The organism is Escherichia sp. E2661, from assembly GCF_004745185.1.
Taxonomy (GTDB): Bacteria; Pseudomonadota; Gammaproteobacteria; order Enterobacterales; family Enterobacteriaceae; genus Escherichia.
In genome coordinates, this window is sequence record NZ_PDIG01000025.1 from 1 (window position 1) to 57,671 (window position 57,671).

Sequence of the window (57,671 nt, forward strand, 5' to 3'; positions counted from 1 at the left end):
CAGTCAACGGGACAGTCGGATGCGGCGTAAACGCCTTATCTGACCTACGTTTGTATCGTTGTAGGCCTGATAAGACGCGGCAAGCGTCGCATCAGGCAACGGCAGTCGGATGCGGCGTAAACGCCTTATCTGACCTATGTTTTGCATCGTTGTAGGCCTGATAAGACGCGGCAAGCGTCGCATCAGGCATTACAAGGGGCTGCTATTTAATAAACGTAAACGCCGTGGTCACACGCTTCACGCCGCTCACCCGGCTGGCAATATCTGCCGCTGCTTTCGCTTCACGTTCAGTCACCAGCCCCATCAGGAACACTTCACCATTTTCGGTGGTCACTTTCACGTTGGACGATTTCACCAGATCGCTGGTTAAGAGCTGCGAACGCACTTTGGTGGTGATCCACGTATCGTTAGACGCTTCGCCCAGACCAATCGGCTGGCCCTGACGAATCTCGTTATACACTTCATTCGCGCCATCTACGCCCATAGCAATCTGTTTGGCGCGAGCCGAAAGTTCAGAGTTTGGTGACTGCCCAACCAGCAGCACTTTGCCCTGATAGGCCGTTACATTAATGCGCGCTTCTTTCTTAATCTGTTCGTCTTTCGACAATGCGCTGTTCACGCGCACTTCCAGAGTACCATCGTCCACCTGGGTACCGACACTGCGTGGGTCAGTTGCGGCTTTGGTACCCACAGCAGCGGTACCCACTACGGCAGCGGCAACACAACCTTGCAACAGCAGCGCGGAAATAAGGACTGCGATTGGCGATAATGCCTTCATGTATTCTCCTTAATCATCCTGGTGAGGGAAAAGCGTGTTATCGATCAGATCGCACAGGCAATTTACCGTCAGCATATGCATTTCCTGAATGCGAGCACTACGATGCGAAGGAATGCGGATCTCCACATCCTGTGGCCCTAACAAACCTGCAAGTTCGCCGCCGTCATAGCCGGTTAATGCCACAATGGTCATATCACGCGTAACGGCGGCTTCTACCGCTTTTACAATATCGCGGCTGTTGCCACGGGTGGAAATGGCTAACAATACATCTCCCGCATGACCCAGCGCCCGCACCTGTTTTGCATACACTTCATCATGTAAGCGATCGTTGGCAATCGCCGTTAAGACAACATTATCAGTATTTAGTGCAATGGCAGGTAGGCTGGGCCGCTCCGTTTCGAAACGGTTGATCATGCTGGCAGCAAAATGCTGTGCGTTGGCAGCGGAGGTTCCATTACCACAACAGAGGATTTTGTTGCCATTGAGCAGAGACTGAACCAGCGTCATGGCTGCACGGGAGATGGCATCCGGAAGCGCCTCTGCCGCCGCAATTTGAGTTTGAATGCTTTCAGTGAAGCAAGCTTTAATTCTTTCTTGCACGCTAATCCTTAAACCTTAATTATGAGTGGTCATTAAAGGCATCCTTAATCCACTCAACCTCATTCCCGGTGAAGGCTACCACATCGAACCGGCAATCCACAGTATCAAAACTCCCATTATGACGCGCGAGCCACAAGCGGGCAGTCTGTAATAATTTGTGTTGTTTGCTGCGGGTCACACTGGCTACCGCGCCGCCGTATAGGGCAGAGCGGCGGTAGCGCACTTCGACAAAAACGGTGGTCTGGCCTTCACGCATTATCAGATCGATCTCGCCGCCACGCTCGTTCACGTTAGCGGCGATAAACCGCAGTCCTTTGCCTTCCAGCCAGCGACGCGCTTGCGCTTCCCACGCATCGCCGGTCTGTTTAGTGGTTAACTGGCGGGGACTACCTGACCTTGTTGGTACTGTAGCCATGATAACTTCCTGTTAATCACGCAATCCGGGTTAGCCGTCAGACCTCCGGTATTACCGTTGATTTCAAAACCCTGAACCTGGCGCATTTGTGAGAAATGATTTGCCAGCGACCATGCATCAACACCCATTGCATACATGCGAGCCAGCGAATAATCGTTATTCACTGCGCTTAGTGCCTGCTGCATTAACGGTAGATTACCGCCTGCCAGCATCGGGATCTCGCTGTACTGTAATCCTTCCATCTCAAGTCGGAAATCAGGGCCAGCAGAGCCTTGTGCGCTGCGGGAACTGGCGTACAGCGTTGCGCCGCTATGACTGCCGTTACGCATGGCGATCATTGGTTTGACGAAAGCGATTTCGCCTGGCGTTGCCACAATATAGACCGCGTCGACACGACCACCGTTATTAGTGAACTGGTCATCGGTTGGTGTGGTTTGCAGCGTCGGATTGTTTGTGGTCATGCCGGAATCGGTTGTCGCTCTGGGGGTAATCGGGCTACCCGTTAAGGCGATGCCGGAGCCGCCGTTCACGCCCGCGCGTAATTCGCTGATGGAACCAAATTTTTGTTGCAGAACGGTGCCGCCACCCAATTTCTGCCACTCTTGCGCGAAGGCGTTTGCTACGCGGTCGCCAAGCGAACTGCGCGGGATCAGCACCAGTGGCGCCTGTTTCCCCTGGTCACGAATATGACGTGCCGCATCGCGTGCTTCATCTTCCGGCGATAGCGCGAAATAACAGATATTAGCGCGGTTTTCGATATTTTCCGGCTGATTCAGCGCCAGAACGTTCAGTGGCGTGTTGCTCTTCAGCAACTCCTCAACATTATTTTTCAGCAGCGGACCGACCACAATGCTCGCGCCGTCCTGCTGAACCTGGCTTAAGATCTGGCTAAGCGGTTGTGAAGAGGTATCGTAGATTTTCAGTTCTGCGGCTGGATTCGCTGGCGTGCTTACCGCCGCAGTACTTGCCGCAGGGGCGCTTACAGGCACCGGCTGCGCTGCGGTTTCTTCACCCGTTAGATCGTTAACCGAGGCTTGTGCCGGGCTGGCAACGCCATCCACGGTTTGTGGCTGGGGTTGTTCTGCTACGTCAGCGGCAGGTGCGGTAGCTACCTGGGCGGTCACTGGCTGAGTGCCAATGTTTTTCGCCGCTTCAAAGCCTTGCTGAATTGTGCGACCAAATACCGCAGCCTGACCATTCAACGGCAGCAGCAGGGCGATTTTATTGGTTGACGCTGGTTTGAACGCTTTTACGTTTACCAACTGTGTTGGCAGCATTTTCGCGCCCGGGTTGTTCGGATAACGTTTTTGCCAGTCGGCGATCCCGGCTTTCATCATGTTGGGATCGTTACGGTTATCAAACCAGACGCGTTGCAGATCCAGCCAGCCTTGCAGGATATTTTCGTCGGCGTTAATCACCAGCGTATTCGCCTGCTGTTGGGTCATGGACGATAGCGCTTGCCAGGTAGCATCAATATTCTGTTGCTTTTCCTTCGCGCCGAGCAGAGGTTCCTGGGCGACTAACGCACGCAGTAATTCCATGGAAGGACGTCCCTGGCTGGCATCGATTTTCGCCTGCCAGTAGCGCGCTTGCTGGTTTTGTTCTAAATCGGTCGGCGTGATTTTTGCCAACAAGGTCTGTGCACCAGTAAAATCTTTTTGCGCCAGCTTGATTTCTACCGCCAGCAGCGTTTTCTCGCGACGCTGGGTATCGTTTAGTTCTTGCGGTAGCTGATTAAACAATTCTACCGCTTGCCCGGTTTTGCCTTCTTTCACCAGTGCACGAATGGCGAGTAATTGCCAGTTGATCCTGGTATCATCAGAGCTTTGCTGCATCTGCTGAAGATAAAAGGCAGAATCGGCCTGCGCCGTCCCCTGCATGTAGGCAGTGGACTGATCGGGGGTATGGGTGCCACAACCGGCGAAAATCAGGGCTGCCAGAACAACAGGCAGACAACGCGCGGCTTTCAAACGAGAAAATGTTGAGGGTACCATAATGTATCCAGTGATATTTTTTTTACGCAATGCTCAATATTAAATCGGCAATACGGACGACACAATGAAACAACACCAATCGGCGGATAATTCTCAAGGCCAGCTCTATATTGTACCTACGCCAATCGGTAATCTGGCGGACATTACCCAGCGTGCGCTTGAGGTATTGCAGGCCGTTGATCTGATTGCTGCCGAGGATACCCGTCATACCGGTTTACTGCTGCAACATTTTGGCATAAACGCCCGGTTGTTCGCGCTTCATGACCATAATGAACAACAAAAAGCCGAAACGCTGCTGGCGAAGCTACAGGAAGGGCAAAACATTGCGCTGGTTTCCGATGCCGGGACGCCGCTGATAAACGACCCGGGCTACCATCTGGTGCGAACCTGCCGTGAAGCGGGAATTCGCGTAGTGCCACTACCGGGGCCGTGTGCTGCCATCACTGCGTTAAGCGCCGCGGGTTTACCATCAGATCGTTTTTGTTATGAAGGCTTCCTGCCTGCCAAATCAAAAGGCCGCCGCGATGCGTTGAAAGCCATTGAAGCGGAACCACGTACGCTGATTTTTTATGAATCGACCCACCGTCTGCTAGATAGCCTTGAAGATATCGTTGCGGTATTGGGCGAATCGCGCTACGTGGTGCTGGCACGTGAGCTCACCAAAACCTGGGAAACCATTCACGGCGCGCCCGTTGGCGAGCTGCTGGCGTGGGTCAAAGAAGATGAAAACCGTCGCAAAGGCGAAATGGTGCTGATTATCGAAGGCCATAAGGCGCAGGAAGACGACTTACCCGCCGATGCACTGCGCACGCTGGCGCTGTTACAGGCCGAGCTTCCGCTGAAGAAAGCGGCGGCGCTGGCGGCAGAAATTCACGGCGTGAAGAAAAATGCGCTGTATAAGTACGCGCTGGAGCAGCAAGGGGAGTGATTTGATTACAGGCGTCGCAGCAGGAATAGAGCTACAACGCCTGTACCAGGCGAGTTAACGACGACACATCTCATCAATCACGCATGTGAAATGGTTATGCAGCCATAAAAACGAAGCTGGGATAGCGGTGGAGACTTTAGCCGTGAGAAAACGTTCTGTCGCATCCTGCTTTCCTTCGCCTGTCACCAGCAACAAAACTTCGCGGGCAGTGAGAATATCCTTCAAGCCTAAGGTGATCCCACGGGTAACGGGGCGACCCGCGGTTTTTAACATCTCGTGTTGCTGTGTTCTGGCATCAAGTTGGCTGATATGGCAGGTCGGTTGCAGGCTTTCTCCCGGCTCGTTCAGCCCCAGATGACCGTTTTTCCCCAGTCCAAGTACGCACAAATCGATACCACCTTTAAGCGCAATCAGGTTTGTCACCCGCTCACACTCCGTCTCGTTAATATCTTCAGAGCGAAAGCTGATGAACTGGTCTTCACGTAGCCCCAGTGGCTGTACGATATGTTGCTGAAGGAAGGTCTCGCAGGTGCCGGGCAGGGTTAATGGCAGATCCACCCATTCGTCGAGCTTGACGAAGGTCAGCTGGCTGACATCAACGTGCTGCTGGTGGATTTTTTCTACCAGATAATGATACGTCAGTAATGGCGTGGCTCCGGTCGCCAGGCAGATCACGGCGTTCGGTTTACTACGAATCACACCCAATAAATATTCGCTGGCGCGTTCACTTAACGCCGTATAGTTTTCAACTTGCTGAAGGATTTGCACAGGATGAAATTCCTTAAGTAAAGAGGCTCCGTCAGGTGCGATGCTCAGACCGATGGCAAATGCAAAATTGCCAGATGCGCTATGCTTAACAGGCCTACATCGTTTCTGCAATATATTGAATTTGCATGATTTTGTAGGCCGGATAAGGCGGTAACGCCGCATCCGGCATGAACAAAGCGATCTTTGTTAACAATCTGAGGCACCGCCAGATGCAGTGTCTCGTTTTATTTATAAAATGCCGAAGGCGGAACAAACTATGGAAAGCACAAAAGTCACGCCAATTAACAGCACCGGATGCGCTTTTTTCACCCGCAGGAAGTAATACATCAGCAGGGTATAAGCCATCGGCAAAATATTCGGGAAGACTTTATCGAAGAAATCCTGCTGCAGCGCGACGCTGTGGGTACTGTCGATAGCAAACGACGTCACCACGTTAATATGCACATATGAAGCGATCAGCCCGCCAATTACCGTGATCCCGAGGATGGTTGCCGAACGGGCGATCATCTGCGAGTTTTCTCTAACTTTATCGATAGCCTTTACGCCGACCGAATAACCAACGTGGGTCCAGCCGACGCGGAGGAAAAAGATAATCAGGTACACGGCGAAGAACAGAATCGGCCCCAGCAGGTTTCCCTGGCTGGCAAATGATGAGCAAATTCCCGCCATAATCGGCAACAAAGTGAACCAGAAAATCGCATCGCCAATCCCGGCGATTGGGCCAAACAGTGCCACTTTCAGACCTTTAATGGTGTCGCGGTTTTCCCCTTTCTCTTCCATCGAAATTAACAATCCCATCAGGAATCCGACCAGATTCGGATGGGTATTAATAAATTCGAGGTTATCTTTCATCGCCGCGCTTAAGCCCGGTTTGTCGTCCTTATAAATCTTTTTCAGGATCGGCAACATCGCCCAGGTAAAACCGCCCGCCTGCATCCTTTCGTAGTTAAAGCTCGCTTGCAGGAGTGACGAACGAAAGCCCAGACGGGTGATATCTTTTTTACTGATTTCAGATCCCATTGCTGTAGTCCTCTTCTTCATTTTTACTGGCAACGGGCTGCGGTTGCGCTTGTTGCCGGGATTTCGCATTGAAAAACTCATACACCGCAAAGCCTGCGCCCAGCACGGCAACCGGCAACAGGTTGCTGACCTGGATGTAGCAAACAAACAGGAAACCAGCGATCAGGTAAGGGATATATTGCGCTTTGAACATCACGCGCAGCAGCAGACCAAAACCAACGGCAGGTAGAATGCCGCCAGCCACTTCAAAGCCGTGGGTCAGCCAGGCGGGCATCGCCTTCACCAGCGCCTGCATCGCGCCCTGCGCTAGGTAAGTACAGAGGAAAGCAATTACCGCATACGCTAAAGCGACAATCAGCATCGTTGTCCAGTTAAGTCGGGAAAACGCTGCTGTATCCGCCTCTTTCGCGCATTTATCGGCTTTGGTCATAAATAATGAGAAAGCGGAATAGAAGAACAGAATGACGTACTGCATTAACAAACTAAACGGCAGGCCAAGACCAATTGCCGTTTTGGCATCGACGCCCGTAGACCACGCAATGACGGTAGTCATTAGCCCTGCCATAATCGGGTTGGGCGGCTGAACACCACCGGCAGGGGTTAATCCGGCGAAAGCCAGCTCTGTCAGACCACCGGTAATTAAACCGGTCTGAATATCACCGAGAATAGCGCCAGTGAGGGTACAAACGATTATCGGGCGGAATAAAAATAAGGCTTCCAGCCAAAAATCAATCCCCAGAACGAAAACTAACGCCGCCAGGGATAGCCCCTGAATTAGGGTTATTTCATGCATTTTTATTACCTCAAACCAATATTAAGGCGATTTTAAATTTAGTCAGGAATTTGTTCTTTTTGATCGCCGGGGACGTCCTGGATAAAAACATTTACGCCGCGTTGTTTAATAAAATGTAAGTCCGTGAGATCTTGAGAATCGACATACACTTTACTGCTGATTTGCTTTTTCCCTTCCGAGAAATGCATATTACCGACGTTGACATCTTTCAGGTCAATACCACCTTCGACCAATTTACGTACCGTTTGTGGCGTCCGGCAAATCAGGAAGATCTTCTGATGCGGCGCAGCTTTGCCGATAACATTAATGGTTTTTTCGATAGTAAAGAAACGAATGCCAAAGCCGTAGGTTTCCGCGGTAATCCCCATCAATTTCTGTTGAATATCATCGTTCGCGACGACATCATCTACGACCACCAGCAGATTCGCACCGATAGTGGATGTCCAGGTCACGCCAACCTGGCCATGAACCAGACGGTTATCAATACGGGTTAAGAGAATATTTGGACTGCTCATTGTGTAATCCTCACCATAAAGTTGAATAATATAATCTTTTTAAATATATTATTGTTGCGATATTGTACTGATGTATTTATTAAGGTTTAGTTATCTCCTTTACCATTAAGGCACTATCCGATATTAATCGGGCAGTGCATTCTGAAAAATCGTATAAAATTAATGATTACGCGGAAATTCGATTCGCTGAACCACAGACATTAATTTTATTTCTGACGACTTCTTTCATCGCATCCATACCGACACGCATATAATAACGAGGATCATTACCCTGCGGATTTTCCGCAAACCAGGCTTTTACCGCACCTGCGAAGGCAATTTTCAATTCCGTGGCAACGTTCACTTTTGTTACACCAAGCTCAATAGTGCGGCGGACAAATTCATCAGGAACATCGCTGGCACCATGCAGCACCAGAGGAACATCCACCACTTCACGAATTTCCGCCAGCCGCTGGAAATCAATCTTCGGCGTTTTGCTGTATAAGCCGTGCGCCGTACCAATCGCTACCGCTAGGCTGTCGACGCCAGTCAGTTCGACAAAGCGTCTGGCTTCTTGTGGGTCGGTCAGGAACGCGCTTTCGGCGTCGACGCTCATGTCATCTTCAACACCGCCCAGACGGCCCAGTTCTGCTTCCACGCTGCAATCCTGCGAGTGACAGAAATCGACCACTGATTTCACCAGCTTCACGTTCTCGGCAAACGGGAAGTGGCTGCCGTCGATCATCGCACTGCGTACGCCTGCGTGGACTTTTCGGCGAATATCATCGAGTGATTCGTGGTGGTCGAGATGCAGCGCCAGCGGCATGTTGTAGGTTGTGGAATAGGCGCTACACAGAGCGTAAATCTCTTCTAGCGCAATATGTTTAAAGGTCCCCGGCGTCCCGGCGAGGATCACTGGCGATCGCATTTCGCTACATACTTCGAGGATCGCCTGGATCGTCTCGGCGTTATGAATGTTAAAGGCTGGCACCGCGTAGCCATTGGCCTGGGCGTCCTGTAACAGATATTTGGTGGAGATAATGCTCATAATGCGATCCTCTTATGCCTGCCACGGATGAATGATTACGCCTTGCACCACGCGGTTTACGGTGCCACTGGCTGATGGGGTATCCGGCGTATTGCCCATGTGCAACGACTGCATCAGTGCAAACGTCTGGGCGTACATCAGGAAGCAAAATGCCTGTTCAACGTCGATAAAGTGACGGGATGGCGGCAGGATGATATGCGGGCCAGCGGCGATAACGTCGGTGCTTTCCGCGGCGATGGCGATTACGCGCATTGCCTGGTTGTCACGGCGGAGTTCTGCCAGCAGATCAAGATCATACTGACGGGTGTAAGGGTGGCTGGAGATAAACACCACCACCAACGTTTCGTTATCGACCAGCGATTTCGGGCCATGACGGAATCCGGTCGGGGAATCATAAAAGGCCGCCAGCTTACCCGCCGTCAGTTCCAGCACTTTCAGCGCCGACTCGCGTGCTGCGCCCTGTAAGCCACCGCTGCCGAGATAAACGATCCGTTTCCACGGTGCGTAACCAAACACACCTTCGCTGAAATCGCCCAGTGAGGTCAGGATCGCCTGGCAACGATCCGCCACATCGCGGAAGGTTTGGCCGTTGATCGTCTCAGGTGCGAAAACCGCAAGGCAGCTGGCCATCATGGTGGTAATGCTGCTGGTCATCGCAAAGCCGCGATCGTGTGTTTCTGCGGGCATCAGCAGGGCGAACGCGTTGTCGCTGTTGATCGCGTTTTGGTAAAGAGCGCCCGCTTCGTTGCAGGTGATCGGCAGGTGATAGCATTCTGGTACAAACTGATTCGCCAGCTCCACGGCGGCGACGCTTTCCGGGCTGTTGCCGGAACGCCCGAAGGAGATCAACAGCAGCGGATGAGCTGGGTTCAGGTAGTCCATCGGATTGGTGACCAGATCGGTGGTCGGTACAGCGCTGAAGTTTCTGCCGGTATGGCTGGCAAGCCACGGCGCGATGATGTCACCGATAAATGCCGATGTTCCGGCTCCGGTCAGGATTACCCGCAGATCCTCTTTGCGCAATAACGGTTCAAGGAAGTTATTGAGCGCGGAATGTAGCGCGTCGATGTTGGTGAGTGAACGGATCCATGCGCGAGGCTGATGGCGGATCTCTTCTTCAGTCCATGTGCCGGTGGTCGCGGCAGCAGGGGTGTAATTTTCTGGCATAACTCAATCCTTAGTCTGATGAACTTGACTTCCGGCGTGGTAGCTTTCGCTTGCCTTTCGTTTCATTTCACTTAGTGATTTCTTTCGTTGATTAAAATCTATAGAAAAGAAACTGAAAGTTCAATGGAGAAAAAGGAAATAAAACGAAATCTGTGATCGTTGAAAGAAAAGATAAGGGAAGCAAAAGGGATTTCCGGATGCGGCGTAAACGCTTTATCCGGCCTTACGGTCACCAACTGTAGGTCGGATAAGACGCGTCAGCGTCGCATCCGACACCACTGCTCAGATCAAAACGAAAGAAAAAGAAAGGCCTTACGGGGGAAGTGAAGGCCCAACAACGGAGCAAACAATTAAAACGAAGCTAATTGACCCTGAACCCAAATTTGTTGCACATGCAGCCCGCTATCCAGCGCAACGACGCTGGCGCGTTTGCCCGGTTTAAGCGATCCCAGAACACCATCAATACCCAGCATTCGCGCCGGATGCAGCGACGCCATATGGATGGCTTCCGCAGGCGTTACGCCCGTCAACTCGACCATGTTGCGCACTGCCGCATCGACAGACAGCGTACTGCCCGCCAGCCCACCGGACGCGGTACGGACAACGCCACCGCGCATCTGCACATCTTCACCACATAACGTATAACGACCATCCGGCATCCCGGCTGCCTGCATCGCGTCGGTGATCAGTACGATTCTCTCTTTCGCACAGCAACAACACAGCGACATCGCCGCCGGATGCACATGATGCCCATCGGCTATCAGTTCCAGCCAGGCGCGCTTGTCCGTTAATCCCGCGCCAACCATTCCCGGTTCGCGGTGATGTAAACCTGTCATCCCGTTATAGCAATGCACCAGGCCGTCGGCACCAGCATCAAACGCAGCGCAGGTTTGTTGCCAGGTTGCTGCGCTATGCCCCAGCATCACCCGTACGTTTTGCTGTTTAAGATGACGAATGGCTTGTAACGCGCCCGCTTTTTCCGGTGCCAGCGCCACCACGCGTAAGGTGTGCTGAGAAACGGCAATCAATTGATCCAGCTCGGCAATTTCAAGCTCGCGGAACAGCTCCGGCGGATGCGCGCCTTTATTCTGCGGCGTGAAGTACGGTCCTTCGAGATAACTCCCCAGCACTTGCGCACCAGGTCCGCCGCGTTGGCAACGTTGAGCAATACGTTTCAGCGCCGCATGAATGGTATTAAGCGGCGCGGTTACGGTGGTCGGTAACCAACTGCCGACACCTTCGCGTGCCTTGTGCATTGCCAGCTTGTCGAGTACATCCGGCGCGTCATCCATCACATCAACGCCCGCACCACCATGTACATGGGTGTCGATGTAAGCGGGGCAGAGCAGTTCCGCATCGCGTTCAGTCACGCCCACTGGAATCGGTTCGATTGCTGCGATTACACCGTCAGCAATACGCAACTGATGGTCATCGAGCCATCCCTCTTCAGTCAGCAGCCTTCTGGCGCGCAGAACGTGTGTCATATCCCTTCCTCGACCGGACATTCCTCATGGCAGCGGCCTAACTCGTCCACCAGACTGGTCAGCCCACGATGTCCACACTCCAGCGCCTGCACACGGAACTCTTCACCGCTTAACCCTTCGCGCTCCAGCACCATCTCCAGTAGCAGTTGCAAATTGGTGCCGGTGATCACTTCACAGCCCGGTTTTTGCATCGCCAGCGTTGACGCTACGCGAAACGGCGTGCCGCCCAGCAAATCCGTCAGAAAAACAATGCCGTCTTCACAATCCAGTTGGGCAATGGCCTCTTCAAGCTGCGATGTAAGCAGCGCGGTGCTTGAGGTTTCGGGAAAATCGATGGCAATAAACTGTGATTGCTCGCCGAGGATTTGCTTCATTGCTTTTTCCATGCCGCTGGCAAATCCGCCATGCCCTGTCAAAATAATACTTAACATCTAATACCTCATTGTATTTAAAGGAAATGACAGAATTTACCGACGATGCCGAGAACCACGGTCACCGCAATCAGGCGCAGCGGACTCCAGCCGCGGCGTACCAGCCAGAACATGGTCAGGGTGTAGACCAGCGGTAAGAAGGCAGGCATCAATTTGTCGATAACATCAGCCTGTAACTTAACCACTGCGTCGCCTGCCGTGATTTCCAGCGTGGTACTTAAGCGAACATAGGTTGCCACCAGCGCACCGATTACCGTCATCCCAACGATAGACGCTGCATGGCCGACTTTTTTGGTATTCGCTTTAATCAGCGGGATCGCTGCCACGCCCATTCGATACGCGTAATGCGCAAGACCAAAACGCAAACCAAGATGCACCACGTTGAACAGCACAATAAAGACGACTGCGCCGAGAATAGAGCCTTGTAGTGCGAGGCTTGCACCTATCCCGCCACAAATCGGCAGTAGCGTTAGCCAGAACATCGCATCGCCAATCCCGCCAAGTGGCGCACCGACGGCAATTTTGGTGCTCTGAATACTGTTAACGTCCTGCTTAGAACGCTCCATCGCAAGGATAATGCCGATAACAAACGTCACCAGAAATGGATGGGTATTGAAGAAACCCATATGCCCCTTCATGGCGCGCGCCAGGTCGCGTTTATTAGTGTGGATCTTTTTCAGAGCAGGCAGCAGACCGTACAACCAGCCGGAAGCCTGCATACGTTCGTAGTTAAAAGAAGCCTGTAACAGCATGGAACGCCAGGCGACGCGGTTGATATCTTTTTTCGTCAGCTCCGCGCCAATGCTCTGATCTTCATACACGTTTTCATTGACGCCAGTCAGCAATGTTTCTTCGTTTTCACTGACGTTCGGCAGGGTGGTTTGATTAGATGCCATCTTCAAATTCCTCTTTCTGTGCCGCAGGTTGAGTCGGTTCAGGAGATTTACGCAGCAGGTCGATCAGCGCCATCGCCAGCGCAGCGGCAGCAATAGCCAGCACCGGCAGCTTGAGCCAGGCGGCGGCAACAAAGCCCAGGATGAAGTAGGGGATGTAGACGTTTTTCATCATGATTTTCAGCAGCACGGCAAAACCGATTGCTGGCATGATGCCGCCCGCGACGCCGAGGCCGTCGATTAATCGTTGCGGCAGGACATCAATGATGGTTTTGGCATGTTCCGCGCCGAAGTAGATAGGCAGGAAAGCGCAGAGAAAATAGAAGATGCCGAGCGCCAGCAGCGCCAGATAGTTCACACGCTCAATGCCGCGTGTATCGGCGTTCTCCGCCATTCGGTCGCAGCGGGACATCACGCCAGACATCACCGAGAACAGGAAGGTAATCCCCATCTGTACTGCGACAGCGAAAGGTACGGCGACACCGACCGCGACATCGGGTTTCACGCCAGTAGTAATGGCAAACGCCGTGCCGACGATAGTACCGATAATCACGTTAGGCGGCTGTGCGCCCGCCAGAGGGGCCAGCCCCATCCACACCAGTTCCAGCGTACCGCCGGTTAAAATACCGGTATGCAGATCGCCAAGTACCAGCCCGACCAACGGGCCGAGAACCACCGGGCGGTGCATATGGGTTAAGCCGTTAAACATATCCAGGCCAGCGATAAAGGCGATAATGCCCAACGCAAATGCCTGCAACAGACTGATTTCCATGATGAATCCCTCAAAGTAATTTAAAGAGGTCCACAGCAGGCTCTGTCGGGACGCCCTGAACGAAGCATTCCACCCCAGCGGCTTTCAGGTCGTTAAATGCTGCGATATCGCCCGCATCCACAGAAACCGTTTTGGCGATTTGCTGCTTGCCATTGGCGTAGTGCATATTGCCAACGTTAATGCGGCTAACCGGGACGCCACCTTTCACCAGCGTCAGGAAATCGGCGGGTGTTTTACAAACCAGCAGGATTTTCTGCCGATCGGCGGCGCGATGAATGTTGTCGATAACTTTTTGCAGCGTCCAGAAACGTACGGCGATCCCTTCTGCCAGTACCATTTCCATCAGGTTTTGTTGTACCGGATCTTCGGCAACCTCATCATTGGCTACCAGCACCAGATTTGCCCCCGCAAATCCGACCCACTGAACGCCGACCTGACCGTGAATCAAGCGTTCATCAATCCGGCTTAAAACAATATTTGGCATAGCGTCTTCCTCTTTGTTTTGGTTATTGGCCTTCACAGGCTGTGTGGTACTGCGCCAGGATGTCCTGAATGTGGTTGATAATTAACGCCCGTGGCGTTGGCTGCAGCTCGCCGGAGCGAACTTTCACATACTGCAGCGGCAGATACTGGCTAATGAGCGGCAGCGGAATAGGCGCATCCGCCAGATTACGAACCAGATGGGCGAAAGCGTCATCAATCTGGCTGTCCGGCCAGTAGTAACGCACGCGATCCGAATAGCTATAACCACGCGCCAGACGACGCGCGTTGCCGTCACCGTGGTAGTGGCTTTGCCAGTATTCCGGGCGGTCGAGCATCACGTTTTCCATCACCTGACGCAGACCAGAGCAGGCTTTTGCTGGCACCAGTTCTTCTTCAATCGCTGCCAGAGAGAACAGAGCTTCACGCAGAGCAAAGGTCAGCGCCGGGCCAACTTTCAGAATGGCAAAGTGGTCAATCACCAGCTGGCGCAGCGATTGCGGCGTTTGATAATCGGTAGAGTGCGCTTCGAAAATCAGCGTTTCGTAGTTTTCGACCATCTGGCTTAAGGCGGTCGCTTTGGCGGGCTGATAATCAATAACGTTGGTGTGATCGAATTCGACGCCAGGCTGAACTACCAGCGCAATGATGCGCGGCCAGATGGCATTCAGACCTTGCTTTTCAAAAGCGTGACGATGGGCTTCCAGCGTGGCGCGGGCGGCATCCGGCGTGGTGACAGCCAGTTCGCTTAAGGTTTCATGTGCGCCGCCAGGCACCGGAACTTCGGTGCCAATGACATACACCAGATCGGCCTCGCCAAAATGTTCACGGCAGGTTTCTTCCGCCACTTTCGCCAGACGAGCGGCGCGTTCGGCAACGATGCCATCGGTTAAGGGAACCGGATCGTCCTGACAGGACATGCTGCAATCAAGGTGAATTTTTTTGAATCCTGCCGCGACGTAGCTTTTAATCAAATCATCGGCATTGGCCATCGCCTGAGCGGCAGGCAGGTTTTGCCAGCGGTTTGGCCCCAGATGGTCGCCACCCAGAATCAACGCGTCCTGTGGGAAATTCAGCGAGTCAGCAAGCTGGCAAACAAAGCCGCGAAAATCGGCTGGCGTCATTCCGGTATAACCGCCGAACTGGTCCACCTGATTGGACGTCGCTTCAATCAGTAGCGGCGTTTGGTTTGCACAGGCGTAGCGGATTGCAGCTTCCAGCACCAGCGGATGTGCGGAACAAACGGCATAAATCCCATTTGTTTTGCCCTCTTTATGCTGTCTCACCATTTCTGTCAGATGTTTCACTTTCCTCTCCAGTTCAGATTACTGCAACTTTAATCTTTCGTTTTGTTTCAATTGATACTGCGACATGGTGAGATAAAAATAAAACGAAAGATAATAGTTTTCTGATCTGATTCACAAAAGAAACATAATGAAAGCCACTGAAACGAGCGTAGCTTGCGTCAATGGGCAAGGTGGGCTTGCAATTGCTTAATAGAAAGGCGTTAATAGGCAAAACGAAATGAAACGAAAGTTTTACGAAAGGACTTACTATGAGTAATACCGACGCTTCAGGCGAGAAGCGAGTGACAGGCACCAGTGAGCGACGAGAGCAGATCATTCAACGCCTGCGCCAGCAAGGAAGTGTGCAAGTTAATGATCTATCGGCATTGTATGGTGTATCTACTGTGACGATCCGTAACGATCTGGCGTTTCTGGAAAAGCAGGGGATCGCTGTGCGAGCCTATGGGGGCGCGTTGATCTGCGATAGCACGACGCCGTCAGTCGAGCCATCAGTGGAAGATAAAAGTGCGCTCAACACGGCGATGAAACGCAGCGTTGCGAAAGCTGCCGTTGAGTTGATTCAGCCAGGTCATCGGGTGATCCTCGACTCCGGGACCACCACTTTTGAGATTGCTCGTCTGATGCGCAAGCACACTGACGTAATTGCGATGACCAACGGTATGAACGTGGCCAATGCTTTGCTGGAAGCGGAAGGCGTTGAGCTGCTGATGACCGGCGGGCATTTGCGCCGTCAATCGCAATCTTTTTACGGCGATCAGGCTGAGCAATCGCTGCAAAATTACCACTTCGATATGCTGTTTCTTGGCGTAGATGCTATTGATCTGGAGCGCGGCGTCAGCACGCATAATGAAGATGAAGCCCGTTTAAACCGCCGGATGTGCGAAGTTGCGGAACGGATCATCGTGGTCACCGATTCCAGTAAGTTCAACCGCTCCAGCCTACATAAGATCATCGATACCCAGCGGATCGACATGATCATTGTTGATGAAGGCATTCCTGCGGATAGTCTGGAAGGACTGCGAAAGGCTGGGGTTGAAGTGATTCTGGTCGGGGATCACGCGTCTTCGCTGTGACTCAATATGCCCGATAAACGTGTGCTATCGGGCATAATACGAATTGAATTATCAGGTCACCGGTGCCGGGTTAAACACCGCCAGCTGGTTATGCAGTCCCCATTGATCCGAGAAGGTTTTCTTCTTCCCGCTGGCGACGTCGAGAATAAAGTGGAACAGCTTCCAGCCCACCTCTTCAATGGTTTCTTCGCCGGTAGCGATGGTGCCTGCGTTGATATCCATTAAGTCAAACCAACGGTTTGCCAGCTCGGTGCGGGTCGCCATTTTAATGACGGGTACCGCCATCAGGCCATACGGCGTGCCGCGACCGGTCGTAAACACTTGCACGGTGATACCCGAAGCCACCTGTTGCGTGCCACAGACAAAATCGCTGGCTGGCGTCGCGGCGTAAATTAATCCGCGTTTAGTCGGGCGTTGACCAGGCGACAGCACTTCAACAATTGCGCTTTTACCCGATTTAGCAATGGAGCCGAGTGCCTTCTCTACCACGTTTGCCAGACCGCCTTTCTTGTTGCCCGGCGAAGGGTTGGCGCTGCGGTCGGTTTTTCCCATATTGAGATAGTTATCGTACCACTCCATCTCCTCCAGCAGCCGTTTGCCGACCTCTTCGTTAATGGCGCGCGGTGTCAGTAGATGAATCGCGTCACGCACTTCCGTTACTTCTGAAAACATCACCGTTGCACCGCAGCGCACCAGTAAATCAGACGCATATCCAACCGCCGGGTTTGCCGTTACGCCAGAAAAGGCATCGCTGCCACCGCACTGCATGCCGACAACCAGTTCTGAAGCCGGACAGGTTTCTCGCTGCCGTTGATTCAGTTTGTGCAAATGGCGTTCGGCGACCTGCAAAATATCCTCGACCATGGACTGAAAACCGACATGCTTTTCATCCTGCAAGCTGACAATGCTGGCGCTTTCTACTGGAATAGCTTGCACATCATCCGTTCCAATCAGCAGGCGTTCAGGCTGTAACTTTTCACAGCCCAGGCCAATCACCATCACTTCGCCGCCAAAGTTAGGGTTCAGCGAGATATTGTGAATGGTACGGATAGGCACAACTGCCGCCGGTGCGTTAATCGCCACGCCACAACCGTACAAATGATTCAGTCCCACCACGCCATCGACGTTCGGGTATTTTGGCAGCAGATCGCGCTCAATGATTTTTACTACGTAATCCACCACGCCTGCCACACAGTGGACGCTGGTGGTAATGCCGAGCAGGTTTTTGGTACCCACGCTACCATCAGCATTGCGATAGCCCTCAAAGGTATAACCTTCCAGCGGCGGTAAGGGTTCCGGGACTTTGGTTGCCAGTGGTAGCGTGTGTAACGGCGGCGCTTCCGGTAGTACTACCATTGATTCGTCGATCCAGCTTCCGCGTGGGATTGCGCGCACGGCGTAACCAATCACTTCGCCATAACGAATAATTTCACCATTAGCCGGAATGTCCAGCAATGCGACTTTATGCCCCTGAGGAATATGTTCAATTAATTCCAGTCCGTCCGGAAAACGCGTTCCTGCTTTCAGGCCATTATCATTAACAATAATTGCCACATTATCTGTGTCGTGAACTTTTATATAAAACGCAGTCGGCGTTTCTTGTCTGATTTCGATGTTGGCCATTGTGCAATATTCTCCAGCCAGGGGTTATTAAAATGAGGGCCTGGCCTCATTTAAAAATAAATGACTTCATTGGGTGAAATAAGAATGTCAGGAGTTTAAACGCAGAAATGTGATCAATGTCAATCATTTCAGGGATTGCAGTACCGCCCGGCAAGGCAATGCGTAAATCTGTGCTTTAGCGCGCAACCTTATGTGCATATGCTCAAAATAATATTTAAATCGCATTAATTAAATTAGCATTTGCACAATGATTATTATTCTCGCGCTGCTTATACTGATTCCCGAGTTCATTGTCATTACGGCATAAATGAAACTCATAAATAACATCTTCTCCATAATAATAAAAATCAGCATAAGTACCCGAGGTAAATAAAATGATTCTGGACACCGTTGACGAAAAAAAGAAAGGCGTGCATACCCGCTATTTAATATTACTGATTATTTTTATTGTTACCGCCGTTAACTACGCCGATCGTGCAACGCTGTCTATTGCTGGTACCGAAGTGGCAAAAGAGTTGCAGTTAAGTGCGGTTTCGATGGGTTACATCTTCTCCGCTTTTGGCTGGGCCTACCTGCTGATGCAAATCCCCGGCGGCTGGCTGCTTGATAAGTTTGGCTCGAAGAAAGTTTACACTTACAGCCTCTTTTTCTGGTCGCTGTTCACCTTCCTGCAAGGCTTTGTTGATATGTTCCCGCTGGCCTGGGCAGGGATCTCCATGTTCTTTATGCGCTTTATGCTGGGGTTTTCGGAAGCGCCGTCATTCCCGGCGAACGCCCGTATTGTCGCGGCCTGGTTCCCGACGAAAGAACGTGGTACTGCCTCCGCCATCTTTAACTCGGCGCAATATTTCTCGCTGGCGCTCTTCTCACCGCTGCTTGGCTGGCTGACTTTTGCCTGGGGCTGGGAGCACGTCTTTACCGTTATGGGAGTGATTGGTTTTGTGCTGACGGCGCTGTGGATCAAGTTGATTCATAACCCGACCGATCACCCACGTATGTCCGCGGAAGAGTTGAAGTTTATCTCTGAAAATGGCGCGGTGGTTGATATGGACCATAAAAAGCCGGGCAGTGCAGTGGCAAGCGGTCCCAAACTGCATTACATCAAGCAATTGCTCTCCAGTCGCATGATGCTGGGTGTATTTTTCGGACAATATTTTATCAACACCATCACCTGGTTCTTCCTTACCTGGTTCCCGATTTATCTGGTGCAGGAAAAAGGTATGTCGATTCTGAAGGTAGGCCTGGTTGCCTCGATTCCGGCACTGTGTGGTTTTGCTGGAGGCGTGCTCGGTGGTGTCTTCTCGGATTATCTGATCAAACGCGGTTTGTCACTGACCCTGGCTCGTAAGCTACCGATTGTACTGGGAATGTTGCTGGCTTCCACCATCATCTTATGTAACTACACCAACAACACCACGCTGGTGGTCATGCTGATGGCGCTGGCCTTCTTTGGCAAAGGATTTGGTGCGCTGGGCTGGCCGGTGATTTCTGACACCGCGCCGAAAGAGATTGTTGGCCTCTGTGGCGGCGTATTTAACGTCTTTGGCAATGTTGCCTCCATTGTCACTCCACTGGTGATTGGTTACCTGGTAAGTGAACTGCACTCCTTCAATGCAGCACTGGTTTTCGTGGGATGTTCGGCGCTGATGGCGATGGTCTGCTACCTCTTCGTGGTTGGCGACATTAAACGTATGGAATTGCAGAAATAAGCAAAGGTATAAGCGATGAATAACGATATTTTTCCCAATAAATTCAAAGCCGCACTAGCTGCGAAACAGGTACAAATTGGTTGCTGGTCAGCTCTCTCTAACCCGATTAGCACTGAAGTTCTTGGTTTGGCTGGCTTTGACTGGCTGGTGTTGGATGGCGAACATGCGCCAAACGATATCTCCACATTTATTCCCCAACTGATGGCCCTGAAAGGTAGCCCCAGCGCGCCAGTGGTGCGGGTGCCGACCAACGAACCGGTAATTATTAAGCGTCTTCTGGATATCGGTTTCTATAACTTCCTGATTCCATTTGTCGAAACAGAAGAGGAAGCGGTACAAGCTGTGGCATCTACTCGTTATCCACCAGAAGGTATTCGCGGCGTCTCCGTTTCTCACCGCGCCAATATGTTTGGCACCGTGGCGGATTATTTCGCACAGTCGAACAAGAACATCACCATTCTGGTCCAGATTGAAAGTCAGCAAGGCGTAGATAACGTCGATGCTATCGCCGCTACCGAAGGTGTAGACGGCATCTTCGTCGGTCCCAGCGATCTGGCTGCGGCATTAGGCCATCTCGGCAATGCATCACACCCGGATGTACAAAAAGCGATTCAACATATTTTTAACCGTGCCAGAGCGCACGGCAAACCCAGCGGTATCCTCGCACCGGTCGAAGCCGATGCGCGTCGTTATCTGGAATGGGGCGCGACGTTTGTGGCTGTTGGTAGCGATCTCGGCGTGTTCCGCTCTGCCACCCAGAAACTGGCAGATACCTTTAAAAAATAACCACCACCGCAACAAGAGAGATGATTGATATGACTATGAAAGTTGGTTTTATTGGCCTAGGTATTATGGGTAAACCAATGAGTAAAAACCTTCTGAAAGCAGGTTACTCGCTGGTGGTTGCTGACCGTAACCCAGAAGCTATTGCTGACGTGATTGCTGCAGGTGCAGAAACAGCCGCTACGGCTAAAGCGATCGCTGAACAGTGCGACGTCATCATTACCATGCTGCCAAACTCTCCTCATGTGAAAGAAGTGGCGCTGGGTGAAAATGGCATTATTGAAGGCGCGAAACCCGGCACGGTATTGATCGACATGAGTTCTATCGCACCGTTGGCAAGCCGTGAAATCAGCGAAGCGCTGAAAGCGAAAGGCATTGATATGCTGGATGCTCCGGTTAGCGGTGGTGAGCCGAAAGCGATTGATGGCACTCTGTCAGTGATGGTGGGTGGCGATAAGGCTATTTTCGACAAATACTATGACTTAATGAAAGCGATGGCGGGGTCTGTGGTACATACCGGGGAAATCGGCGCAGGCAACGTCACCAAACTGGCCAACCAGGTCATTGTGGCGCTGAATATTGCCGCGATGTCAGAAGCGTTGACGCTGGCAACCAAAGCAGGCGTTAACCCGGATCTGGTTTATCAGGCAATTCGTGGCGGACTGGCGGGCAGTACCGTGCTGGATGCGAAAGCGCCAATGGTGATGGACCGTAACTTCAAGCCAGGTTTCCGTATTGATCTGCATATTAAGGATCTGGCGAATGCGCTGGATACCTCCCACGGCGTTGGCGCGCAACTGCCGCTGACGGCTGCGGTTATGGAGATGATGCAAGCGCTGCGTGCCGATGGTCTGGGAATAGCAGACCATAGCGCCCTTGCGTGCTACTACGAAAAACTGGCGAAAGTCGAAGTTACTCGCTAATGACGTCGTGCCCGGATGGCTTATTGCTATCCGGGCCTGGAATCCAGGCCGAATAAGAGAAACGCCCCCCGGCGTCATGTGGTAACAGGCAAAGGTATGAAAATCGTAATCGCCCCAGACTCTTATAAAGAAAGTTTATCAGCCAGCGAGGTTGCGCAGGCGATAGAAAAAGGATTTCGGGAAATTTTTCCTGATGCACAGTACGTTTCTGTTCCTGTTGCCGACGGTGGCGAAGGAACGGTGGAAGCGATGATTGCTGCCACCCAGGGGGCTGAACGTCACGCCTGGGTTACAGGGCCGCTGGGCGAGAAAGTGAATGCCAGTTGGGGGATCTCCGGCGACGGTAAAACCGCGTTTATCGAAATGGCGGCGGCCAGTGGGCTGGCGCTGGTGCCATCGGAAAAGCGTGATCCGCTGGTAACCACTTCACGCGGCACAGGGGAGTTAATCCTGCAGGCGCTGGAGAGCGGTGCAACAAGTATCATTATCGGCATTGGCGGCAGCGCCACCAACGATGGCGGTGCAGGGATGATGCAGGCGCTGGGAGCGAAGTTAAGCGATGCCAATGGCAATGAAATCGGCTTTGGCGGCGGCAGTCTTAATACTCTGAATACCATTGATATCAGTGGCCTCGATCCACGTTTAAAGAATTGTACGATTCGCGTCGCCTGTGATGTCACCAATCCGCTGGTGGGCGACAGTGGCGCTTCGCGGATCTTTGGCCCGCAAAAAGGGGCGAATGAAGCCACGATTGTCGAACTGGACAAGAATCTCTCTCACTATGCTGATGTCATCAAAAAATCGCTGCATGTTGATGTGAAAGACGTCCCCGGTGCAGGTGCGGCGGGCGGAATGGGCGCTGCGTTGATGGCTTTTCTTGGCGCAGAGCTAAAGAGCGGTATTGAGATTGTGACTACGGCGCTCAATCTGGAAGAACATATTCATGATTGCACGCTGGTTATCACCGGAGAAGGGCGCATTGATAGCCAGAGCATCCATGGCAAAGTACCGATTGGGGTGGCTAATGTGGCGAAGAAATACAATAAACCGGTAATTGGCATTGCGGGTAGTCTTACGAAGGATGTTGGCGTTGTGCACCAGCATGGTATCGATGCTGTATTCAGCGTGTTAAACAGTATTGTTACGCTGGATGAAGCTTTCAGCGGGGCTTATGACAATATTTACCGAGCTTCGCGCAATATTGCTGCAACACTGGCGATTGGAATGCGCAACGCGGGGTGACAAGGGCGTGTAAACCCTCTATACTGCGCGCCGAAGCTGACCAGACAGTCGCCGCTTCGTCGTCGTCCTCTTCGGGGGAGACGGGCGGAGGGGAGGAAAGTCCGGGCTCCATAGGGCAGGGTGCCAGGTAACGCCTGGGGGGGAAACCCACGACCAGTGCAACAGAGAGCAAACCGCCGATGGCCCACGCGAGTGGGATCAGGTAAGGGTGAAAGGGTGCGGTAAGAGCGCACCGCGCGGCTGGTAACAGTCCGTGGCACGGTAAACTCCACCCGGAGCAAGGCCAAATAGGGGTTCATAAGGTACGGCCCGTACTGAACCCGGGTAGGCTGCTTGAGCCAGTGAGCGATTGCTGGCCTAGATGAATGACTGTCCACGACAGAACCCGGCTTATCGGTCAGTTTCACCTCTTCAACGAAAACCCGCCAGTGCAAACTGGCGGGTTTTTGCTTTTGTGCGGCAGTAAGATGAATGACTGTCCACGACGCTATACCTAAAAGAAAGCGGCTTATCGGTCAGTTTCACCTCTTCAACGAAAACCCGCTAGTGCAAACTGGCGGGTTTTTGCTTTTAGCGGGGCGGTAAGATGAATGACTGTCCACGACACTATACTCAAAAGAAAGCGGCTTATCGGTCAGTTTCTTTTTTTCAGTATAAATACTCTTTTTTCGTCACCCTTGTTGTCTCCCGAGATTACTTACCTTCAAATATGAATTATTAGTTTTGTGATCATCAACACAAAATGCTATCCGTGCATTATGGGGGCAGCAGAAATCATGGAAAACGATTGCATTCACAAAATGATGTCCTGCTATGATGGTAAAAGTTGACGTTAATCAATTGTTCGAGATGATCAATATCTGTATTCGATTTTTTAAAATATTGATAAAATAGATGTTTTGTGACCAACAAATTCCGCGAAAAAATGTGACGCGGCGCATTATTTACCTGTAAATATGATTTGTTTATAATAAAATTTGATAACTTGCTCATTAAATTTAACTTAAAATTTGCCTGAGAAATACACGATATTTGCTTGAAATATCGTCGCAGGACATTTTTTTAATAAGCCATATAAAGCGTGTTGTTATCGCCATAAAATATGGTTATCCCCCCCTATGTTTTTTGATAAAAGTCAGGCTTTACGCTGATTTTATTATGTCAACTCATTGATATTAAAGATTTATATTGATTTAAGTAGATGCCTGGAAAGCAATTGGAAGTTAATTTGTGAGTGGTCGCACATATCCTATTCATTCCATTTTGATACACTTCATGTCGTCAATGAGGTAATTAATGCAGGTCGATATGAGCACTATTCTTCTTCCTAAAACGCAGCACCTGGTAGTCTTTCAGGAAGTCATCAGAAGTGGCTCTATTGGCTCGGCTGCAAAAGAATTAGGTTTAACTCAACCTGCTGTAAGTAAAATCATTAACGATATTGAAGATTATTTTGGCGTGGAATTAGTGGTACGGAAAAATACCGGTGTAACGCTGACGCCAGCTGGTCAATTGTTGCTCTCACGTTCCGAATCCATTACCCGCGAAATGAAAAATATGGTTAATGAGATAAGCGGTATGTCCTCTGAAGCCGTGGTGGAAGTCTCATTTGGTTTTCCTTCGCTAATTGGCTTTACCTTTATGTCCGGGATGATCAACAAATTCAAAGAGGTGTTCCCGAGAGCGCAAGTCTCAATGTATGAAGCACAGTTGTCCTCGTTCTTACCTGCTATCCGCGACGGACGCCTCGATTTTGCGATTGGTACATTAAGTGCAGAGATGAAGCTTCAGGATTTGCATGTTGAGCCGCTGTTCGAGTCCGAGTTTGTGCTGGTGGCCAGCAAGTCCCGAACATGCACCGGCACTACCACGCTGGAGTCGTTGAAAAACGAACAGTGGGTGTTGCCGCAAACTAATATGGGATACTACAGCGAACTTCTCACCACGTTACAAAGAAATGGCATCAGTATTGAAAACATCGTTAAAACCGACTCAGTCGTGACAATTTATAATCTTGTTCTCAATGCTGATTTCTTAACCGTGATTCCTTGTGATATGACTTCACCTTTTGGTTCTAATCAATTTATTACTATTCCGGTTGAAGAAACGTTGCCCGTGGCGCGATATGCCGCGGTATGGTCAAAAAATTATCGTATTAAAAAAGCAGCATCGGTTTTGGTTGAACTAGCCAAAGAGTATTCATCTTATAATGGGTGTAGACGAAGACAATTAATAGAAGCTGATTAGTTATTTGTTTTTTCTCAAACATAAATAATCCACCTGTCTTTTTTCGGGTGTCGGTTACGGTTACCTACATATTTAATTCAGGTTAAGAGGTTTATCATGCATATTACATACGATCTCCCGGTTGCTATTGATGACATTATCGAAGCAAAACAACGACTGGCTGGGCGAATTTATAAAACAGGCATGCCTCGATCCAATTATTTTAGTGAACGTTGCAAAGGTGAAATATTCCTTAAGTTTGAAAATATGCAGCGTACTGGTTCATTTAAAATTCGTGGCGCATTTAATAAATTAAGCTCTTTAACTGATGCTGAAAAACGCAAAGGTGTGGTGGCCTGTTCTGCGGGTAACCATGCGCAAGGGGTTTCGCTCTCCTGCGCAATGCTGGGCATCGACGGGAAAGTAGTAATGCCGAAAGGCGCGCCAAAATCCAAGGTCGCGGCGACATGTGACTACTCCGCTGAAGTTGTTCTGCACGGCGACAACTTTAACGACACCATCGCCAAAGTTAGCGAAATTGTCGAAACAGAAGGCCGTATTTTTATCCCACCTTATGATGATCCGAAAGTGATTGCCGGTCAGGGAACGATTGGCCTGGAAATTATGGAAGATCTCTATGATGTCGATAATGTGATTGTGCCAATTGGCGGTGGCGGTTTAATTGCTGGTATTGCGGTAGCGATTAAATCTATTAACCCGACAATTCGTGTTATTGGTGTGCAATCAGAAAACGTTCACGGCATGGCGGCTTCTTTCCACTCGGGAGAAATAACCACGCACCGAACTACCGGCACCCTGGCGGATGGTTGTGATGTCGCCCGCCCGGGTAATTTAACTTACCAAATCGTTCGTGAATTAGTCGATGACATCGTGCTGGTCAGCGAAGACGAAATCAGAAACAGTATGATTGCCTTAATTCAGCGCAATAAAGTCGTCACCGAAGGCGCAGGCGCTCTGGCATGTGCTGCTTTGTTAAGCGGTAAATTAGACCAATATATTCAAAACAGAAAAACCGTCAGCATTATTTCCGGCGGCAATATCGATCTTTCTCGCGTCTCTCAAATCACCGGTTTCGTTGACGCTTAATCATCTCGTTGAGGATAGGATATGAGTACTTCAGATAGCATTGTATCCAGCCAGACAAAACAATCGTCCTGGCGTAAATCAGATACCACATGGACGTTGGGTTTGTTCGGCACAGCTATTGGTGCCGGCGTGCTGTTCTTCCCTATCCGCGCAGGTTTTGGCGGACTGATCCCGATTCTTCTGATGTTGGTATTGGCATACCCCATCGCGTTTTATTGCCACCGGGCGCTGGCGCGTCTGTGTCTTTCAGGCTCTAACCCTTCCGGCAACATTACGGAAACGGTGGAAGAGCACTTTGGTAAAACGGGTGGCGTGGTCATCACGTTCCTGTACTTCTTCGCGATTTGCCCACTGTTGTGGATTTATGGCGTAACCATTACCAACACCTTTATGACGTTCTGGGAAAACCAGCTTGGCTTTGCGGCGTTGAACCGCGGCTTCGTGGCGCTGTTCCTGCTGCTGCTGATGGCGTTCGTCATTTGGTTTGGTAAGGATCTGATGGTTAAAGTGATGAGTTACCTGGTATGGCCATTTATCGCCAGCCTGGTACTGATTTCTCTGTCACTGATCCCTTACTGGAACTCTGCTGTTATTGATCAAGTTGACCTCAGTGCGCTGACGTTAACCGGTCATGACGGTATCTTGATTACCGTCTGGCTGGGGATTTCCATCATGGTCTTCTCCTTTAACTTCTCGCCAATCGTCTCTTCCTTCGTGGTTTCTAAGCGTGAAGAGTATGAGAAAGACTTCGGTCGCGACTTCACCGAGCAGAAATGCTCACAGATCATCTCCCGTGCCAGCATGCTGATGGTTGCCGTGGTCATGTTCTTTGCCTTCAGCTGCCTGTTTACGCTGTCTCCGGCAAACATGGCGGAAGCAAAAGCACAGAACATTCCGGTGCTTTCTTATCTGGCTAACCACTTTGCTTCCATGTCCGGTGAGAAATCGACGTTCGCCACCGTACTGGAATATGCCGCTTCTATCATCGCACTGGTTGCTATCTTCAAATCTTTCTTCGGTCACTATCTGGGAACGCTGGAAGGTCTGAACGGTCTGGTACTGAAGTTCGGCTACAAAGGCGATAAGACGAAAGTGTCTTCCGGCAAACTGAACACCATCAGCATGATCTTCATCATGGGTTCCACCTGGGTAGTTGCTTACGCCAACCCGAACATTCTGGACCTGATTGAAGCCATGGGCGCGCCGATTATCGCTTCACTGCTGTGCCTGTTGCCGATGTATGCCATCCGTAAAGCGCCGTCGCTGGCGAAATACCGTGGTCGTCTGGATAACGTGTTTGTTACCGTGATTGGTCTGCTGACCATCCTGAACATCGTGTACAAACTGTTTTAATCCGTAACTCAGGATGAGAAAAGAGATGAATGAATTTCCGGTTGTTTTGGTTATTAACTGTGGTTCGTCTTCAATTAAGTTTTCCGTGTTGGATGCCTCGAACTGTGAAGTATTAATGTCAGGTATTGCCGACGGTATTAATTCGGAAAATGCATTCTTATCCGTAAATGGAGGAGAGCCAGCACCGCTGGCTCACCACAGCTACGAAGGTGCATTGAAGGCAATTGCGTTTGAACTGGAAAAACGGAATTTAAATGACAGCGTGGCCTTAATTGGCCACCGCATCGCTCACGGCGGCAGTATTTTTACCGAGTCCGCTATTATTACCGATGAAGTCATTGATAATATCCGTCGCGTTTCTCCACTGGCGCCGCTGCATAATTACGCCAATTTAAGTGGCATTGAATCGGCCCAGCAATTATTTCCTGGCGTAACTCAGGTAGCAGTATTTGATACCAGCTTCCACCAGACAATGGCCCCGGAAGCGTTTTTATACGGCCTGCCGTGGAAATATTACGAAGAGCAGGGTGTGCGCCGCTACGGCTTCCACGGCACGTCTCACCGCTATGTGTCCCAGCGTGCGCATTCTCTGCTGGATCTGGCGGAAGATGACTCCGGCCTGGTGGTGGCGCATCTTGGCAATGGCGCGTCTATTTGCGCGGTTCGTAACGGGCAGAGCGTGGATACCTCAATGGGGATGACGCCGCTGGAAGGGCTGATGATGGGGACGCGCAGTGGCGATGTCGACTTCGGCGCGATGTCCTGGGTGGCCAGCCAAACCAACCAGAGTCTTAGCGACCTGGAACGCGTGGTGAATAAAGAATCGGGACTATTGGGGATTTCCGGTCTTTCTTCCGACTTGCGTGTACTGGAAAAAGCCTGGCATGAAGGTCATGAACGTGCACAACTGGCAATTAAAACGTTTGTTCACCGAATTGCCCGTCATATTGCCGGACACGCTGCCTCATTACATCGCCTGGATGGAATTATATTCACCGGTGGAATAGGTGAGAATTCAAGTTTAATTCGTCGTCTGGTCATGGAACATTTGACTGTATTAGGCGTAGAGATTGATGCAGAAATGAATAATCGCTCTAACGCTTACGGTGAAAGAATTGTGTCCAGTGAAAATGCGCGCGTAATTTGCGCCGTTATTCCGACTAATGAAGAAAAAATGATTGCGCTAGATGCAATTCATTTAGGCAAAGTTAAAGCACCCGCAGAATTTGCATAATTTAGTTGAAGTATTGTAGAGAGATTATTTTTCATGAAGGTAGATATTGATACCAGCGATAAGCTGTACGCCGACGCATGGCTTGGCTTTAAAGGTACGGACTGGAAAAACGAAATTAATGTCCGCGATTTTATTCAACATAACTATACACCGTATGAAGGGGATGAATCTTTCCTCGCCGAAGCGACGCCAGCCACTACGGCATTGTGGGAAAAGGTGATGGAAGGTATTCGTATCGAAAACGCGACCCATGCGCCGGTTGATTTCGATACCAATATTGCCACCACCATTACTGCCCATGATGCCGGTTATATCAACCAGCCGTTGGAAAAAATTGTTGGCCTGCAAACAGATGCGCCACTGAAACGTGCGCTGCATCCGTTCGGCGGCATCAACATGATTAAAAGTTCATTCCACGCCTATGGCCGTGAAATGGACAGCGAATTTGAATACGTGTTTACCGATCTGCGTAAAACCCATAACCAGGGCGTATTTGATGCTTACTCACCGGATATGCTGCGCTGCCGTAAATCTGGCGTATTGACTGGTCTGCCGGACGGTTATGGCCGTGGACGTATTATCGGTGACTATCGCCGCGTGGCGTTGTACGGCATCAGTTATCTGGTCCGTGAACGCGAACTGCAATTTGCCGATCTCCAGTCTCGTCTGGAAAAAGGGCAAGATCTGGAAGCCACCATCCGTCTGCGTGAAGAGCTGGCAGAACATCGTCATGCGCTGCTGCAGATTCAGGAAATGGCGGCGAAATACGGCTTCGACATCTCTCGTCCAGCGCAGAATGCGCAGGAAGCGGTGCAGTGGCTCTACTTCGCTTACCTGGCGGCGGTGAAATCGCAAAATGGCGGCGCGATGTCGCTGGGTCGTACTGCATCGTTCCTCGATATCTACATTGAACGCGACTTTAAAGCTGGTGTGCTCAACGAGCAGCAGGCGCAGGAATTGATCGACCACTTCATCATGAAGATCCGCATGGTGCGCTTCCTGCGTACGCCGGAATTTGATTCGCTGTTCTCCGGCGACCCTATCTGGGCAACGGAAGTCATCGGCGGGATGGGGCTGGACGGTCGTACGCTGGTGACCAAAAACTCCTTCCGTTATCTGCATACACTACACACCATGGGGCCAGCACCGGAACCTAACCTGACCATTCTGTGGTCGGAAGCATTGCCGATTGCCTTCAAAAAATATGCGGCACAAGTCTCCATCGTCACTTCTTCTTTGCAGTATGAAAACGACGATCTGATGCGTACTGACTTCAACAGCGACGATTACGCGATTGCCTGCTGCGTCAGCCCGATGGTGATTGGTAAGCAGATGCAGTTCTTCGGCGCGCGCGCTAACCTGGCGAAAACGCTGCTGTACGCAATTAACGGCGGAGTGGATGAGAAGCTGAAGATTCAGGTCGGCCCGAAAACAGCACCACTGATGGACGACGTTCTGGACTACGACAAAGTCATGAGCAGCCTCGACCATTTCATGGACTGGTTGGCAGTGCAGTACATCAGCGCGCTGAACATCATCCATTACATGCATGACAAGTACAGCTACGAAGCCTCACTGATGGCGCTGCACGATCGTGATGTTTATCGCACGATGGCATGTGGTATTGCGGGCCTGTCGGTGGCGACGGACTCCCTGTCTGCTATCAAATATGCCCGCGTGAAACCAATCCGTGACGAAAACGGCCTGGCGGTGGACTTTGAAATCGACGGCGAATATCCGCAGTACGGCAACAACGACGAGCGCGTAGACAGCATTGCTTGCGACCTGGTTGAACGCTTTATGAAGAAAATTAAAGCCCTGCCAACCTATCGTAACGCCGTACCAACTCAGTCGATTCTGACCATCACCTCTAACGTGGTGTACGGCCAGAAAACCGGTAACACACCGGATGGTCGTCGCGCCGGTACACCGTTCGCACCAGGTGCTAACCCGATGCACGGTCGTGACCGCAAAGGGGCCGTGGCTTCGCTGACCTCCGTTGCCAAGCTGCCGTTCACCTACGCCAAAGACGGTATTTCGTACACCTTCTCAATTGTCCCTGCGGCGCTGGGCAAAGAAGATCCGGTACGCAAAACCAACCTTGTCGGCCTGCTGGATGGTTATTTCCACCACGAAGCGGATGTGGAAGGCGGTCAGCACCTCAACGTCAACGTTATGAATCGGGAAATGTTGCTGGATGCCATTGAGCACCCGGAAAAATATCCGAACCTGACAATCCGTGTCTCTGGCTACGCCGTGCGCTTCAACGCACTGACCCGTGAACAGCAGCAGGATGTGATTTCACGTACCTTTACCCAGGCGCTTTGATGCCGGAGGATGTATGAAAAAGATTATCGAAACGCAACGTGCGCCAGGCGCAATCGGCCCGTATGTTCAGGGCGTTGATTTAGGCAGCATGGTCTTCACCTCCGGGCAAATTCCGGTTTGCCCGCAGACCGGGGAGATCCCTGCGGATGTGAAAGATCAGGCGCGTTTAAGTCTGGAAAACGTCAAAGCGATCGTGGTTGCTGCCGGGCTGACCGTTGGCGATATCGTGAAGATGACGGTGTTCATTACCGACCTTAACGACTTTGGCACCATCAATGAAGTTTACAAGCAGTTTTTTGACGAGCATCAGGCGACCTACCCGACACGCAGCTGTGTGCAGGTAGCGCGTTTGCCGAAAGATGTGAAGCTGGAAATTGAAGCTATCGCGGTACGCAACGCGTAAAGCTCCTGAGCGGGGCGATCGCAGGGTCGCTCCGCTCCTCTTCACGAACGGCAATCCGAGGGTGTGGATATGATTAGTGCATTCGATATTTTCAAAATTGGGATTGGTCCCTCCAGTTCGCATACCGTGGGGCCAATGAATGCCGGAAAAAGTTTTATTGATCGGCTGGAAAGTAGCGGCTTATTAACCGCGACGAGCCACATTGTGGTCGATCTTTATGGATCGTTGTCACTGACGGGCAAAGGTCACGCCACGGATATCGCTATCATCATGGGACTGGCAGGAAATAGTCCGCAGGACGTTGTTATTGATGAGATACCTGCATTTATTGAATTAGTGACGCGCAGCGGAAGGTTGCCGGTGGCAGCGGGCGCACATGTCGTTGATTTCCCAGTGGCAAAGAACATTATTTTCCATGCGGAAACGCTGTCCCGTCATGAGAATGGGATGCGTATTACCGCGTGGAAAGAGCAGGAAGAACTGTTAAGCAAAACCTATTATTCAGTCGGTGGCGGGTTTATTGTCGAAGAAGAACAATTCGGCCTGTCACTGGATGTTGAAACGCTCGTCCCTTACGATTTCCATTCAGCAGGTGAGCTGCTGAAAATGTGTGATTACAACGGGTTATCTATTTCTGGTTTGATGCTGCAAAACGAGTTGGCGCTACGTAGCAAAGCCGAAATTGATGCTGGTTTTCGCGTATCTGGCAGGTGATGCATGACGGTATTGAACGCGGTATGAATACCGAAGGTGTGCTGCCAGGCCCGCTCAATGTGCCACGTCGGGCGGTGGCGCTGCGACGTTTGCTGGTTTCCAGCGACAATATCTCTAACGATCCGATGAACGTGATCGACTGGATCAATATGTTTGCTCTGGCAGTCAGCGAAGAAAACGCCGCTGGCGGACGTGTTGTGACAGCGCCAACTAACGGCGCTTGCGGCATTATTCCTGCGGTGCTGGCCTATTACGATAAATTCCGCCGCCCGCTCAATGAGCGCTCCATTGCCCGTTTTCTGCTGGCGGCTGGCGCTATCGGTGCGCTGTATAAAATGAATGCCTCCATTTCCGGTGCGGAAGTGGGCTGTCAGGGCGAAATTGGTGTGGCCTGTTCAATGGCGGCGGCAGGGTTAACCGAACTGCTGGGCGGCAGCCCGGCGCAGGTGTGCAATGCGGCGGAAATCGCTATGGAACACAACCTGGGACTGACCTGCGATCCGGTTGCCGGGCAGGTGCAAATTCCGTGTATTGAACGCAATGCTATTAATGCTGTTAAAGCCGTGAACGCCGCGCGGATGGCGATGGGACGCACTTCTGCACCGCGTGTTTCTCTCGATAAAGTTATCGAGACGATGTACGAAACCGGCAAAGATATGAACGATAAATACCGCGAAACTTCACGCGGAGGACTGGCCATTAAAGTGGTCTGCGGCTGATATCTCATCCGCGTTTATACTGGGGTGCACAAAATGTGCACCCTTTTTTATTGTGATCTGCCGCAAATAGAGAATAACTATTTCTCTAAGATTGATTTGATAGAAAATTATTATCCATAACTGCTATTTCAAAGTCTTGATTGTGAAGATTTTCTCTGACCTCACGCGTATCATTTCTTCATTCTAATAACTCGCCTGCAAAAAAAACGTAGACCGCGTATCGCCTTGATGCGGCTCGAAAAAAATAATAAGCCCTACAAAATATTGAGCGAGAACTTATGGAAATTGCAACGAATAAAGGCGTCATTGCAGACGCTTCGACCCCGGCGGGTCGTGCTGGAATGAGTGAAAGTGAATGGCGTGAAGCTATCAAATTCGACAGTACCGACACCGGTTGGGTGATTATGAGTATTGGGATGGCGATTGGCGCGGGGATAGTTTTTCTCCCGGTGCAGGTCGGATTGATGGGATTGTGGGTATTTCTGCTCTCATCAGTGATTGGCTACCCGGCAATGTATCTGTTTCAGCGATTGTTTATTAATACGCTGGCGGAATCTCCAGAGTGTAAAGATTACCCGAGTGTCATTAGTGGTTATTTGGGTAAAAACTGGGGGATTTTATTAGGTGCACTTTACTTTGTGATGCTGGTTATTTGGATGTTTGTTTACTCCACCGCCATCACTAACGATAGCGCCTCCTATCTGCACACTTTCGGCGTGACGGAAGGATTGCTGTCTGACAGTCCGTTTTATGGCCTGGTACTGATTTGTATTCTGGTAGCGATCTCTTCACGCGGCGAGAAACTGTTATTCAAAATTTCGACCGGCATGGTGCTGACCAAACTGCTGGTGGTGGCGGCGCTGGGTGTATCGATGGTCGGGATGTGGCATCTGTATAACGTAGGTTCGCTGCCGCCGCTGGGGCTGCTGGTGAAAAACGCCATTATCACACTGCCGTTTACCTTGACCTCGATTCTGTTTATTCAGACGTTAAGCCCGATGGTGATTTCCTATCGTTCGCGAGAAAAATCGATCGAAGTAGCACGACACAAAGCGTTGCGGGCGATGAACATTGCGTTTGGGATCCTGTTTGTCACCGTCTTTTTCTACGCAGTGTCGTTCACTCTGGCGATGGGACATGACGAAGCAGTAAAAGCCTATGAGCAGAATATTTCCGCGCTGGCGATTGCAGCTCAATTTATTAGCGGCGACGGTGCAGCATGGGTGAAAGTGGTTAGCGTCATCCTCAATATCTTTGCCGTAATGACAGCGTTCTTTGGCGTCTATTTAGGCTTTCGCGAAGCAACGCAAGGGATCGTAATGAACATCCTGCGCCGCAAGATGCCAGCTGAGAAGATTAACGAAAATCTCGTTCAGCGCGGCATCATGATTTTCGCCATTTTACTGGCCTGGAGCGCCATCGTACTGAATGCGCCAGTGTTGAGCTTTACCTCTATCTGTAGCCCAATTTTCGGCATGGTAGGGTGCCTGATCCCGGCGTGGTTGGTTTACAAAGTACCGGCATTGCACAAATACAAAGGTGCCTCTCTGTACCTGATTATCATCACCGGTTTGTTGCTTTGCGTTTCTCCGTTCCTGGCATTTTCATGATTTACCTGAAATTTTAAGGTTTTTATTATGTTTGATTCGACTTTAAATCCGTTATGGCAGCGTTACATCCTTGCAGTTCAGGAGGAAGTAAAACCGGCGCTGGGATGTACTGAACCGATCTCACTGGCGCTGGCGGCGGCGGTTGCTGCGGCAGAACTGGAAGGTCCGGTTGAACGTGTAGAAGCCTGGGTTTCGCCAAATCTGATGAAGAACGGTCTGGGCGTCACCGTTCCCGGTACGGGAATGGTGGGGCTGCCGATTGCGGCGGCGCTGGGGGCGTTAGGTGGAAATGCCAACGCCGGGCTGGAAGTGCTGAAAGACGCAACGGCGCAGGCAATTGCCGATGCCAAAGCGTTGCTGGCAGCGGGGAAAGTCTCGGTCAAGATCCAGGAACCTTGCGATGAAATCCTCTTCTCACGCGCCAAAGTCTGGAACGGCGAGCAGTGGGCTTGTGTGACCATCGTCGGCGGGCATACCAACATTGTGCATATCGAGACGCACAATGGCGTGGTTTTTACCCAGCAGGCGTGTGTGGCAGAGGGCGAGCAAGAGTCGCCGCTGGCGGTGCTCTCCAGAACGACGCTGGCCGAGATCCTGAAGTTCGTCAATGAAGTGCCGTTTGAGGCGATCCGCTTTATTCTCGATTCTGCGAAGTTAAATTGCGCGTTATCGCAGGAAGGTTTGAGTGGGAACTGGGGGCTGCATATTGGCGCGACGCTGGAAAAACAGTGTGCACGTGGTTTGCTGGCGAAAGATCTCTCCTCGTCAATTGTGATTCGTACCAGCGCGGCATCCGATGCGCGTATGGGGGGCGCAACGCTTCCGGCAATGAGTAACTCCGGTTCTGGCAACCAGGGGATCACCGCGACAATGCCCGTGGTGGTTGTCGCGGAACACTTCGGGGCAGATGATGAACGGCTGGCGCGCGCGCTGATGCTTTCGCATTTGAGCGCGATTTATATCCATAACCAGTTACCGCGTTTGTCTGCGCTGTGTGCCGCAACGACCGCCGCAATGGGCGCCGCCGCTGGGATGGCATGGCTGGTGGATGGGCGTTATGAAACCATCTCGATGGCAATCAGCAGCATGATCGGTGATGTTAGCGGTATGATTTGCGATGGCGCGTCGAACAGTTGCGCGATGAAGGTTTCGACCAGTGCGTCGGCGGCGTGGAAAGCGGTGTTAATGGCGCTGGATGATACCGCCGTGACCGGCAATGAAGGGATCGTGGCGCATGATGTTGAGCAGTCAATCGCCAACCTGTGCGCGCTGGCAAGTCATTCAATGCAGCAAACGGATCGGCAGATTATCGAGATTATGGCCAGTAAGGCCAGGTAAGCGCCGGATTTCGGATGTTATACCTGATGCCGGATGCGATGCTGGCGCATCTTATCCGGCCTACGGATTGTGCAATTTGTTGATGTTGTTGGGTTTTGTACCTGATGCCGGATGCGATGCTGACGCATCTTATCCGGCCTACGGATTGTGCGATTTGTTGATGTTGTTGGGTTTTGTACCTGATGCCGGATGCGATGCTGGCGCATCTTATCCGACCTACGGATTGTGCAATTTGTTGGTTTTGTAGGCCGGATAAGGCGTTTACGCCGCATCCGGCAACCTGTGTTTACGCGGTAGCTTCATCCTCGGCTAACCGTATTTCGGCGTCGGCGACTATCGCCTCCAACTCACTCAACATCTCTTCATAGCCAAAACTTTTGGTAGCGCGAGTGGTTTCTTTCGCCGCAACGGACTTTACTGGCTGACGTTTTTTCGCCGATTTTTTACTCATCATCTTCTCCCTGTAAAAAAACTAGACAGGTAAATCTATCAGCAAAGCGCGCAGCGGGGAATCAGCAACGAGTGTAATGTTAGCCTCGTCACGAATAAATGCGCCGTCACCGCAGGTCAGCGCAGCTTTCTCTTCGTGATGCGTAAGCGCATGAAATTGACCGTGGATCGATTGCAAATAAGCACGCGGACCGTGCAGTTGAAAGTTCGCGCTTTCTCCCTCGGCGAGCACAATATGATGCAGCCACACCTGCTGGCGCAGTTGCAGGCTACCTTTCGCGCCATCTGGCGAGGCGATTAATTGCTGTTTATCCATATTTAGCGCCAGTTTTTGAATCAGCGGATTCTCCCGTTGTGGGCAAGCATCCAGCCAGAGCTGCATTCGCGTTAACGGTTTGTCCTTGCTGATATTATGTTCGCTATAACTCACGCCCGGCTGAGTAGAAAGCAATAAGGCTTCACCGGCGCGGGCCTGAACATGATTACCTTCGCTGTCCCGATACTCTGCTTCTCCGTCGAGAATCACATTCAAAATATCAACTTTTGGGTAGGTACGTGGCTGGAAGGCGGCCCCTGGAGCCAACACTTCCTGGTTAAGCACGCGCAGGGAGGCATAGCCTAACAATTTAGGGTCGAAGTAGTGTCCAAAGGAAAAAGTATACCGGGCCTGCAACCATCCGTAGTCTGCTTGTCCACACTGCCTGGCAGTTCGGGTAGTAATCATAATTCTTGACCTCTCTTTACTTCCTTTTATGGTAAGGGGCTGGACGCTACATTGTTAGCCAGATATTCTGCCCGGTATGTTCAAATTTCCTGAATGAGAACGAAATGGCCAAAGAAAGGGCATTAACGCTGGAAGCACTAAGGGTTATGGATGCGATCGATCGCCGTGGTAGTTTTGCGGCGGCGGCCGATGAGCTGGGACGCGTGCCTTCCGCGCTTAGCTACACCATGCAAAAACTGGAAGAAGAGCTCGATGTGGTGCTGTTTGACCGCTCGGGCCATCGCACCAAATTCACCAATGTCGGGCGGATGTTGCTGGAGCGGGGACGTGTTCTGCTGGAAGCCGCAGATAAACTGACCACCGACGCCGAAGCCCTCGCGCGTGGTTGGGAAACGCATCTCACCATCGTGACTGAAGCGCTGGTGCCCACGCCTGCCTTTTTCCCGTTGATCGACAAACTGGCGGCAAAAGCCAATACCCAACTGGCAATCATTACCGAAGTGCTGGCGGGGGCGTGGGAGCGGCTGGAACAGGGGCGAGCAGATATTGTTATCGCGCCGGATATGCATTTTCGTTCCTCGTCGGAGATCAACTCTCGTAAGCTTTACACCTTGATGAACGTCTACGTGGCAGCGCCTGAGCACCCGATTCATCAGGAGCCGGAACCGTTATCTGAAGTGACGCGCGTGAAATATCGCGGAATTGCAGTGGCAGATACTGCTCGTGAACGCCCGGTATTGACCGTACAGTTACTGGATAAACAACCGCGCCTGACGGTCAGCACCATTGAAGATAAACGTCAGGCATTGCTGGCAGGGCTTGGCGTCGCAACGATGCCGTACCCGATGGTAGAAAAAGATATTGCTGAAGGGCGTTTGCGTGTAGTTAGTCCGGAATCGACCAGTGAAATCGATATTATTATGGCCTGGCGTCGCGACAGTATGGGGGAAGCAAAATCCTGGTGTCTGCGGGAAATTCCAAAGTTGTTCGCTGGAAAATAATCTATAAAGCACCTTTCACAAGGTGCTTAATTATTATTCCTGTTCCAGTTTTGGATCAGGTCCAAACCGGTTTTCGCCTGGCGTCCCCGGCTGGCAGTTAAAGATGATGATAATCAGCCAACCGATAAACGGAATTAAGAACAGTAGCACCCACCATGCTGAACGGTCGGTGTCATGCAGGCGACGGAACTGTACTGCCCACCACGGCAAAAATACCAGAATGCCGTAGATAGTCGTCAGGATGCCTTCGCCACCGGCACGTTGCCAGCCCAGCATTTTATCCAGCAGTCCCAGCACGAGCGTAAAGATGATGTTGACCAGAATAAACATCCAGTACTCTTTGCGGCGTGCACGCCCCCGGAAACCGACATAATTTTTTAGTACTTTCAGATACCAGTCCATTTTTGCCTCAATTTTGCTCAATCACTTGTTTTTAAAGCAGCAAATTAAGAATAGACATGAATGAATTTGCAGTAAATATTACCGCGATGAATTAATAAGGCGCGGTGAAGGATAAGGGCAAGCGCAAAATCGCCAGATACGCTACGCTTATCTGGCCTGGGCGGGTTCTGCAATATATTGAATGTACAATGTTTTGTAGGTCAGATAAGGCGTTCACACCACATCCGACATAACAACACGCACTTAGCCAACAACCAGAGGCACCACGAAGGGTGCCTTTGTTTAACCGAAGCGAACATCCCGCCCGTGCGGTTCATCGAGATCCTGCCACGGGCCAATCGAAATAATTCCCGTTGGGTTGATGGTCTTATGGCTGCGGAAGTAGTGATTACGGATATGGTCGAAATTGACGGTTTCGGCTATTCCCGGCATCTGATAGATATCGCGCAGGAAGCCATACAAATTCAGGTAATCGCTGATACGGTGCTTATCGCACTTGAAGTGGGTGACATACACCGGATCAAAACGAACCAGCGTGGTCCACAGGCGAATATCGGCTTCGGTTAACTGGTTACCCGTCAGGAAGCGATGCTGCCCTAATATCTGTTCCAGTCGCGCCAGCGATTCAAACACTTTCACCACCGCTTCGTCGTACGCTTCCTGGCTGGTGGCAAAACCAGCTTTATAGACGCCATTATTTACGGTGTCGTATATCCAGCCGTTAAGTTCGTCAATTTTAGTTTGCAGAGCAGGGGGGTAATAATCACCCGCTTTTGCGCCCAGCGCATCAAACGCAGTATTGAACATGCGGATGATTTCTGCTGATTCGTTGCTGACAATGGTGTGGTTCTTTTTGTCCCACAGCACGGGGACAGTAACTCGTCCGCTGTAGTGTGGATCAGCGTGGAGATAAAGCTGGTACAGGAATTCATGTTGATAGAGCGTGTCGCCGGTTGCACCCGGGAAACTGTCATCAAAGGTCCAGCCGTTTTCCAGCATCAGCGGATTCACCACGGAAACGGAAATAAACGGTTCCAGTCCTTTGAGTTTACGCATGATCAGCGTGCGGTGCGCCCACGGGCAGGCGAGTGAAACATAGAGATGATAACGATCTTTTTCTGCGGCAAAACCGCCTTTTCCAGTGGGGCCTGGCGCGCCATCGGCAGTGAGCCAGTTACGAAATGCAGAAGCTGAACGTTGAAATTTACCGCCAGTGGATTTGGTATCGTACCAGGTGTCATGCCAGACGCCGTCAATCAGTTGACCCATTTTTCTCTCCTCTAATAGCAAAAACGAGGAGCGTTTCTCCTCGTTTGAGACTGATGGCAAACGCAAAACTGCCTGATGCGCTATGCTTATCAGGCCTACATAGTTCCTGCAATCTTTTGAATTTGCATGTTTTTGTAGGCCGGATAAGGCGTTCACGCCGCATGCGGCATGAACAACGCGCACTTTGTCAACAATCTGAAACGAGGAGTTTCCCCCTCGTTTTTTTATCGTTAAGTATAGCGCGTGCTTACCACTTTTTTATTCAGCAGGCGGTCGATGCTATACGCGCCCGGTCCGGTAATCGCCAGCAGCAGGAATCCGCCAGAAATTGTCAGGTTTTTCATGAACATCAGCGAGTTGACGCCTTCAGCAAAGTTGCTGTGAAATAAAAAACGCCGTCAACAGTGTAAAGCCAGCGGTAAACAGCGCGGTGGTGCGAGTCAGGAAACCGAACAGGATTGCCAGACCGCCACCGAACTCAAGCAGGATCACCAGCGGCAGCATAAAGCCCGGGACGCCCATTGCTTCCATGTATTGTTGAGTACCAGCGTAGCCAGTAATTTTTCCCCAGCCGGCCGTAATAAACAGAATCGGCATTAAAATACGCGCTACCAGTACACCAACATCTTCTAATTTTTTCATCTTACTCTCCACTGCGCCGCTCAGGCTGCTGATTGTTTTTTTCTGCAAGAGCGCGGTATTAGCGTCATTGCTGTCGATGGAGAGAATAATAAACGTGGTGAACGATGATTGTTAGCAAGGAAAACTGTCAAAAATTTTCAAAAAATTTGAGGGATAAGGCCGGAATAGTTCCGGCCAGAGAGGAAGTTAACCGCGAAGCTGTTGCTGATTGAGGGTGGTTTTAACCAGACGCCACGCACTCCAGACGCCAAAACCGCGCCTGGCCCAGCGGACCAGCATATTCGGATGACGAATAGTCCAGATAGCCATCACGCTGCTGCCGACCAGCGCCCAGGAACGCAGGCTCAACAGCATATTCCAGCGGCGATCATAGGCACCCGTTGCCTCCAGCCAGTCACGCCGACTGGCGGAAAGATCCAACCGTTGCTGCTGGATCTGACGAAGCAGTTGTGCCTTACGTTGTTCACGTTCGACTTTACTGCTCACGGGACTCCTCCTCGAGAAGTTGTCGATCGTTTGCCAGTTCGTGACGCGTATGGCGCAGCAAGGTGGATTTGCGCGACTTGCGTAACGTCCAGATACCGCCGATGAGTGCCAGAAGCAGCAACACCACAGTGGTGGCAATCATTGCATTCAGGCGATATTGCGGATCAACGGCCCAGATAATCAGCACCATCAGGCTCATAAGACCAAATGCAGCGAAAAGCATCGTCAGGCCGAGCATCAGTAAAAGCTGAAAGATATTGGCTTTTTCTTCTTCCAGCTCAACCACCGCCAGCCGCAGACGCGTCTCCACCATTTCGACCATGATGGTGACAATTCGCTGCCCGATGCCCAGAACGCTTTTACCGGGCCCTTGCGCGTGATGAGTGTCCGCCATAATTAACGACGCGACAGCAGAACGCCCAGCACCACGCCGATGGCTGCGCCAATACCAACTCCCGCCCACGGATTCTCACGCACATATTCATCGGCACGCGCCGCCGCTTCGCGGGTTTGTTTAGCAATCGCATCACCGGTTTCACCCAGACGATAGCGACTCTGTTTCAGAGCCTGTTCCGCTTTGCTACGAATCTTACTCAGCTCTTCTTTTGACTTTTCGCCAGAGGAGCTAAGCACCTCTTCCAGCGTATCGGACAGGGATTTCAACTCAGCACGCAGATGTTCCGTAGTGTGTTCTTTCGACATAGTTTTCTCCAGGTGAGTAAGTATTAACTATTGGGGATTAGTAGTCGCGCGCTTCCAGCTTTTTCAGCTCTTCCTGCGCTTCTGCCAGTTTCCGTTCGCGTTTAGCAATCTTATCCGCATCGCCTTTTTGTTTCGCCTCGGCTAAATCATGTTTGCGTTCTGCCACTTCATCTTTCTGCTTCGCGATTTTCTTTTGATGATCGGCACGCAACTGGTTATCTGAACAATTCGCCCGCACTTCGCTAAGGGCTTTGTTCAGGCCGTTGATACGATTCTGGTTTTGATGTTTTTCGGCATAGCTGATCTCCTTAAGGATATTTTGCTCCTTTTCCTGACAAAGGGTAGTGGCATAACTACTGACACTAAGAAGCAAAAAGAGAAACAGCTAAAGCGATGCGGTATTTCATTCTTGAACCTTCCATTGTGACTCGGACCCATTACAGAGGAACGATTGTCCAGACAACGAGGCGGTGGTATTAACCACCGCCTTATTAATCATAGACAGTAACGGTGAAATCACCAAAGTGAGTGATATGTTTCGGATAACAGGAAGTTATCCGAAGCGATGAGAATTGTCCCGCAGCCGGGTCAGCCATTGCATGGCCTGATTATTATCGTCCTGCTGCGCAATGATGTAGCCATGAGGCAATGTTCTGTCGAGGACCGCTTTGGCGGCGGCGCTTTGATCGCTGGAATCAAACGTAATCAACAGAGTGTCATTCTTAGGGGTGATGCTTTTGAAAGGAATTCCATGAGCATCAAGGTGATGCCAGATGGAAAAACCGTCCGGCATCGTCGTCCCTTGATGAATGGCGCGGATCGCCAGCGTGGATTCTTGTTGACGAACCGCAGACCAGGCCAGCAGCAGCGTGCCAGCCAGCAATATAGCAGCGCCGAACCAGGCTAGCTGGCGAAGCGACATGCGAGGTATTTGCATCCTTTACCCCCGATTTCCATATTTCTTTTTCCATAAAACAACCAGAGAACCTGCCAGGCCGAACACCAGCAGCACCACCGGGAGCAGCATCAGGCATGACATCAGCTGGTCCTCATACTTCAAAAATACCGGCGTCTTGCCGAGCATGTAACCTAAGGTTGTCAGGATCAACACCCACAGCAGGCCACTCATCCAGTTGAAGAACTGGAAGCGGGCGTTATTCAGCCCTGACAGTCCGGCAATGGTCGGCAGTAATGTTCTGACAAATGCGATAAAGCGACCAATTAACAGCGCAGATAAACCGTGTTTATGAAAAAGATGGTGTGCGCGTTGGTGGTAGTGCGCAGGTAAATGGGATAGCCAGTTTTGTACGGTGCGGGTGTTTCCCAGCCATCGCCCCTGTATGTAGCTGACCCAGCAACCGAGGCTGGCCGCAACAGTGAGCAGCATAATAGTCTGCGGGTAACCCATTGCGCCTTTGGCAATCAATACACCGACCAACACCAGTAAGCTGTCGCCTGGTAAAAAGGCCGCTGGAAGCAAGCCGTTTTCGAGGAACAAAATCACAAACAAGACAAAATACAACATGCCAATCATCGACGGATTGGCCAGGGTTTCAAAATCCTGCGCCCACAGGGCTTGCAGCAATTGGGTCAAAAGTTCCATTCATTATTCCTGGTGAATCGGTTAACGCCACGCCGGTTTTAAATGATGCACACCCGTCAGGTTATTGCTGTTGTTGTATATATTGCGGGTCGAGACACCAATACGGCCTGAACTATTCCCTGTTAAAACGTGAGATAAGAAAACATTTAATAGCATAAATTCAAATTGAATCTAATTGTAACAAAGGTCAACGTTGTTCGTTATCAAAATTACATGTCCGTGGAGTCTGATTTTGCTGATTGCAGAGGAGGGTGGCGAGAGGATTTACACAGGCTGACACTTTATACTTTTCGCTTACTGATAAAGCGAACAGGCGCGTTGCTGCGCCTGTCAGAAATGGGAGTTTATTTGCTGCTGTTGGCCACAGTATCCAGATGAACGACAGGATTCTCGGCGAACAAATAGCGGTCGGCATTGAATTCGAAATCGTCACTGGTTTCGTTAAACAACATAATTTTGGTATTTTCCAGATGCTGCCACATTGCAAGTTTGGCGGCATGAGGATCTTTGCGTATCAACGCTTTGAGAATCTGATCGTGGTCATCACACCAGTTATCGACGGTACGGGAATCAATGTGCTCGTGCAATTTTTTCCAGTACGGGTTATGACTACGCTGGGTCCACATTTTCTCAACGATGGCAGCCAGTGCAGAGTTCTGCGTCGCTAATGCGACCTGAATATGAAACTGCAAATCCCACTCGGAATCACGGAAGCATTGTTCGCCGCGCGCCTGTTCCTGGATGGCCATCAGTTTCATGATGTCCTGTTTCGTTACCTGGGTTGCAGCAAACTCGGCAATATTGCTTTCGATAAGTTGACGAGCCTGGAGCAGTTCAAACGGACCGTAATTGGCAAATTCCATATTCGCGTCCGCCGCCTGCTGATGGCGAGGCTGGTTGGAAACCACATGAATTCCCGAGCCTTTGCGTACTTCTACATAGCCCTCGACTTCAAGCATGATGATGGCTTCACGAACCACGGTGCGGCTGACGTTTTTTTTCATCAGAAATAAAACGTTCGGCGGGCAGTTTATCACCCACCAGATAGACGCCCTGCTCGATGCGCTCTTTCAGGTCAGCGGCGAGCTGTTGGTACAAACGGCGTGGTTCAGTGATTTCCATATGCGCTCCAGGCATGATACGGCAGACTATATTTGTTATACCACTTTTGCGAGCTTAGCTCTACTCGCAGTGGTGAAAAAGCCGCCTGAGAAGGCGGCTTTGAAGGGAAACTAAAACTTACATTTAGCGTTAATGTTGCGGAGCGGGATCGTTATGTGTTTCCTGCGCCACCTCAATTGCCGGTTTGTTCTGCAACACGGTCCAGATAACCAGCGCGCCCAGCAAGTCGAATACCGCCAGTACTGCGAACAGCGGGCTGAAGCCGATGGTGTCAGCCAGTGCACCTACAACCAGCGCAAACAGCGTACTTGCCAGCCACGCAGACATCCCAGTCAGACCGTTTGCCGTTGCCACTTCGTTACGACCAAACACGTCAGAAGAGAGGGTAATCAGCGCGCCAGACAGTGCCTGGTGAGCAAAACCACCGATACACAGCAGCATAATCGCGACATACGGGTTGGTGAACAGACCGATCATACCTGGGCCAATCATCAGTACCGCACCCAGTGTTACCACCATCTTACGGGAAACAATCAGATTCACACCAAACCAACGCTGGAACAGTGGCGGCAGGTAACCACCGAGGATACAACCAAGGTCAGCAAACAGCATTGGCATCCAGGCGAACATCGCGATCTCTTTCAGGTTAAAGCCGTAAACTTTAAACATGAACAGCGGGATCCACGCGTTAAAAGTACCCCAGGCAGGTTCAGCCAGGAAGCGCGGTAATGCGATACCCCAGAACTGACGGTTACGCAGGATCTGACCAACGGACATTTTCTTCGCCGCGCCAACCTGGTGCTGGGCTTCCTGACCATTAATAATGTAGTCACGTTCTTCATCGGTCAGATGTTTCTGGTCGCGTGGATGTTTATAGAAAATCAGCCATGCCATCGCCCAGATAAAGCTCAACGCACCGGAGATAATAAATGCCATCTGCCAGCTGTGCATGACGATCGCCCATACCACCAGCGGCGGTGCAATCATCGCACCAATTGAGGAACCAACGTTAAAGTAACCTACTGCGATGGAGCGTTCTTTCGCCGGGAACCATTCGGAACTGGCTTTCAGACCTGCAGGGATCATCGCTGCTTCTGCCGCACCTACCGCACCACGGGCAATCGCCAGACCGCCCCAGCTACCAGCCAGTGCAGTTGCGCCACAGAATACCGCCCACAACACGGCAAACATTGCGTAACCGATTTTTGTCCCCAGAACATCCAGAACATAACCCGCTACAGGTTGCATGACCGTATATGCAGCAGAATAGGCTGCGATGATGTAGGAATACTGTTGGGTGGAGATGTTTAACTCTTCCATCAGAGTTGGTGCAGCTGCCGCCACAGTGTTACGCGTCAGGTAACCGAGCACGGTGCCGAGCGTCACCAATGCGATCATGTACCAACGTAACCCTTTAATTTTACGCATGTAAAACCTCATCGTTTTGTTATATCCGCAATAAGCGCGGTCATCATCCTGCCTGGGGCAGAGGATGTTAGTTACGACCGGATGACCGAAAAAAACCGGTACACCCCGAACGCTGCCATGAAAGTTTCGTGCTAATTCGGCTTCCGTACCGGTCAACCCAATCCATCTAACAAATGAATGAATTGGCAATTTGCATTCCGTCGACTTATGATTCGCGACGGCAGAAAGATAACTTGTCATACAACTTTAAAAGGTGAGAGCCATCACAAATGTGGGAATATTTGTAGGGGCATTACTGGATGAGAGTGAAGCCAGAACTGGCGCGGCTTGCAGAGGGATTTACCACTTTGAGAGTAATTTTTTTAACTACGTTTATTGATCTAACTCACGAAAATATCTTCGGGCTCTGGAAATTGGTGTGATAACTTTGTCAGCATCGCACCCTAAGCAAGCTAGCTCACTCGTTGAGAGGAAGACGATAATGACTCCGTTTATGACTGAAGATTTCCTGTTAGATACTGAATTTGCCCGCCGTCTGTATCACGACTACGCAAAAGACCAGCCGATTTTCGACTACCACTGCCATTTACCGCCGCAGCAAATCGCAGAAGACTATCGCTTTAAGAATCTGTATGACATCTGGCTGAAAGGCGACCACTACAAATGGCGTGCAATGCGTACCAATGGTGTTGCTGAGCGCCTGTGTACTGGTGATGCATCTGACCGTGAGAAGTTTGATGCCTGGGCGGCGACCGTTCCGCACACGATCGGTAACCCGTTATACCACTGGACGCACCTCGAACTGCGTCGTCCGTTTGGCATCACTGGCAAACTGCTGTCTCCGTCTACCGCGGATGAAATCTGGAACGAATGTAACGAACTGCTGGCGCAGGACAAATTCTCCGCGCGCGGCATCATGCAGCAGATGAACGTGAAAATGGTCGGCACCACCGACGACCCGATCGACTCTCTGGAGCATCACGCAGAGATCGCCAAAGACGGCTCTTTCACTATTAAAGTGCTGCCGAGCTGGCGTCCGGATAAAGCCTTCAACATTGAACAGGCGACCTTTAACGACTACATGGCGAAGCTGGGTGAAGTTTCCGATACCGACATTCGCCGCTTTGCAGACCTGCAAACTGCCCTGACCAAACGTCTGGATCACTTCGCGGCTCACGGCTGTAAAGTGTCTGACCACGCGCTGGACGTGGTGATGTTTGCCGAAGCGAACGAAGCGGAACTGGATAGCATTCTGGCGCGCCGTCTGGCTGGCGAAACCCTGAGTGAGCATGAAGTCGCACAGTTCAAAACTGCGGTGCTGGTATTCCTGGGCGCCGAATACGCACGTCGCGGCTGGGTACAGCAGTACCACATTGGCGCGCTGCGTAATAACAACCTGCGTCAGTTCAAACTGCTGGGGCCGGATGTCGGCTTTGACTCCATCAACGACCGTCCGATGGCGGAAGAACTGTCTAAGCTGCTGAGCAAACAGAATGAAGAAAACCTGCTGCCGAAAACCATTCTCTACTGCCTGAACCCGCGCGATAACGAGGTGCTGGGCACCATGATCGGTAACTTCCAGGGCGAAGGTATGCCGGGCAAAATGCAGTTTGGTTCCGGCTGGTGGTTTAACGATCAGAAAGACGGTATGGAACGTCAGATGACCCAACTGGCGCAGCTCGGTCTGCTGAGCCGCTTTGTCGGTATGCTGACTGACAGCCGTAGCTTCCTGTCATATACCCGTCACGAATACTTCCGCCGCATTCTGTGCCAGATGATTGGCCGCTGGGTGGAAGCGGGCGAAGCACCGGCGGACATCAACCTGCTGGGCGAGATGGTGAAAAATATTTGCTTTAACAATGCGCGTGACTACTTCGCCATTGAACTGAACTAAGGTCTGGGGTTGATATGCAATACATCAAGATCCATGCGCTGGATAACGTCGCGGTCGCTTTAGCGGATTTGGCTGAAGGCACAGAAATCAGTGTCGATAACCAGACCGTAACGCTGCGCCAGGATGTTGCTCGTGGACATAAATTTGCGTTAACAGATATCGCAAAAGGGGCCAACGTCATTAAATATGGCCTGCCGATTGGTTATGCATTGGCGGATATTGCGGCGGGGGAACACGTTCACGCCCACAATACGCGCACGAATCTGAGCGATCTGGATCAGTATCGCTATCAACCTGATTTTCAGGATCTGCCTGCGCAAGCGGCAGATCGTGAAGTGCAGATCTATCGTCGCGCTAACGGTGATGTCGGGGTACGTAATGAGTTGTGGATCCTGCCGACCGTGGGCTGCGTCAACGGCATCGCGCGACAGATCCAGAACCGTTTTTTTGAAAGAGACGAACAACGCTGAAGGTACCGACGGCGTGTTCCTCTTCAGCCACACCTACGGCTGCTCGCAGCTGGGCGACGATCACATTAATACCCGCACTATGCTGCAAAACATGGTGCGTCATCCGAACGCAGGCGCCGTGTTGGTCATTGGTCTGGGCTGTGAAAACAACCAGGTTGATGCTTTCCGTGAAACGCTGGGCGATATCGATCCTGAACGCGTTCATTTCATGATCTGCCAACAGCAGGATGATGAGATTGAAGCCGGGATCGAGCATTTGCATCAGCTGTATAACGTGATGCGCAACGATAAACGCGAGCCGGGTAAACTTAGCGAACTGAAGTTTGGTCTGGAGTGCGGCGGTTCTGACGGTCTTTCCGGTATTACTGCTAACCCAATGCTGGGGCGTTTCTCTGATTACGTCATCGCTAACGGCGGCACTACCGTGCTGACCGAAGTACCGGAGATGTTCGGTGCAGAGCAGTTACTGATGGACCATTGCCGTGACGAAGCGACGTTTGAAAAATTGGTCACCATGGTCAACGACTTCAAACAGTACTTTATTGCCCATGACCAGCCGATCTACGAAAACCCATCGCCGGGGAACAAAGCGGGTGGTATCACCACGCTGGAAGATAAATCTCTCGGCTGTACGCAGAAAGCGGGCTCCAGCCAGGTGGTAGACGTGCTGCGCTACGGCGAACGTTTGAAAACACCAGGGCTGAATCTGTTAAGTGCACCGGGTAATGATGCCGTAGCGACCAGCGCCCTGGCGGGTGCGGGCTGCCACATGGTGCTGTTCAGTACCGGTCGCGGCACGCCGTACGGCGGATTTGTACCGACGGTGAAAATCGCCACCAACAGCGAACTGGCAGCGAAGAAAAAACACTGGATCGACTTTGACGCGGGTCAGCTGATCCACGGTAAAGCGATGCCGCAGTTGCTGGAAGAATTTATCGATACCATCGTTGAGTTTGCCAACGGTAAGCAAACCTGTAACGAGCGTAACGACTTCCGCGAACTGGCGATCTTCAAAAGCGGCGTAACGCTATAAAGTCGAAATGAGTTGTTAATAAAAAACGGCGTTTCATAATGTGAAGCGCCGTTTGCTTTTCCATACCTGCTAAGGATTTATCATGACCGCGTATTGGCTGGCCCAGGGCGTGGGTGTCATCGCCTTTCTGATTGGTATTACAACATTCTTCAACCGCGATGAACGTCGCTTCAAAATTCAGCTTTCCATCTATAGCGTATTTATTGGCATACATTTTTTCCTGATGGGCGTCTTCCCGGCGGGGGCCAGCTCAATCCTCAATGCTATCCGTACGTTAATTACTCTGCGTACCCGTAGTTTATGGATAATGGCGATCTTCATCGTGCTGACGGGTGGAGTTGGTCTGGCGAAGTTCCATCATCCGATGGAGCTGCTGCCGGTCATTGGCACGATTGTCAGTACCTGGGCGCTATTTCGCTTTAAAGGACTGACCATGCGCTGCGTGATGTGGTTTTCTACGTGTTGCTGGTTAACTCACAACATCTGGGCCGGGTCGATAGGCGGCACGATGATTGAAGGCAGTTTTCTGCTGATGAATGGCCTGAATATCATTCGTTTCTGGCGTATGCAGAGAAGGGGAATTGATCCGTTTAAAGTGGAGAAAACCCCTTCCGCCGTAGACGAAAGGGGCTAAGTATTAGTTACGCAGGGCGCTATTGGCCAGACGATCGTCTTCCGCCTGGCACGCCGCTGCGGTGAACAGCACGTCAGTTGAAGAGTTCAGCGCGGTTTCGCAGGAGTCCTGCAATACGCCGATGATAAAGCCAACGGCAACCACCTGCATGGCGATATCGTTCGGAATACCGAACATATTACAGGCCAGCGGGATCAGCAGCAGAGAACCACCTGCCACGCCGGAAGCACCACAGGCGCACAGAGAAGCCACTACGCTCAACAGCAGCGCTGTGGGCAGATCCACCGGAATACCCAGCGTATTAACCGCAGCCAGCGTCAACACGGTAATGGTAATGGCTGCGCCTGCCATATTGATGGTGGCACCCAGCGGAATAGAAACGGAATAGGTATCGCGATCCAGATTCAGCTTTTCACACAATGCCATGTTTACCGGAATATTCGCCGCCGAGCTACGGGTGAAAAAGGCGTATACACCGCTTTCGCGCAGGCACAGCAGCACCAGCGGGAACGGGTTACGACGAATTTTCCACCACACCAGCAATGGGTTAACCACCAGCGCCACCAGCAACATACAGCCAACCAGCACGACCAGCAGTTGCGCGTAGCCCCACAGTGTGGAGAAACCGGTGGTTGCCAGCGTAGAAGAAACCAGACCAAAAATACCGATTGGTGCGAAACGAATCACCAGTTTCACCATAAAGGTAACGGCATTCGACATATCGTTGACCAGGTTTGTTGGTGGTTTCGTTACCGTGACGCAGAGCGAAACCAAGGCCAATGGCCCACACCAGAATCCCGATGTAGTTACCTTTCAGCAGAGCCTCAATAGGGTTAGAAACCATGCTCAACACCAGCCCACGCATCACTTCCACGATGCCTGACGGCGGCGAAATATCGCCCGCGCTACTGGACAAATGCAAGGTAGAAGGGAAGGCGAAGCTGAAGACAACCGCAGCCAGCGCGGCAGAGAAAGTACCCAGCAGATAGAGGAACAAAATAGGGCGGATATTGGTTTTCTGCCCGTGCTGGTGGTTAGCGATGGAAGCCATTACCAGCATCAGCACCAGAATTGGCGCTACAGCTTTCAATGCACCAACGAACAAAGTGCCTAACAGACCGACAGCTTCAGCCGCCGGTTTTGAGATCCATGCCAGAAGAATCCCAAGAACAAGGCCGACCAGGATTTGTTTTACCAGGCTGCCATGAGCCAGACGCCGGAATAGCCCCGGTGAACGTTGCGTAGTCATTTTTCGATCCTTTCATTGTGTTGTCGCACATCCCTGGTGCGTTCTGTCGACGCATCTTTCAGGATGTAACAAAGTGTTTGCCAAGTCGAGTATAAGGAAAGTTACAGCTTCGGGAAGCGAAAAATGCTGGATTTTAAAGAGAGGTCATGTTTTGCAACTTAATGGTTACATTTATTTGACATAAGCAGAGGGAAGGACTGGCTACTAAGGCTGATTAGATAACATATGGGCAAAACTATTTGGAATATGAGAACGGTTGCGCTCCTTTAATGTGCTATGCCATATAAAGTCACTGGCGCAGGGAGCGGCCAATCGCCGCCGCCCCGGCCTCCAGGGAACGCTTCGATGATATTGACGCCACTAACACCCAAGCGATCTTTTTGTAAAGAGCTATAAGTCGGTTACATACTTAATAGCTCATCTATGTCTGGAATGAGTTATCACCCTTAGTGGCTTAACATACAGCGAATTATTCCACCCGCTGCTTATCATGCCGATAATTCACCCACGCGTTGATAATAAATGTCATCACCAGAATGCCAAACACCACGCCCAGCGAAACGGCGATCGGAATATGGTAGAAGTCGACAATCAGCATCTTGATACCGATAAACACCAGAATCACCGCCAGACCATATTTGAGCATCGAGAAACGCTCCGCTACGCCCGCCAGCAGGAAATACATCGCACGCAGGCCGAGGATCGCAAACAGGTTTGAGGTCAGCACAATAAACGGATCGGTAGTCACGGCGAAGATAGCTGGAATGCTATCCACGGCGAAAATCACGTCGCTCAACTCCACCAGAATCAGCACCAGCATCAGCGGCGTGGCATACAACAAGCCATTCTTACGCACAAAGAAATGCTCGTTGTCGATGGTGTCGGTCATACGCAAATGACCGCGCAGCCAGCGCACCAACGGCTTGTCGCCAATCCCTGATTCATCTTCATGGGCGAGCGCCATCTTCACGCCAGTAAACAGCAGGAAGGCGCCGAAGATATACAGGATCCAGTCGAACTGAGAAATCAGCCAACTACCGGTGAAGATCATGATGGTACGCAGAACAATCGCCCCGAGCACGCCATATACCAGCACGCGGCGTTGTAACGCCGCCGGAACAGAGAAATAGCTGAACAACATCAGCCAGACAAAGACGTTATCGACCGCCAACGATTTCTCAATCAGATAACCGGTGAGGAAGGCCAGTGCCTGCGGGTCCGCGACTTCGCGCCCCTGCGTCTGGACTAAATACCACCAGAAAGCGGCGTTAAACAGTAACGAAAGGGTCACCCACACCAGCGACCAGGCCGCAGCCTGTTTCATGGTCATGGCATGCGCGCCACGACGCCCCTGCAACAACAGGTCGATAGCCAGCATAATGGCGACAACAACAGCGAATCCGCCCCATAGCAACGGCGTGCCGACAGTATTCATAGAAGTTCCTTACACATAAAAAAACGGCCAACGTCGGAAGACGTCAGCCGCTGCTTTTTATGCATAGACCTCGCCTTCCGGCAAGGTCTCACTTACAACAAAAAAGGAATACGTCTGCGTATTCCTTTCAGATTGGTGACAAAGTGCCTGCGTTTATGCCGGATGCGGCGTGAACGCCTTATCCGGCCTACAAAATCATGCGAATTCAAAAGATTGCAGGAACTATGTAGGCCTGATAAGCGTAGCGCATCAGGCAATTTTGCGTTTGTCATCAGTCTCAAAGGAATACGTCTGCGTATACCTTTCGGGTTGCCCGGTGACCGGATGTGGTTTTTCACACATCGTAATGACGATCGACCGGCAATGAAGTTACTCCCCTTTGCAGGTAACAAAGTATGACAGACCATTCATCCAGTCAATGGTCTGTTACATGCCTTTTACACTGCTTTACGGTAACCATTATTGTTTTACGCTATCTGCCGGAAAAATCACCCCAGTCTGGCGGCGGATCTCGGTCAGCAGTTTGGCAGTGATGCGGCTGACCGCCAGCCCTGGATGATTAATCAGATGCTCATCCACCAGTTCAGCAAACAGCTCTGCTTCGTAGAGCATGGTATTAATATGCTGCGGCTGGGTGAGATCCTGCATCTGGCTGCCGCGCGGCACAAAGCAGACTTTCTGGCATTCAGAGAGTTTTTCAATCACCAGCGATCCTGCTTCGCCCTGAATCTCGCTCGCCAGGACAGAATCACTGACTTTTGAGTGCTGCAATGTAACGCTAAAATCACCGTAATCCATCACCACCACGCCGTGGGCATCCACGCCGCTTGCCAGCAAACTGGCGGTTGCCTGCACGCTTTTCGGTTCACCGAATAATGCCACCGCCGACGCCAGGCAGTAAAAGCCGATATCCATAATCGAACCGTTAGAGAACGCCGGGTTAAAGGTGTTGGGATTCTCACCATCCAGATAACGTTGATACCGCGAGGAATACTGGCAATAGTTGAAAAAGACTTTCCGCAGTTTGCCGACTTTTGGCAGCGCCTGGCGTAACAGATGAAAGTTAGGCAGGCAGGCCGTTTTAAATGCTTCAAACAGCACCACCTGATTTTCCCGCGCACAGGCAATGGCCGCATCCACTTCCGCCAAATTCGACGCCAGTGGTTTCTCGCAAATCACATGGATTTTGTGGCTCAGAAAAAGCTGCGTCTGGGAAAAGTGCAGGGCATTCGGGCTGGCAATATACACCGCGTCAATGGCATCGCTTTCCGCCATCGCTTCCAGCGACGTAAACAGATGCTCGACAGAAAACTCATTGGCGAAGTGCTGGGCCTGTTCAAGGCTGCGGGAATAGACGGCGGTTAACTTATATTTACCGCTCTCATGTGCGGCCTCCACGAACTGGTGAGTGATCCAGTTCGTACCAATCACAGCGAAACGTATCATAACGCGTGGATACTCCATAAAGGGATTCTGCCGTCAATGTAGCACGCCTTTTTCATCTTCGACGTGCGCGGATACGCATTATTTCTGCGCCGGACAACCATGCTCACTAAACGGACCAATCATGACCGACGGCCCGAGATATTTTGGCTGACGATGGAGGATTTTTGCGTCTATCACCGCTCTAACCCTGGCGAGTTTCTCCCGCAGCTGAGTATAAAAACCGTGCTTCATATTCAGGTCTGGCGCGTTAAACCCGATAGCATCGATGCCGTACTGTTTTGCCAGCCAGATGGCGCGTTGGTTATGAAATTCCTGCGAGATAATGGTGATATGGTTTTCCCCAAACACTTTATTGGCACGTACCACTGAATCAAGCGTTGAGAATCCGGCATAGTCACAGAAGATCACTTTTGCCGGTACGCCCTTAGCGATCAAAGCCTGCTGCATGCCTGACGCTTCATCGTAATTTTTACGTCCGTTGTCGCCACTGACCAGCAACCATTTCACTTTTCCTGCGTGGTACAACTCTGCGGCGGTATCAATACGTCGGGTAAAGTAGCGATTACCTGGCCTTGCTCCCAACAATAAACCCACGTTACGTGCCGGAATAGCGTTGACGTCACTCCAGGTGAGTTGTTGGCTGGCGTTGACCATTGCCCGATCGGCGATAAAAATCATCGCGCCTGCCACAATCAACAGAAAACAGCCAATTTTTGGAGTCCGGCGAGAAAAACAAATGCGGCGAAGAAGGCGGGCGAATGCGCGCAGCATGGTCGTTATCCTTAACGATAGAGGGGAGGTCGATTTTAGGCGCTAAAGGAGGAAAAGATAGCGCCTGAGATCATTTTCAGATTTTGTCTTGTCCCAGTGACAGTTGCGTCAGCCACAGGCGAGTGTCGAACTCAAGCTGGTGGTACTGCGGTTCCATATGGCAGCACAACTGATAGAACGCTTTGTTATGTTCTTTCTCTTTCAGATGCGCCAGCTCGTGCACCACAATCATGCGCAAAAACGGTTCTGGCGCGTTGCGAAACACGGTGGCGACGCGGATCTCCGCCTTCGCTTTCACCTTGCCACCCTGCACACGTGAAACAGCGGTATGTAATCCGAGCGCGTTTTTCAGCACGTGGATCTTATTGTCATACATCACTTTATTGATCGGCGGGGCATTACGCAGAAACTGATTCTTCAGATCCTGAGTATATTGCCAGAGGGCTTTATCGGTGGCGTAGTCGTGCGTTCCCGGATAGCGTTTTGCCAGCACATCGCCCAGACGCCGTTCATTAATCAGCGTGCGCACCTGGGAAAGCAGCTGCTCGGGATAACCCTGAAGATAAGTAAGATTGCTCATAACCGCCCACGAAAAAGAGAAAAAGGGTATACTCACGCACCCTTTTCAGGGGCAACGTCGAAATTTTATCATTCAGGAGGGCCGATGAGCCACTTAGACAACGGTTTCCGTTCACTGACACTACAACGTTTTCCGGCGACGGATGACGTTAACCCGCTACAGGCGTGGGAAGCGGCGGATGAATATTTGCTGCAACAGTTGGACGATACAGAAATCCGCGGCCCGGTGTTAATCCTGAATGATGCTTTTGGCGCGTTAAGCTGTGCGCTGGCGGAACATAAGCCGTACAGCATCGGCGACTCATACATCAGCGAACTGGCGACACGCGAGAATTTACGCCTCAACGGCATTGATGAGTCGAGCGTGAAGTTCCTCGACAGCACCGCCGACTACCCGCAACAGCCGGGCGTAGTGCTGATCAAAGTACCGAAAACACTGGCATTGCTGGAACAGCAACTGCGCGCACTGCGCAAAGTGGTCACGCCGGAAACACGCATTATTGCCGGTGCCAAAGCCCGTGACATTCACACTTCCACGCTGGAACTGTTCGAAAAAGTGCTCGGCCCGACCACCACCACGCTGGCATGGAAAAAAGCGCGCCTGATTAATTGCACTTTCAACGAGCCGACGCTGGCCGATGCGCCGGAGACCGTTAGCTGGAAGCTGGAAGGTACTGACTGGACTATCCACAACCATGCGAATGTCTTCTCCCGCACCGGGCTTGATATCGGCGCGCGCTTCTTTATGCAACATCTGCCGGAAAATCTCGAAGGTGAGATTGTCGATCTCGGCTGTGGTAACGGCGTTATTGGCCTGACACTGCTTGATAAAAACCCGCAGGCGAAAGTGGTATTTGTCGATGAATCACCGATGGCGGTTGCTTCCAGCCGTTTGAACGTTGAAACCAACATGCCTGAGGCGTTGGATCGCTGCGAGTTTATGATCAACAACGCGCTCTCCGGCGTGGAGCCTTTTCGCTTTAATGCTGTGCTCTGCAACCCGCCGTTTCATCAGCAACATGCGCTGACTGATAACGTCGCCTGGGAGATGTTCCACCACGCCCGCCGCTGCCTGAAAATCAACGGCGAGCTGTATATCGTTGCCAACCGTCACCTGGATTACTTCCACAAACTGAAGAAAATTTTCGGCAACTGCACCACTATTGCGACGAATAATAAATTTGTGGTGCTGAAAGCGGTGAAGCTGGGACGTCGTCGGTAAGATTGGCAGCTACCTGCCAGATAAGGCGTAAACGCCTTATCTGGCCTACGTTCAGCACGTTACCCCCAGGTCGGATAAGACGCGGCAAGCGTCGCATCCGGCAATGTCTGCCCAGTTCTGGAATCACGCTTCCATAAAACAAAAATCCCAGTCACCATCCTCTGCATTCTCTTGTTTCGCGTTGTTCAACGTTTATTCTTCCGTCAAGCAGATAAATTCATCCGTTGCCAATCTGTCAACGGATGTTATCATATTGCCAATTTGTCAACGGACGTGATGAAGAATGCACCTGATAACTCAAAAAGCATTGAAAGATGCTGCGGAAAAATACCCGCAACATAAAACGGAGTTGGTGGCTTTGGGGAACACGATTGCTAAGGGATATTTCAAAAAACCTGAGTCATTAAAAGCAGTATTCCCATCTCTGGATAACTTCAAATATCTGGATAAGCATTATGTTTTCAATGTCGGGGGCAATGAATTACGTGTTGTAGCAATGGTCTTTTTTGAATCGCAAAAGTGCTACATACGTGAAGTTATGACGCATAAAGAATACGATTTCTTTACCGCCGTTCATCGTACTAAGGGGAAAAAATGATTGCGATTGCCGACATCTTGCAAGCAGGAGAAAAGCTAACCGCTGTGGCACCTTTTCTGGCGGGTATCCAGAACGAAGAACAATACGCCCAGGCGCTGGAACTGGTCGATCATCTGCTGCTCAACGATCCTGAAAACCCCTTGCTGGATCTGGTGTGTGCCAAAATAACCGCGTGGGAAGAATCAGCGCCCGAATTTGCTGAATTTAATACTATGGCTCAAGCCATGCCTGGCGGTGTTGCTGTGATTCGTACACTGATGGATCAATACGGTTTAACCCTTTCTGATCTGCCGGAAATTGGCAGTAAATCGATGGTGTCACGTGTTTTGAACGGGAAGAGAAAATTAACGCTGGAACACGCTAAAAAACTGGCAACGCGATTCGGCATTTCCCCTGCATTGTTTATTGATTAACGCGGCCTGCCGGATGCGGCGTACGATTAGCACGTTACCCGTAGGCCGGATAAGACGCGTCAAGCGTCGCATCCGGCACTTCAATGCACGATTTAAATCTCCAGCGCCAGCTGTGTTCCCTGGGCAATTGCCGTCGTGCGTCCAGCTCCATAGCTACATCGCAACCGCCAATTAAATGCACCGTTTTCCCGCTATCAATCAGCGGTTGCGCCAGCGCGCGGTTTGGCTCTTGCCCTGCGCAGATCACCACATTGTCCACTGCTAATACCTGCGTTTCGCCGTTGATCACCACATGCAGCCCGTCATCGTCGATCTTCTGATAACTTACGCCTGGGATCATT

At 51.2% G+C, this 57,671-nt stretch carries 52 protein-coding genes, 1 other RNA gene and 8 pseudogenes (1 of these 61 running past the window's edge); 24 read left to right on the forward strand and 37 right to left on the reverse strand.

What is annotated here, in order from left to right; all coding sequences use genetic code 11:
• Nucleotides 1–202: 202 nt before the first annotated feature.
• The 4 genes from dolP to lpoA are packed head-to-tail and all read right to left on the reverse strand — an operon-like array spanning nt 203 to nt 3,787.
• Entirely contained in the window at nt 203–778 is a 576-nt protein-coding gene (gene dolP, locus CRI63_RS12740; RefSeq protein WP_000646037.1) for a division/outer membrane stress-associated lipid-binding lipoprotein, read from the reverse strand.
• A gap of 9 nt (nt 779–787) precedes the next feature.
• Nucleotides 788–1,378: a DnaA initiator-associating protein DiaA gene (gene diaA, locus CRI63_RS12745; protein ID WP_001158034.1), complete on the reverse strand. Its 591-nt coding sequence runs from the start codon at nt 1,376–1,378 to the stop codon at nt 788–790.
• A gap of 19 nt (nt 1,379–1,397) precedes the next feature.
• Nucleotides 1,398–1,793 (reverse strand): YraN family protein, encoded by a 396-nt coding sequence (locus CRI63_RS12750; protein WP_130219225.1) that lies wholly within the window; start codon nt 1,791–1,793, stop codon nt 1,398–1,400.
• Nucleotides 1,751–3,787, reverse strand: coding sequence for a penicillin-binding protein activator LpoA (lpoA, locus tag CRI63_RS12755; protein ID WP_135519701.1), 2,037 nt, complete (start codon nt 3,785–3,787; stop codon nt 1,751–1,753). The genes CRI63_RS12750 and lpoA overlap by 43 nt, the downstream gene beginning before the upstream one ends.
• 64 nt (nt 3,788–3,851) lie before the next feature.
• On the opposite strand from lpoA, the gene rsmI reads away from it, so the two are divergent.
• The gene (gene rsmI, locus CRI63_RS12760) at nt 3,852–4,715 is read left to right on the forward strand and encodes a 16S rRNA (cytidine(1402)-2'-O)-methyltransferase (protein ID WP_135487194.1); all 864 of its coding nucleotides are present in this window, start codon (nt 3,852–3,854) and stop codon (nt 4,713–4,715) included.
• A gap of 54 nt (nt 4,716–4,769) precedes the next feature.
• On the opposite strand, the gene CRI63_RS12765 is transcribed toward rsmI, so the two are convergent.
• The 12 genes from CRI63_RS12765 to kbaZ form a co-directional block, all read right to left on the reverse strand.
• Complete coding sequence (locus tag CRI63_RS12765; RefSeq protein ID WP_135519745.1) at nt 4,770–5,537, reverse strand: galactosamine-6-phosphate isomerase; 768 nt, start codon at nt 5,535–5,537, stop codon at nt 4,770–4,772.
• A 174-nt stretch (nt 5,538–5,711) separates the two neighbouring features.
• A complete protein-coding gene (gene agaD / locus CRI63_RS12770; RefSeq protein ID WP_130204630.1) occupies nt 5,712–6,503 on the reverse strand; it encodes a PTS galactosamine transporter subunit IID in 792 nt (263 codons plus the stop codon).
• A complete protein-coding gene (agaC, locus tag CRI63_RS12775) occupies nt 6,493–7,296 on the reverse strand; it encodes a PTS galactosamine transporter subunit IIC (RefSeq protein WP_130204632.1) in 804 nt (267 codons plus the stop codon). The genes agaD and agaC overlap by 11 nt, the downstream gene beginning before the upstream one ends.
• Nucleotides 7,297–7,334: 38 nt before the next feature.
• Complete coding sequence (agaB, locus tag CRI63_RS12780; RefSeq protein ID WP_130219231.1) at nt 7,335–7,811, reverse strand: PTS galactosamine transporter subunit IIB; 477 nt, start codon at nt 7,809–7,811, stop codon at nt 7,335–7,337.
• Between the two features lie 166 nt (nt 7,812–7,977).
• On the reverse strand, nt 7,978–8,838 hold the full coding sequence (gene kbaY, locus CRI63_RS12785) for a tagatose-bisphosphate aldolase subunit KbaY (RefSeq protein ID WP_135519703.1): 861 nt from the start codon (nt 8,836–8,838) through the stop codon (nt 7,978–7,980).
• Between the two features lie 12 nt (nt 8,839–8,850).
• Complete coding sequence (locus CRI63_RS12790) at nt 8,851–10,005, reverse strand: AgaS family sugar isomerase (protein ID WP_135519705.1); 1,155 nt, start codon at nt 10,003–10,005, stop codon at nt 8,851–8,853.
• 350 nt (nt 10,006–10,355) lie between these two features.
• On the reverse strand, nt 10,356–11,489 hold the full coding sequence (nagA, locus tag CRI63_RS12795) for an N-acetylglucosamine-6-phosphate deacetylase (RefSeq protein ID WP_135519707.1): 1,134 nt from the start codon (nt 11,487–11,489) through the stop codon (nt 10,356–10,358).
• The gene (gene agaF / locus CRI63_RS12800; RefSeq protein ID WP_000948824.1) at nt 11,486–11,920 is read right to left on the reverse strand and encodes a PTS galactosamine/N-acetylgalactosamine transporter subunit IIA; all 435 of its coding nucleotides are present in this window, start codon (nt 11,918–11,920) and stop codon (nt 11,486–11,488) included. Before agaF ends, nagA begins: the two co-directional genes overlap by 4 nt.
• 17 nt (nt 11,921–11,937) lie before the next feature.
• Entirely contained in the window at nt 11,938–12,816 is an 879-nt protein-coding gene (gene agaE, locus CRI63_RS12805; RefSeq protein ID WP_001295548.1) for a PTS N-acetylgalactosamine transporter subunit IID, read from the reverse strand.
• On the reverse strand, nt 12,806–13,585 hold the full coding sequence (gene agaW, locus CRI63_RS12810) for a PTS N-acetylgalactosamine transporter subunit IIC (protein WP_000406209.1): 780 nt from the start codon (nt 13,583–13,585) through the stop codon (nt 12,806–12,808). The genes agaE and agaW overlap by 11 nt, the downstream gene beginning before the upstream one ends.
• 10 nt (nt 13,586–13,595) lie before the next feature.
• A complete protein-coding gene (gene agaV, locus CRI63_RS12815) occupies nt 13,596–14,069 on the reverse strand; it encodes a PTS N-acetylgalactosamine transporter subunit IIB (protein WP_001352914.1) in 474 nt (157 codons plus the stop codon).
• 22 nt (nt 14,070–14,091) lie between these two features.
• Complete coding sequence (gene kbaZ / locus CRI63_RS12820) at nt 14,092–15,372, reverse strand: tagatose-bisphosphate aldolase subunit KbaZ (protein ID WP_135519709.1); 1,281 nt, start codon at nt 15,370–15,372, stop codon at nt 14,092–14,094.
• A 248-nt stretch (nt 15,373–15,620) separates the two neighbouring features.
• Between kbaZ and agaR the strand changes: the two genes are divergently transcribed.
• On the forward strand, nt 15,621–16,445 hold the full coding sequence (agaR, locus tag CRI63_RS12825) for an aga operon transcriptional regulator AgaR (protein ID WP_000072186.1): 825 nt from the start codon (nt 15,621–15,623) through the stop codon (nt 16,443–16,445).
• Between the two features lie 51 nt (nt 16,446–16,496).
• Here the strand turns inward: agaR and garD are convergent, their stop codons facing one another.
• A complete protein-coding gene (gene garD, locus CRI63_RS12830; RefSeq protein WP_135403910.1) occupies nt 16,497–18,068 on the reverse strand; it encodes a galactarate dehydratase in 1,572 nt (523 codons plus the stop codon).
• 374 nt (nt 18,069–18,442) lie between these two features.
• On the opposite strand from garD, the gene garP reads away from it, so the two are divergent.
• From garP to rnpB, 5 genes are all read left to right on the forward strand, one after another.
• Entirely contained in the window at nt 18,443–19,777 is a 1,335-nt protein-coding gene (gene garP / locus CRI63_RS12835; RefSeq protein ID WP_064529564.1) for a galactarate/glucarate/glycerate transporter GarP, read from the forward strand.
• 15 nt (nt 19,778–19,792) lie between these two features.
• Nucleotides 19,793–20,563 carry a 2-dehydro-3-deoxyglucarate aldolase gene (gene garL, locus CRI63_RS12840; protein WP_130204646.1) on the forward strand — a complete coding sequence of 257 codons (771 nt, stop codon included), beginning with the start codon at nt 19,793–19,795 and terminating at the stop codon, nt 20,561–20,563.
• Nucleotides 20,564–20,592: 29 nt separating this feature from the next.
• On the forward strand, nt 20,593–21,483 hold the full coding sequence (garR, locus tag CRI63_RS12845) for a 2-hydroxy-3-oxopropionate reductase (RefSeq protein WP_130219247.1): 891 nt from the start codon (nt 20,593–20,595) through the stop codon (nt 21,481–21,483).
• Nucleotides 21,484–21,579: 96 nt separating this feature from the next.
• Nucleotides 21,580–22,725: a glycerate 2-kinase gene (gene garK, locus CRI63_RS12850; protein ID WP_130204650.1), complete on the forward strand. Its 1,146-nt coding sequence runs from the start codon at nt 21,580–21,582 to the stop codon at nt 22,723–22,725.
• 32 nt (nt 22,726–22,757) lie between these two features.
• An RNA gene (rnpB, locus tag CRI63_RS12855) (RNase P RNA component class A) lies at nt 22,758–23,134 on the forward strand.
• 365 nt (nt 23,135–23,499) lie between these two features.
• On the opposite strand, the gene tdcR is transcribed toward rnpB, so the two are convergent.
• Nucleotides 23,500–23,718 (reverse strand): transcriptional activator TdcR, encoded by a 219-nt coding sequence (tdcR, locus tag CRI63_RS12860; RefSeq protein ID WP_217355970.1) that lies wholly within the window; start codon nt 23,716–23,718, stop codon nt 23,500–23,502.
• A 315-nt stretch (nt 23,719–24,033) separates the two neighbouring features.
• Between tdcR and tdcA the strand changes: the two genes are divergently transcribed.
• The 9 genes and pseudogenes from tdcA to cyuA all read left to right on the forward strand — a co-directional run bounded on the left by tdcA (nt 24,034) and on the right by cyuA (nt 35,757).
• Nucleotides 24,034–24,972, forward strand: coding sequence for a transcriptional regulator TdcA (gene tdcA, locus CRI63_RS12865; protein WP_130210820.1), 939 nt, complete (start codon nt 24,034–24,036; stop codon nt 24,970–24,972).
• Between the two features lie 96 nt (nt 24,973–25,068).
• Nucleotides 25,069–26,058 (forward strand): bifunctional threonine ammonia-lyase/L-serine ammonia-lyase TdcB, encoded by a 990-nt coding sequence (tdcB, locus tag CRI63_RS12870; RefSeq protein ID WP_130218297.1) that lies wholly within the window; start codon nt 25,069–25,071, stop codon nt 26,056–26,058.
• A gap of 21 nt (nt 26,059–26,079) precedes the next feature.
• Entirely contained in the window at nt 26,080–27,411 is a 1,332-nt protein-coding gene (tdcC, locus tag CRI63_RS12875) for a threonine/serine transporter TdcC (RefSeq protein ID WP_130210806.1), read from the forward strand.
• 25 nt (nt 27,412–27,436) lie between these two features.
• On the forward strand, nt 27,437–28,645 hold the full coding sequence (gene tdcD / locus CRI63_RS12880) for a propionate kinase (protein WP_135519711.1): 1,209 nt from the start codon (nt 27,437–27,439) through the stop codon (nt 28,643–28,645).
• A 33-nt stretch (nt 28,646–28,678) separates the two neighbouring features.
• Nucleotides 28,679–30,973: a 2-ketobutyrate formate-lyase/pyruvate formate-lyase gene (tdcE, locus tag CRI63_RS12885; protein WP_130218293.1), complete on the forward strand. Its 2,295-nt coding sequence runs from the start codon at nt 28,679–28,681 to the stop codon at nt 30,971–30,973.
• A gap of 13 nt (nt 30,974–30,986) precedes the next feature.
• A complete protein-coding gene (locus tag CRI63_RS12890) occupies nt 30,987–31,376 on the forward strand; it encodes an enamine/imine deaminase (RefSeq protein ID WP_064529572.1) in 390 nt (129 codons plus the stop codon).
• Between the two features lie 69 nt (nt 31,377–31,445).
• Nucleotides 31,446–32,809, forward strand: a pseudogene (tdcG, locus tag CRI63_RS12895) (L-serine ammonia-lyase).
• 278 nt (nt 32,810–33,087) lie between these two features.
• The gene (locus tag CRI63_RS12900; protein WP_130218289.1) at nt 33,088–34,419 is read left to right on the forward strand and encodes an amino acid permease; all 1,332 of its coding nucleotides are present in this window, start codon (nt 33,088–33,090) and stop codon (nt 34,417–34,419) included.
• A 27-nt stretch (nt 34,420–34,446) separates the two neighbouring features.
• On the forward strand, nt 34,447–35,757 hold the full coding sequence (cyuA, locus tag CRI63_RS12905) for a cysteine desulfidase (protein ID WP_130210816.1): 1,311 nt from the start codon (nt 34,447–34,449) through the stop codon (nt 35,755–35,757).
• 286 nt (nt 35,758–36,043) lie between these two features.
• Here cyuA and yhaL read toward each other — a convergent pair whose 3' ends face one another.
• Both yhaL and CRI63_RS12915 read right to left on the reverse strand, forming a co-directional pair.
• Entirely contained in the window at nt 36,044–36,208 is a 165-nt protein-coding gene (gene yhaL, locus CRI63_RS12910) for a protein YhaL (RefSeq protein WP_130210466.1), read from the reverse strand.
• 21 nt (nt 36,209–36,229) lie between these two features.
• Entirely contained in the window at nt 36,230–36,931 is a 702-nt protein-coding gene (locus tag CRI63_RS12915) for a pirin family protein (protein ID WP_130259081.1), read from the reverse strand.
• A 104-nt stretch (nt 36,932–37,035) separates the two neighbouring features.
• Here CRI63_RS12915 and yhaJ point away from each other — a divergent pair, with 104 nt between their 5' ends.
• Entirely contained in the window at nt 37,036–37,932 is an 897-nt protein-coding gene (yhaJ, locus tag CRI63_RS12920) for a DNA-binding transcriptional regulator YhaJ (RefSeq protein ID WP_130218285.1), read from the forward strand.
• A gap of 33 nt (nt 37,933–37,965) precedes the next feature.
• Here yhaJ and CRI63_RS12925 read toward each other — a convergent pair whose 3' ends face one another.
• The 11 genes and pseudogenes from CRI63_RS12925 to exuT form a co-directional block, all read right to left on the reverse strand.
• Nucleotides 37,966–38,334 carry a DUF805 domain-containing protein gene (locus CRI63_RS12925; RefSeq protein ID WP_130218283.1) on the reverse strand — a complete coding sequence of 123 codons (369 nt, stop codon included), beginning with the start codon at nt 38,332–38,334 and terminating at the stop codon, nt 37,966–37,968.
• 282 nt (nt 38,335–38,616) lie between these two features.
• On the reverse strand, nt 38,617–39,603 hold the full coding sequence (gene yqjG / locus CRI63_RS12930) for a glutathionyl-hydroquinone reductase YqjG (protein ID WP_130210378.1): 987 nt from the start codon (nt 39,601–39,603) through the stop codon (nt 38,617–38,619).
• A gap of 230 nt (nt 39,604–39,833) precedes the next feature.
• A pseudogene (locus CRI63_RS12935) lies at nt 39,834–40,245 on the reverse strand (DoxX family protein).
• Nucleotides 40,246–40,431: 186 nt separating this feature from the next.
• Nucleotides 40,432–40,731: a YqjK-like family protein gene (locus tag CRI63_RS12940; RefSeq protein WP_130218279.1), complete on the reverse strand. Its 300-nt coding sequence runs from the start codon at nt 40,729–40,731 to the stop codon at nt 40,432–40,434.
• Entirely contained in the window at nt 40,721–41,125 is a 405-nt protein-coding gene (locus CRI63_RS12945) for a phage holin family protein (protein ID WP_130218277.1), read from the reverse strand. Before CRI63_RS12945 ends, CRI63_RS12940 begins: the two co-directional genes overlap by 11 nt.
• Before the next feature lie 2 nt (nt 41,126–41,127).
• Nucleotides 41,128–41,433 carry a YqjD family protein gene (locus CRI63_RS12950; protein WP_130210386.1) on the reverse strand — a complete coding sequence of 102 codons (306 nt, stop codon included), beginning with the start codon at nt 41,431–41,433 and terminating at the stop codon, nt 41,128–41,130.
• Nucleotides 41,434–41,470: 37 nt separating this feature from the next.
• Nucleotides 41,471–41,840 (reverse strand): annotated as a pseudogene (gene yqjC, locus CRI63_RS12955) (DUF1090 family protein YqjC).
• Between the two features lie 146 nt (nt 41,841–41,986).
• Complete coding sequence (mzrA, locus tag CRI63_RS12960) at nt 41,987–42,370, reverse strand: EnvZ/OmpR regulon moderator MzrA (RefSeq protein ID WP_130210390.1); 384 nt, start codon at nt 42,368–42,370, stop codon at nt 41,987–41,989.
• Nucleotides 42,371–42,373: 3 nt separating this feature from the next.
• Nucleotides 42,374–43,036 carry a DedA family general envelope maintenance protein YqjA gene (gene yqjA / locus CRI63_RS12965; protein ID WP_064529586.1) on the reverse strand — a complete coding sequence of 221 codons (663 nt, stop codon included), beginning with the start codon at nt 43,034–43,036 and terminating at the stop codon, nt 42,374–42,376.
• Between the two features lie 344 nt (nt 43,037–43,380).
• A pseudogene (exuR, locus tag CRI63_RS12970) lies at nt 43,381–44,158 on the reverse strand (transcriptional regulator ExuR).
• 129 nt (nt 44,159–44,287) lie between these two features.
• Nucleotides 44,288–45,586 carry a hexuronate transporter ExuT gene (gene exuT, locus CRI63_RS12975; protein ID WP_130218273.1) on the reverse strand — a complete coding sequence of 433 codons (1,299 nt, stop codon included), beginning with the start codon at nt 45,584–45,586 and terminating at the stop codon, nt 44,288–44,290.
• Between the two features lie 481 nt (nt 45,587–46,067).
• Here exuT and uxaC point away from each other — a divergent pair, with 481 nt between their 5' ends.
• The 3 genes and pseudogenes from uxaC (at nt 46,068) to CRI63_RS12990 (ending at nt 49,617) form a co-directional block, all read left to right on the forward strand.
• Nucleotides 46,068–47,480, forward strand: a complete 1,413-nt coding sequence (gene uxaC / locus CRI63_RS12980; protein WP_053292087.1) for a glucuronate isomerase — start codon at nt 46,068–46,070, stop codon at nt 47,478–47,480.
• A 14-nt stretch (nt 47,481–47,494) separates the two neighbouring features.
• Nucleotides 47,495–48,983, forward strand: a pseudogene (gene uxaA, locus CRI63_RS12985) (altronate dehydratase).
• Between the two features lie 82 nt (nt 48,984–49,065).
• On the forward strand, nt 49,066–49,617 hold the full coding sequence (locus CRI63_RS12990; RefSeq protein ID WP_130210398.1) for a YgjV family protein: 552 nt from the start codon (nt 49,066–49,068) through the stop codon (nt 49,615–49,617).
• 3 nt (nt 49,618–49,620) lie between these two features.
• Here CRI63_RS12990 and sstT read toward each other — a convergent pair.
• Together sstT and alx are read right to left on the reverse strand one after the other, a co-directional pair.
• Nucleotides 49,621–50,866 (reverse strand): annotated as a pseudogene (gene sstT / locus CRI63_RS12995) (serine/threonine transporter SstT).
• A gap of 469 nt (nt 50,867–51,335) precedes the next feature.
• Entirely contained in the window at nt 51,336–52,301 is a 966-nt protein-coding gene (gene alx, locus CRI63_RS13000; protein ID WP_130218267.1) for a TerC family membrane protein Alx, read from the reverse strand.
• 157 nt (nt 52,302–52,458) lie between these two features.
• On the opposite strand from alx, the pseudogene CRI63_RS24690 reads away from it, so the two are divergent.
• Nucleotides 52,459–52,557, forward strand: a pseudogene (locus CRI63_RS24690) (hypothetical protein); the annotation flags it as partial.
• A 203-nt stretch (nt 52,558–52,760) separates the two neighbouring features.
• Here the strand turns inward: CRI63_RS24690 and CRI63_RS13010 are convergent.
• The 3 genes from CRI63_RS13010 to CRI63_RS13020 all read right to left on the reverse strand — a co-directional run bounded on the left by CRI63_RS13010 (nt 52,761) and on the right by CRI63_RS13020 (nt 55,098).
• Nucleotides 52,761–53,747 carry a Gfo/Idh/MocA family oxidoreductase gene (locus CRI63_RS13010; RefSeq protein ID WP_130218265.1) on the reverse strand — a complete coding sequence of 329 codons (987 nt, stop codon included), beginning with the start codon at nt 53,745–53,747 and terminating at the stop codon, nt 52,761–52,763.
• A gap of 78 nt (nt 53,748–53,825) precedes the next feature.
• Nucleotides 53,826–54,518, reverse strand: a complete 693-nt coding sequence (locus CRI63_RS13015) for a vancomycin high temperature exclusion protein (RefSeq protein WP_135519713.1) — start codon at nt 54,516–54,518, stop codon at nt 53,826–53,828.
• Between the two features lie 76 nt (nt 54,519–54,594).
• Entirely contained in the window at nt 54,595–55,098 is a 504-nt protein-coding gene (locus CRI63_RS13020) for a M48 family metallopeptidase (protein ID WP_135519715.1), read from the reverse strand.
• A gap of 84 nt (nt 55,099–55,182) precedes the next feature.
• Between CRI63_RS13020 and rlmG the strand changes: the two genes are divergently transcribed.
• From rlmG to higA, 3 genes are all read left to right on the forward strand, one after another.
• Nucleotides 55,183–56,319: a 23S rRNA (guanine(1835)-N(2))-methyltransferase RlmG gene (gene rlmG / locus CRI63_RS13025; RefSeq protein ID WP_135487215.1), complete on the forward strand. Its 1,137-nt coding sequence runs from the start codon at nt 55,183–55,185 to the stop codon at nt 56,317–56,319.
• Between the two features lie 283 nt (nt 56,320–56,602).
• Complete coding sequence (higB, locus tag CRI63_RS13030; RefSeq protein ID WP_000550189.1) at nt 56,603–56,917, forward strand: type II toxin-antitoxin system toxin HigB; 315 nt, start codon at nt 56,603–56,605, stop codon at nt 56,915–56,917.
• Nucleotides 56,914–57,330 (forward strand): type II toxin-antitoxin system antitoxin HigA, encoded by a 417-nt coding sequence (gene higA / locus CRI63_RS13035; protein ID WP_135519717.1) that lies wholly within the window; start codon nt 56,914–56,916, stop codon nt 57,328–57,330. The genes higB and higA overlap by 4 nt, the downstream gene beginning before the upstream one ends.
• Nucleotides 57,331–57,422: 92 nt before the next feature.
• On the opposite strand, the pseudogene fadH reads toward higA, so the two are convergent.
• Nucleotides 57,423–57,671: pseudogene (gene fadH, locus CRI63_RS13040) on the reverse strand (NADPH-dependent 2,4-dienoyl-CoA reductase) (it continues 1,769 nt past the right edge of the window).

What these genes read in the sequence shown, in the direction of transcription:
- agaD (WP_130204630.1), bottom strand. Translation starts at nt 6,503, where the DNA reads ATGGGATCTGAAATCAGTAAAAAAGATATCACCCGTCTGGGCTTTCGT.
- CRI63_RS12945 (WP_130218277.1), bottom strand. Translation starts at nt 41,125, where the DNA reads ATGGCGGACACTCATCACGCGCAAGGGCCCGGTAAAAGCGTTCTGGGC.
- mzrA (WP_130210390.1), bottom strand. Translation starts at nt 42,370, where the DNA reads ATGCAAATACCTCGCATGTCGCTTCGCCAGCTAGCCTGGTTCGGCGCT.
- rlmG (WP_135487215.1), top strand. Translation starts at nt 55,183, where the DNA reads ATGAGCCACTTAGACAACGGTTTCCGTTCACTGACACTACAACGTTTT.
- agaW (WP_000406209.1), bottom strand. Translation starts at nt 13,585, where the DNA reads ATGGAAATCAGTCTGTTGCAGGCATTTGCGTTGGGCATTATCGCCTTT.
- CRI63_RS13020 (WP_135519715.1), bottom strand. Translation starts at nt 55,098, where the DNA reads ATGAGCAATCTTACTTATCTTCAGGGTTATCCCGAGCAGCTGCTTTCC.
- nagA (WP_135519707.1), bottom strand. Translation starts at nt 11,489, where the DNA reads ATGACACACGTTCTGCGCGCCAGAAGGCTGCTGACTGAAGAGGGATGG.
- CRI63_RS13015 (WP_135519713.1), bottom strand. Translation starts at nt 54,518, where the DNA reads ATGCTGCGCGCATTCGCCCGCCTTCTTCGCCGCATTTGTTTTTCTCGC.
- CRI63_RS12915 (WP_130259081.1), bottom strand. Translation starts at nt 36,931, where the DNA reads ATGATTACTACCCGAACTGCCAGGCAGTGTGGACAAGCAGACTACGGA.
- tdcA (WP_130210820.1), top strand. Translation starts at nt 24,034, where the DNA reads ATGAGCACTATTCTTCTTCCTAAAACGCAGCACCTGGTAGTCTTTCAG.
- CRI63_RS12925 (WP_130218283.1), bottom strand. Translation starts at nt 38,334, where the DNA reads ATGGACTGGTATCTGAAAGTACTAAAAAATTATGTCGGTTTCCGGGGG.
- uxaC (WP_053292087.1), top strand. Translation starts at nt 46,068, where the DNA reads ATGACTCCGTTTATGACTGAAGATTTCCTGTTAGATACTGAATTTGCC.
- CRI63_RS12750 (WP_130219225.1), bottom strand. Translation starts at nt 1,793, where the DNA reads ATGGCTACAGTACCAACAAGGTCAGGTAGTCCCCGCCAGTTAACCACT.
- CRI63_RS12900 (WP_130218289.1), top strand. Translation starts at nt 33,088, where the DNA reads ATGGAAATTGCAACGAATAAAGGCGTCATTGCAGACGCTTCGACCCCG.
- garP (WP_064529564.1), top strand. Translation starts at nt 18,443, where the DNA reads ATGATTCTGGACACCGTTGACGAAAAAAAGAAAGGCGTGCATACCCGC.
- CRI63_RS12890 (WP_064529572.1), top strand. Translation starts at nt 30,987, where the DNA reads ATGAAAAAGATTATCGAAACGCAACGTGCGCCAGGCGCAATCGGCCCG.
- garR (WP_130219247.1), top strand. Translation starts at nt 20,593, where the DNA reads ATGACTATGAAAGTTGGTTTTATTGGCCTAGGTATTATGGGTAAACCA.
- yqjG (WP_130210378.1), bottom strand. Translation starts at nt 39,603, where the DNA reads ATGGGTCAACTGATTGACGGCGTCTGGCATGACACCTGGTACGATACC.
- tdcB (WP_130218297.1), top strand. Translation starts at nt 25,069, where the DNA reads ATGCATATTACATACGATCTCCCGGTTGCTATTGATGACATTATCGAA.
- cyuA (WP_130210816.1), top strand. Translation starts at nt 34,447, where the DNA reads ATGTTTGATTCGACTTTAAATCCGTTATGGCAGCGTTACATCCTTGCA.
- yhaJ (WP_130218285.1), top strand. Translation starts at nt 37,036, where the DNA reads ATGGCCAAAGAAAGGGCATTAACGCTGGAAGCACTAAGGGTTATGGAT.
- agaB (WP_130219231.1), bottom strand. Translation starts at nt 7,811, where the DNA reads ATGAGCAGTCCAAATATTCTCTTAACCCGTATTGATAACCGTCTGGTT.
- CRI63_RS12950 (WP_130210386.1), bottom strand. Translation starts at nt 41,433, where the DNA reads ATGTCGAAAGAACACACTACGGAACATCTGCGTGCTGAGTTGAAATCC.
- rsmI (WP_135487194.1), top strand. Translation starts at nt 3,852, where the DNA reads ATGAAACAACACCAATCGGCGGATAATTCTCAAGGCCAGCTCTATATT.
- lpoA (WP_135519701.1), bottom strand. Translation starts at nt 3,787, where the DNA reads ATGGTACCCTCAACATTTTCTCGTTTGAAAGCCGCGCGTTGTCTGCCT.
- garK (WP_130204650.1), top strand. Translation starts at nt 21,580, where the DNA reads ATGAAAATCGTAATCGCCCCAGACTCTTATAAAGAAAGTTTATCAGCC.
- alx (WP_130218267.1), bottom strand. Translation starts at nt 52,301, where the DNA reads ATGAATACTGTCGGCACGCCGTTGCTATGGGGCGGATTCGCTGTTGTT.
- agaF (WP_000948824.1), bottom strand. Translation starts at nt 11,920, where the DNA reads ATGTTAAGTATTATTTTGACAGGGCATGGCGGATTTGCCAGCGGCATG.
- CRI63_RS12990 (WP_130210398.1), top strand. Translation starts at nt 49,066, where the DNA reads ATGACCGCGTATTGGCTGGCCCAGGGCGTGGGTGTCATCGCCTTTCTG.
- garL (WP_130204646.1), top strand. Translation starts at nt 19,793, where the DNA reads ATGAATAACGATATTTTTCCCAATAAATTCAAAGCCGCACTAGCTGCG.
- higA (WP_135519717.1), top strand. Translation starts at nt 56,914, where the DNA reads ATGATTGCGATTGCCGACATCTTGCAAGCAGGAGAAAAGCTAACCGCT.
- agaE (WP_001295548.1), bottom strand. Translation starts at nt 12,816, where the DNA reads ATGGCATCTAATCAAACCACCCTGCCGAACGTCAGTGAAAACGAAGAA.
- agaV (WP_001352914.1), bottom strand. Translation starts at nt 14,069, where the DNA reads ATGCCAAATATTGTTTTAAGCCGGATTGATGAACGCTTGATTCACGGT.
- tdcR (WP_217355970.1), bottom strand. Translation starts at nt 23,718, where the DNA reads ATGAGCAAGTTATCAAATTTTATTATAAACAAATCATATTTACAGGTA.
- tdcC (WP_130210806.1), top strand. Translation starts at nt 26,080, where the DNA reads ATGAGTACTTCAGATAGCATTGTATCCAGCCAGACAAAACAATCGTCC.
- kbaY (WP_135519703.1), bottom strand. Translation starts at nt 8,838, where the DNA reads ATGAGCATTATCTCCACCAAATATCTGTTACAGGACGCCCAGGCCAAT.
- yhaL (WP_130210466.1), bottom strand. Translation starts at nt 36,208, where the DNA reads ATGAGTAAAAAATCGGCGAAAAAACGTCAGCCAGTAAAGTCCGTTGCG.
- agaR (WP_000072186.1), top strand. Translation starts at nt 15,621, where the DNA reads ATGAGTAATACCGACGCTTCAGGCGAGAAGCGAGTGACAGGCACCAGT.
- tdcD (WP_135519711.1), top strand. Translation starts at nt 27,437, where the DNA reads ATGAATGAATTTCCGGTTGTTTTGGTTATTAACTGTGGTTCGTCTTCA.
- higB (WP_000550189.1), top strand. Translation starts at nt 56,603, where the DNA reads ATGCACCTGATAACTCAAAAAGCATTGAAAGATGCTGCGGAAAAATAC.
- CRI63_RS12790 (WP_135519705.1), bottom strand. Translation starts at nt 10,005, where the DNA reads ATGCCAGAAAATTACACCCCTGCTGCCGCGACCACCGGCACATGGACT.
- dolP (WP_000646037.1), bottom strand. Translation starts at nt 778, where the DNA reads ATGAAGGCATTATCGCCAATCGCAGTCCTTATTTCCGCGCTGCTGTTG.
- tdcE (WP_130218293.1), top strand. Translation starts at nt 28,679, where the DNA reads ATGAAGGTAGATATTGATACCAGCGATAAGCTGTACGCCGACGCATGG.
- agaC (WP_130204632.1), bottom strand. Translation starts at nt 7,296, where the DNA reads ATGCATGAAATAACCCTAATTCAGGGGCTATCCCTGGCGGCGTTAGTT.
- exuT (WP_130218273.1), bottom strand. Translation starts at nt 45,586, where the DNA reads ATGCGTAAAATTAAAGGGTTACGTTGGTACATGATCGCATTGGTGACG.
- CRI63_RS13010 (WP_130218265.1), bottom strand. Translation starts at nt 53,747, where the DNA reads ATGATACGTTTCGCTGTGATTGGTACGAACTGGATCACTCACCAGTTC.
- yqjA (WP_064529586.1), bottom strand. Translation starts at nt 43,036, where the DNA reads ATGGAACTTTTGACCCAATTGCTGCAAGCCCTGTGGGCGCAGGATTTT.
- garD (WP_135403910.1), bottom strand. Translation starts at nt 18,068, where the DNA reads ATGGCCAACATCGAAATCAGACAAGAAACGCCGACTGCGTTTTATATA.